General features: G+C 72.8%; 51 protein-coding genes. 37 read left to right on the top strand and 14 right to left on the bottom strand.

Going from position 1 to position 57072, the window contains the following annotated elements:
* Positions 1–19: 19 nt before the first annotated feature.
* Entirely contained in the window at positions 20–601 is a 582-nt protein-coding gene (gene lspA, locus ABZ234_RS23465) for a signal peptidase II (protein ID WP_267945807.1), read from the top strand.
* On the top strand, positions 598–1524 hold the full coding sequence (locus ABZ234_RS23460; RefSeq protein WP_267945806.1) for an RluA family pseudouridine synthase: 927 nt from the start codon (positions 598–600) through the stop codon (positions 1522–1524). Before lspA ends, ABZ234_RS23460 begins: the two co-directional genes overlap by 4 nt.
* 9 nt (positions 1525–1533) lie before the next feature.
* Here ABZ234_RS23460 and ABZ234_RS23455 read toward each other — a convergent pair whose 3' ends face one another.
* Complete coding sequence (locus ABZ234_RS23455; protein WP_355013457.1) at positions 1534–2553, bottom strand: DMT family transporter; 1020 nt, start codon at positions 2551–2553, stop codon at positions 1534–1536.
* 73 nt (positions 2554–2626) lie between these two features.
* On the opposite strand from ABZ234_RS23455, the gene ABZ234_RS23450 reads away from it, so the two are divergent.
* Positions 2627–3532 carry a LysR family transcriptional regulator gene (locus ABZ234_RS23450; RefSeq protein ID WP_267945804.1) on the top strand — a complete coding sequence of 302 codons (906 nt, stop codon included), beginning with the start codon at positions 2627–2629 and terminating at the stop codon, positions 3530–3532.
* A 79-nt stretch (positions 3533–3611) separates the two neighbouring features.
* On the opposite strand, the gene ABZ234_RS23445 is transcribed toward ABZ234_RS23450, so the two are convergent.
* The 4 genes from ABZ234_RS23445 to ABZ234_RS23430 form a co-directional block, all read right to left on the bottom strand.
* On the bottom strand, positions 3612–5294 hold the full coding sequence (locus tag ABZ234_RS23445) for a thiamine pyrophosphate-dependent enzyme (protein WP_355013456.1): 1683 nt from the start codon (positions 5292–5294) through the stop codon (positions 3612–3614).
* Between the two features lie 190 nt (positions 5295–5484).
* Positions 5485–5799: an AzlD domain-containing protein gene (locus ABZ234_RS23440; RefSeq protein WP_355013455.1), complete on the bottom strand. Its 315-nt coding sequence runs from the start codon at positions 5797–5799 to the stop codon at positions 5485–5487.
* Complete coding sequence (locus ABZ234_RS23435) at positions 5796–6497, bottom strand: AzlC family ABC transporter permease (RefSeq protein ID WP_355013460.1); 702 nt, start codon at positions 6495–6497, stop codon at positions 5796–5798. Before ABZ234_RS23435 ends, ABZ234_RS23440 begins: the two co-directional genes overlap by 4 nt.
* A gap of 388 nt (positions 6498–6885) precedes the next feature.
* On the bottom strand, positions 6886–7737 hold the full coding sequence (locus ABZ234_RS23430; RefSeq protein WP_344180802.1) for an AraC family transcriptional regulator: 852 nt from the start codon (positions 7735–7737) through the stop codon (positions 6886–6888).
* Positions 7738–7802: 65 nt separating this feature from the next.
* Between ABZ234_RS23430 and ABZ234_RS23425 the strand changes: the two genes are divergently transcribed.
* From ABZ234_RS23425 to ABZ234_RS23415, 3 genes are all read left to right on the top strand, one after another.
* Positions 7803–8240: a GNAT family N-acetyltransferase gene (locus tag ABZ234_RS23425; protein ID WP_355013454.1), complete on the top strand. Its 438-nt coding sequence runs from the start codon at positions 7803–7805 to the stop codon at positions 8238–8240.
* Between the two features lie 144 nt (positions 8241–8384).
* Positions 8385–9041: a PaaI family thioesterase gene (locus ABZ234_RS23420; RefSeq protein ID WP_344180806.1), complete on the top strand. Its 657-nt coding sequence runs from the start codon at positions 8385–8387 to the stop codon at positions 9039–9041.
* Positions 9042–9352: 311 nt separating this feature from the next.
* On the top strand, positions 9353–9703 hold the full coding sequence (locus ABZ234_RS23415; RefSeq protein ID WP_355013453.1) for a chorismate mutase: 351 nt from the start codon (positions 9353–9355) through the stop codon (positions 9701–9703).
* 46 nt (positions 9704–9749) lie between these two features.
* Here the strand turns inward: ABZ234_RS23415 and ABZ234_RS23410 are convergent, their stop codons facing one another.
* Entirely contained in the window at positions 9750–11054 is a 1305-nt protein-coding gene (locus ABZ234_RS23410) for an endonuclease/exonuclease/phosphatase family protein (RefSeq protein WP_355013452.1), read from the bottom strand.
* Positions 11055–11300: 246 nt separating this feature from the next.
* Here ABZ234_RS23410 and ABZ234_RS23405 point away from each other — a divergent pair, with 246 nt between their 5' ends.
* The 3 genes from ABZ234_RS23405 (at position 11301) to ABZ234_RS23395 (ending at position 16978) form a co-directional block, all read left to right on the top strand.
* Positions 11301–12164, top strand: coding sequence for a hypothetical protein (locus ABZ234_RS23405; RefSeq protein ID WP_355013451.1), 864 nt, complete (start codon positions 11301–11303; stop codon positions 12162–12164).
* A gap of 302 nt (positions 12165–12466) precedes the next feature.
* A complete protein-coding gene (dnaE, locus tag ABZ234_RS23400; protein WP_352982953.1) occupies positions 12467–16030 on the top strand; it encodes a DNA polymerase III subunit alpha in 3564 nt (1187 codons plus the stop codon).
* A gap of 150 nt (positions 16031–16180) precedes the next feature.
* Positions 16181–16978 (top strand): PadR family transcriptional regulator, encoded by a 798-nt coding sequence (locus ABZ234_RS23395; protein WP_355013450.1) that lies wholly within the window; start codon positions 16181–16183, stop codon positions 16976–16978.
* A gap of 91 nt (positions 16979–17069) precedes the next feature.
* Here ABZ234_RS23395 and ABZ234_RS23390 read toward each other — a convergent pair whose 3' ends face one another.
* Positions 17070–17603 (bottom strand): DinB family protein, encoded by a 534-nt coding sequence (locus tag ABZ234_RS23390; protein WP_355013449.1) that lies wholly within the window; start codon positions 17601–17603, stop codon positions 17070–17072.
* Between the two features lie 138 nt (positions 17604–17741).
* Entirely contained in the window at positions 17742–18272 is a 531-nt protein-coding gene (locus tag ABZ234_RS23385; RefSeq protein WP_355013448.1) for a DinB family protein, read from the bottom strand.
* Positions 18273–18355: 83 nt separating this feature from the next.
* On the opposite strand from ABZ234_RS23385, the gene ABZ234_RS23380 reads away from it, so the two are divergent.
* Positions 18356–19066: a hypothetical protein gene (locus tag ABZ234_RS23380; protein WP_355013447.1), complete on the top strand. Its 711-nt coding sequence runs from the start codon at positions 18356–18358 to the stop codon at positions 19064–19066.
* A gap of 18 nt (positions 19067–19084) precedes the next feature.
* Here the strand turns inward: ABZ234_RS23380 and ABZ234_RS23375 are convergent, their stop codons facing one another.
* From ABZ234_RS23375 to ABZ234_RS23360, 4 genes are all read right to left on the bottom strand, one after another.
* Positions 19085–20944, bottom strand: a complete 1860-nt coding sequence (locus tag ABZ234_RS23375) for a long-chain fatty acid--CoA ligase (RefSeq protein WP_355013446.1) — start codon at positions 20942–20944, stop codon at positions 19085–19087.
* A gap of 154 nt (positions 20945–21098) precedes the next feature.
* Positions 21099–21584 (bottom strand): Cys-tRNA(Pro) deacylase, encoded by a 486-nt coding sequence (ybaK, locus tag ABZ234_RS23370; protein WP_355013445.1) that lies wholly within the window; start codon positions 21582–21584, stop codon positions 21099–21101.
* Positions 21585–21788: 204 nt separating this feature from the next.
* Entirely contained in the window at positions 21789–22565 is a 777-nt protein-coding gene (locus tag ABZ234_RS23365; RefSeq protein WP_352982958.1) for an LON peptidase substrate-binding domain-containing protein, read from the bottom strand.
* Positions 22566–22804: 239 nt separating this feature from the next.
* On the bottom strand, positions 22805–23365 hold the full coding sequence (locus tag ABZ234_RS23360) for a ferritin (RefSeq protein WP_267945785.1): 561 nt from the start codon (positions 23363–23365) through the stop codon (positions 22805–22807).
* Between the two features lie 248 nt (positions 23366–23613).
* On the opposite strand from ABZ234_RS23360, the gene hisD reads away from it, so the two are divergent.
* From hisD to ABZ234_RS23310, 10 genes are all read left to right on the top strand, one after another.
* On the top strand, positions 23614–24915 hold the full coding sequence (gene hisD / locus ABZ234_RS23355) for a histidinol dehydrogenase (protein ID WP_267945784.1): 1302 nt from the start codon (positions 23614–23616) through the stop codon (positions 24913–24915).
* A 95-nt stretch (positions 24916–25010) separates the two neighbouring features.
* A complete protein-coding gene (locus ABZ234_RS23350; protein WP_267945783.1) occupies positions 25011–26108 on the top strand; it encodes a histidinol-phosphate transaminase in 1098 nt (365 codons plus the stop codon).
* Positions 26109–26179: 71 nt separating this feature from the next.
* Positions 26180–26773, top strand: a complete 594-nt coding sequence (gene hisB / locus ABZ234_RS23345) for an imidazoleglycerol-phosphate dehydratase HisB (RefSeq protein ID WP_267945782.1) — start codon at positions 26180–26182, stop codon at positions 26771–26773.
* A complete protein-coding gene (locus ABZ234_RS23340) occupies positions 26774–26935 on the top strand; it encodes a hypothetical protein (RefSeq protein WP_355013444.1) in 162 nt (53 codons plus the stop codon).
* Positions 26936–26951: 16 nt separating this feature from the next.
* The gene (hisH, locus tag ABZ234_RS23335) at positions 26952–27605 is read left to right on the top strand and encodes an imidazole glycerol phosphate synthase subunit HisH (RefSeq protein ID WP_352982961.1); all 654 of its coding nucleotides are present in this window, start codon (positions 26952–26954) and stop codon (positions 27603–27605) included.
* 33 nt (positions 27606–27638) lie between these two features.
* Positions 27639–28406: a bifunctional 1-(5-phosphoribosyl)-5-((5-phosphoribosylamino)methylideneamino)imidazole-4-carboxamide isomerase/phosphoribosylanthranilate isomerase PriA gene (gene priA, locus ABZ234_RS23330; RefSeq protein ID WP_344181745.1), complete on the top strand. Its 768-nt coding sequence runs from the start codon at positions 27639–27641 to the stop codon at positions 28404–28406.
* Positions 28403–29176 (top strand): imidazole glycerol phosphate synthase subunit HisF, encoded by a 774-nt coding sequence (hisF, locus tag ABZ234_RS23325; protein WP_267945778.1) that lies wholly within the window; start codon positions 28403–28405, stop codon positions 29174–29176. Before priA ends, hisF begins: the two co-directional genes overlap by 4 nt.
* A gap of 178 nt (positions 29177–29354) precedes the next feature.
* Positions 29355–29957, top strand: coding sequence for a peptidoglycan-binding protein (locus ABZ234_RS23320; protein ID WP_267945777.1), 603 nt, complete (start codon positions 29355–29357; stop codon positions 29955–29957).
* A 364-nt stretch (positions 29958–30321) separates the two neighbouring features.
* Entirely contained in the window at positions 30322–32346 is a 2025-nt protein-coding gene (locus ABZ234_RS23315) for an ABC transporter ATP-binding protein (protein ID WP_355013443.1), read from the top strand.
* Complete coding sequence (locus ABZ234_RS23310; protein ID WP_355013442.1) at positions 32343–34196, top strand: ABC transporter ATP-binding protein; 1854 nt, start codon at positions 32343–32345, stop codon at positions 34194–34196. The genes ABZ234_RS23315 and ABZ234_RS23310 overlap by 4 nt, the downstream gene beginning before the upstream one ends.
* A gap of 15 nt (positions 34197–34211) precedes the next feature.
* Here the strand turns inward: ABZ234_RS23310 and ABZ234_RS23305 are convergent, their stop codons facing one another.
* The gene (locus ABZ234_RS23305) at positions 34212–35213 is read right to left on the bottom strand and encodes a sugar isomerase (protein WP_267945774.1); all 1002 of its coding nucleotides are present in this window, start codon (positions 35211–35213) and stop codon (positions 34212–34214) included.
* 201 nt (positions 35214–35414) lie between these two features.
* On the opposite strand from ABZ234_RS23305, the gene hisI reads away from it, so the two are divergent.
* From hisI to ABZ234_RS23230, 15 genes are all read left to right on the top strand, one after another.
* The gene (hisI, locus tag ABZ234_RS23300; RefSeq protein WP_267945773.1) at positions 35415–35759 is read left to right on the top strand and encodes a phosphoribosyl-AMP cyclohydrolase; all 345 of its coding nucleotides are present in this window, start codon (positions 35415–35417) and stop codon (positions 35757–35759) included.
* A gap of 47 nt (positions 35760–35806) precedes the next feature.
* Positions 35807–36460 (top strand): Trp biosynthesis-associated membrane protein, encoded by a 654-nt coding sequence (locus ABZ234_RS23295; protein ID WP_355013459.1) that lies wholly within the window; start codon positions 35807–35809, stop codon positions 36458–36460.
* A complete protein-coding gene (locus ABZ234_RS23290) occupies positions 36460–36741 on the top strand; it encodes an HGxxPAAW family protein (protein ID WP_355013441.1) in 282 nt (93 codons plus the stop codon). The genes ABZ234_RS23295 and ABZ234_RS23290 overlap by 1 nt, the downstream gene beginning before the upstream one ends.
* 255 nt (positions 36742–36996) lie before the next feature.
* A complete protein-coding gene (locus ABZ234_RS23285) occupies positions 36997–37353 on the top strand; it encodes a CD225/dispanin family protein (RefSeq protein WP_267945770.1) in 357 nt (118 codons plus the stop codon).
* 91 nt (positions 37354–37444) lie between these two features.
* The gene (locus ABZ234_RS23280) at positions 37445–37951 is read left to right on the top strand and encodes a DUF2752 domain-containing protein (protein WP_344181734.1); all 507 of its coding nucleotides are present in this window, start codon (positions 37445–37447) and stop codon (positions 37949–37951) included.
* Between the two features lie 100 nt (positions 37952–38051).
* Positions 38052–38414, top strand: coding sequence for a CD225/dispanin family protein (locus tag ABZ234_RS23275; RefSeq protein WP_344181732.1), 363 nt, complete (start codon positions 38052–38054; stop codon positions 38412–38414).
* 264 nt (positions 38415–38678) lie between these two features.
* Entirely contained in the window at positions 38679–39074 is a 396-nt protein-coding gene (locus tag ABZ234_RS23270; RefSeq protein ID WP_355013440.1) for a CD225/dispanin family protein, read from the top strand.
* A 244-nt stretch (positions 39075–39318) separates the two neighbouring features.
* Positions 39319–40125 (top strand): indole-3-glycerol phosphate synthase TrpC, encoded by an 807-nt coding sequence (trpC, locus tag ABZ234_RS23265; protein ID WP_267945766.1) that lies wholly within the window; start codon positions 39319–39321, stop codon positions 40123–40125.
* 247 nt (positions 40126–40372) lie between these two features.
* The gene (gene trpB / locus ABZ234_RS23260; protein WP_355013439.1) at positions 40373–41590 is read left to right on the top strand and encodes a tryptophan synthase subunit beta; all 1218 of its coding nucleotides are present in this window, start codon (positions 40373–40375) and stop codon (positions 41588–41590) included.
* Positions 41590–42402: a tryptophan synthase subunit alpha gene (gene trpA, locus ABZ234_RS23255; protein ID WP_355013438.1), complete on the top strand. Its 813-nt coding sequence runs from the start codon at positions 41590–41592 to the stop codon at positions 42400–42402. Before trpB ends, trpA begins: the two co-directional genes overlap by 1 nt.
* 433 nt (positions 42403–42835) lie before the next feature.
* The gene (locus ABZ234_RS23250) at positions 42836–43357 is read left to right on the top strand and encodes a MauE/DoxX family redox-associated membrane protein (protein ID WP_330159381.1); all 522 of its coding nucleotides are present in this window, start codon (positions 42836–42838) and stop codon (positions 43355–43357) included.
* Positions 43358–43409: 52 nt separating this feature from the next.
* On the top strand, positions 43410–44387 hold the full coding sequence (locus ABZ234_RS23245) for a thioredoxin domain-containing protein (protein ID WP_355013437.1): 978 nt from the start codon (positions 43410–43412) through the stop codon (positions 44385–44387).
* Positions 44388–44442: 55 nt separating this feature from the next.
* Entirely contained in the window at positions 44443–45555 is a 1113-nt protein-coding gene (gene lgt / locus ABZ234_RS23240; RefSeq protein ID WP_344181753.1) for a prolipoprotein diacylglyceryl transferase, read from the top strand.
* Positions 45556–45653: 98 nt separating this feature from the next.
* Positions 45654–46892, top strand: a complete 1239-nt coding sequence (locus ABZ234_RS23235) for a hypothetical protein (RefSeq protein WP_355013436.1) — start codon at positions 45654–45656, stop codon at positions 46890–46892.
* A 156-nt stretch (positions 46893–47048) separates the two neighbouring features.
* Positions 47049–48137 (top strand): hypothetical protein, encoded by a 1089-nt coding sequence (locus ABZ234_RS23230; protein WP_355013435.1) that lies wholly within the window; start codon positions 47049–47051, stop codon positions 48135–48137.
* A gap of 215 nt (positions 48138–48352) precedes the next feature.
* On the opposite strand, the gene ABZ234_RS23225 is transcribed toward ABZ234_RS23230, so the two are convergent.
* Positions 48353–50302 carry a bis-aminopropyl spermidine synthase family protein gene (locus ABZ234_RS23225; RefSeq protein WP_355013434.1) on the bottom strand — a complete coding sequence of 650 codons (1950 nt, stop codon included), beginning with the start codon at positions 50300–50302 and terminating at the stop codon, positions 48353–48355.
* A gap of 571 nt (positions 50303–50873) precedes the next feature.
* Here ABZ234_RS23225 and gltB point away from each other — a divergent pair.
* The gene (gene gltB, locus ABZ234_RS23220; protein ID WP_355013433.1) at positions 50874–55430 is read left to right on the top strand and encodes a glutamate synthase large subunit; all 4557 of its coding nucleotides are present in this window, start codon (positions 50874–50876) and stop codon (positions 55428–55430) included.
* Between the two features lie 32 nt (positions 55431–55462).
* Positions 55463–56935: a glutamate synthase subunit beta gene (locus ABZ234_RS23215; RefSeq protein ID WP_267945757.1), complete on the top strand. Its 1473-nt coding sequence runs from the start codon at positions 55463–55465 to the stop codon at positions 56933–56935.
* The last annotated feature ends 137 nt before the right edge of the window (positions 56936–57072 follow it).

The following is a 57072-nucleotide window of genomic DNA, read 5'->3' as shown; positions in this document are numbered from 1 at the left end:
GCCCTCCGGGGACAGCAACATGACCACGTCCGACACGACCGGTGCGCGCCCGCGCAGGTACCTTCTCCTGCTGTTGGTCGCAGCCGCCGCGATCGTCGCCGACTTCCTCACCAAGGAGTGGGTCCTGGCGACCTTCTCCCAGGGCGAGCGCGTCGACGTCGTCGGCAGCCTCCTCCAGTTCACGCTGGTGTACAACACCGGCGCCGCGTTCTCCATGGGCACCGACTTCACCTGGGTGTTCACCTGCATCGCCAGCCTCGTGGTCATCGCCATCGGGTACATGGGGCTGCGGGTCCGCAGCGTCTGGTGGGGAGTGACGCTCGGCCTGATGATGGGCGGCGCCGCGGGGAACCTCGTGGACCGGTACTTCCGGGAGCCGGCGCCCTTCCACGGCGCGGTCGTCGACTTCATCAGCGTCGGGAACTTCCCGGTCTTCAACATCGCCGACTCGTGCGTGGTCGTCGGGGCCTGCCTGGTGGTGGCGCTGACCTTCAAGGGCCTCAACCTGGACGGCAGCGTCGTCGAGGAGGAGTCCTCGAAGAAGGACGACAAGGGTTCCGGGCCCCACCCGGACGACACCACCGAAGGGAAGGGCCAGTGAGCGACACGCGCAGCCTGCCCGTGCCCGACGGCCTGGAGGGCGACCGGCTCGACGCGGCCATCGCCCGCCTGTTCGGCCTGTCCCGCACACGGGCCGCCGAACTCATCCTCGACGGCAGCGTCCTGGTCGACGGGTCCGAGGCGGGCAAGTCCGACCGGGTCCAGGCCGGGGCCTGGCTGGAGATCACCCTCCCGCCGCCGCCCACGGCGCCCGTGCCGCGCCCCGAGGCCGTCCCCGGCATGCGGATCGTGCACGAGGACACCGACATCATCGTGGTGGACAAGCCCGTCGGCGTGGTCGCCCACCCGACGGTCGGCTGGACCGGGCCCAGCGTGCTGGAGGGCCTGCTGGCCTCCGGCGTGCAGCTGGCGACCAGCGGCGCCGCCGAGCGCCAGGGCATCGTCCACCGGCTGGACGCCAACACCACCGGCCTCATGGTGGTCGCCAAGAGCGAGACCGCCTACAGCGTGCTCAAGCGGGCGTTCAAGGAGCGCACCGTGGACAAGCGCTACCACACGCTGGTGCAGGGGCACCCCGACCCGCTCCGCGGCACGGTGGACGCTCCCATCGACCGGCACCCCGCCGGCGACGGCCGCTGGGCCGTGGTCGCGGGCGGCCGTGCGTCGGTGACGCACTACGACACGCAGGAGGCCTTCCGGGCCGCCAGCCTCCTGGAGATCCGGCTGGAGACGGGCCGCACCCACCAGATCCGGGTGCACATGGCCGCGCTGCGCCACCCGTGCGTGGGCGACACGCTCTACGGGGCCGACCCCACCCTGGCCGAGCGGCTGGGCGTGCGGCGGCAGTGGCTGCACGCCGTCCGGCTGGGCTTCGAGCACCCCACCGAGCACCGCCCGGTGGAGTTCTCCAGCACCTACCCCGCCGACCTCGAAGCGGCGATCGACGTGCTCCGCGAGGACTGACGGCGCCGTTCACGCGAAGGGGCGGCGGGCCCGGGCCCGCCGCCCCTTCGCGTGCGGTCGGGGCCCGGGCCGCGGCGGCGCGACGCGGCGGACGCGGACGACGCCCTGGCACAGGGCGGCCCCCAGGACGACGACCACCGCGCCCAGCGGCTGGTTCCAGGTCAGGGTCTCGCCCATGAGCACGATCCCGGCGGTGATCGCCACGACCGGCGCCACGTAGGTGACGGTCGTGGCCACGGTCGCCCCCGCCTCCCGCACGATCGCGTACTGGAGGATGTACGCCACCCCCGTGCCGAGTACGCCCAGGACGGCCACCGACGCCACCACCTGCCAGGTCACCCCGGTGGGCGCCTCGGTGAGGAACGGGACGAGCAGTGCCAGGGGGAGGGAGCCGAGGAGCAGCTGGAGCGAGCTCAGCTCCAGGGCCCCGTGGGAGCTGCCCGCGACGAAGCGGCGCAGGTAGGGGGTGCCGATGCCGTAGCAGGCCGTCGCGCCCACGACGAACAGCATGCCGACGACGGCGTCGCGGTCGCCGGCGGCCACCTCGCCCAGCGTGTTCCACACCCCGAAGACGGTGAGCACGCCGAGGAAGCCGATCCCGAGTCCGAGGACCCTGTCCCGGTCGGGGCGCTCGTCCGAGAGCAGCGCCATCGAGAACACCACGCCGAACAGGGGCGTCGCGGCGTTCACGATCCCCATCAGGGCGGAGGGGATGAGCTGTGCGGCGTACCCGAACAGGGTGAAGGGGACCGTGTTGAGCAGCAGCGCAGCCACGAACATGTGGCCCACCAGGCGAGGAGAGGTGGGGAGGCGCCCGCCGCGCAGAAGTACGAGCGCCAGCAGGGGGAGCGCGCCCGCGGCCATGCGGCCGAGCGCGAGCTGCGCGGGGGACAGCGCGCTCGCCCCGACCTTGATGAAGACGAAGCTCATACCCCAGATCAGGGCGAGGAGGGCGAACTTGGCGCGCCAGTCGGAGAGCGGGTGCGGCGGGGGGCCGGACGTGGTCGCGGCGGAGGGGACGGCGGTCATGGGATGTTTCTATCCTGCACCGACGCATTAGGACTACTTCGTATTTCTTAAGGCGGAGGTTAGGCTTGCTTACATGCTCAGCGTCGACCGACTCCGGGTCCTCCACACCATCGCGACGCACGGCTCCCTCACCGCCGCCGCCGAGGCCCTCCACGTCACCAACTCCGCCGTCTCCCAGCAGCTCACCAAGCTCGAACGGGAGGTGGGCCAGCCCCTCGTCGAACGCAACGGCCGGGGCGTACGCCTCACCGACGCCGCCGAGCTCCTGGTCGAGCACACCGCGAAGATCCTCTCCCTGGTCCACCGGGCCGAGGCGGACCTGGAGGCGCACCGCGACGACGTCACGGGCCACCTGCGCCTGAGCGCCACCCCCACTGCCGTCCGGGGACTCCTGCCCCACGCGCTCACCTCCCTGCGCGAGGCGCACCCTGGCCTCCAGGTGGAGCTCCACGAGGAGGAGCCCCACGAGAGCGTGCCCTCGATGGCCCGGGGCGACGCCGACCTCGCCATGGTCATCGACTGGGTCGGCTCCCCGCTGGCCCTGCCCGCGGGGATGAGCCGGGCGCCGCTGCTGGAGGACGTCGGCGACATCGCCCTGCCCGCCGACCACCCCCTCGCCCACCGCGAGCTCCTCGAACCGGAGGAGATCCTCGACCTGCCCTGGATCAGCTGGTCGCGCGGGTCGATCTGCGACGACTGGCTCCACGGCATGATCCGGGCGCGCGGAGGCGAGCCCCGCGTCATCCACAACGTCGAGGAGCACCAGACCAAGCTGGCGCTCATCGCCGCCGGGATCGGAGCCGCCGTCATGCCCCGGTTGGGCCGGGGGCCCCTGCCGGACGGGGTGCGGGTGGTGCCGGTACAGCCCGCGCTGGTCCGGCAGGTGTACGCGTTCTGGCGCACCGACGCCTCGCGCCGCCCCGCGATCCGGGCCGCCGTCCGCGCTCTGCGTGAGGCCGCGGCCGCCTACGCGGACTGAGACCGGGGCCTTCCGGCGTCCGGGCGGAACACGGACCGGCCGCCCCGCCGCGCGGACGCGCCGCGCGGCGGGGGACCCGCTACCGGTCCCCGCCCAACAGGCCGGACAGGGTCGCGGTCGGGCTGATCACCTCCGGGTCGGTCCGGACGTCGACCAGTGTCGGAAGGTCCGCGCCGACCGCCTCGGCCAGCGCCTTCTCCAGTTCCTCGCGGGTGTGGGCGGTCGCGCCCCGAGCCCCCAGCGACCGCGCGTACCCGGCCAGGTCGAGCGGGCCGCTGATCCGCGTCCCCGCGATGCGCCCCAGCTCCCGGGCCTGGTGCATGGCGATCGTGCCGTAGAGCCCGTTCTGGAACACCACCACGGTCACGGCCGCGCCCTCCCGCACCGCGGTCTCCAGCTCCTGCCCGGTCATCAGCGCGCCGCCGTCGCCGGCCACGGCCACCACGGTCCGGTCGGGAGCGGCGATCTTGGCCGCCACCGCCGCCGGCACGGCGTAGCCCATGGCCCCGCTGGTGGGCGCCAACTGGGTGGAGGGGTGCCGGAACCACCAGCCCCGGTGCAGGAACGTCGCGAAGTTGCCCGCGTCGTTCGTGATCAGGGCGTCCTCGGGCAGGGCCGCGCGCATGGCCGAGACCACCGCCCACGGGTGCAGGCCCCGGCCCGCGTGGTCCGCGGCGTGGGCGGGCGGGACCGTGCTGTCCACCCACCTCCGGCGGGCCGCGCTCCAGTCGCGGTAGGGAGCCTGCACGGGGGACCCGGCCAGCTCGCGCAGAGCCTCGCGGGCGTCGGCCACCGCACCGAACCACAGGTCGGCGGTGGCGCCCACCTGGCCGGGGTCGATGTCGATCTGCGCGATCCGTGCCCTCGCCGGGTCGGGCAGCCGGTACCCCTGCGTGGTGGTCTCGCTCATCCGGCAGCCGACCACCAGCACCGCGTCCGCCTCCGACAGGGCGTTGAGCACGGGCTTGGGGCACCCCAGTCCCAGGTGGCCGAGGTAGAGCGGGTGGTCGTTGGGGAACACGTCCTGGCGCCGCCACGAGGCGTACACCCCGGCGCCGAAGCGCTCGGCCACCCGGACCAGGTCCTCCCGGGCCGCGCGGGCGCCCCCGCCCGCGACGATCACCGGCCGGACCGCCCGGATCAGCCAGGCGGCCAGCCGGTCACGGGCCTCCCCGCCCAGGGGAGGGCGGGGGACCACGTGCGGGCGCGGCGGATCCTGCGGTCCCACCCGGTGGCCGAACAGGTCGCCGGGCACCGCGATCGCCACCGGCCCCGGACGGCCGGTGGTGGCGACGCGGACCGCCCTGGCGGTCACCTCCGCGAGCCGGTCGGCCCTGTGCACGGTGGTCGCCCACTTGGTGATGGGGGCGTAGAACGCGGTGAGGTCCACCTCCTGGAAGGCCTCCCGGCCCAGCCGGCCGGTCTCCGCCTGCCCCAGGAACACGATCATCGGCGTGGAGTCCTGCATCGCGGTGTGCACGCCCACCGCCAGGTTGGACGCCCCGGGCCCCCGGGTGGCCGCGGCCACGGCCGGTGTCCCGGTCAGCTTGGCCTCGGCCTCCGCCATGAACCCGGCGCCGTTCTCGTGCCGGGTCGACACCAGCCGCATCAGGGGGTGCTGGTCGACGGCGTCGGCGAGTTCGAGGAAGCTCTCCCCGGGGACGGTGTAGCACTGTCTGATCCCGGCGGAGGCGAGGACCTCCACCACCGCGTGAGCGGCGGTGTCGGTGGGTGGTGGGGTGCGGTCGGCGGCTGTGGCCATGGGGGTGGGATCCCTTCCATCGTCGCAAGGTCCACTCGGCGCGCCCGGGATCGGCCGGGCGCATGCGGCCGACTCTGACAGGCGGTCACGGGACGGTCAAGGACGGGCGCGGAGGCGGGAGGCGGTGGTGCGGGCCCGTTCCGACGGTGGGGGAGGGGCCGGGCCGGGGAGCGCTCCCCGGCCCGGCGTGTCAGAGCCCCAGCGCGCGCAGGCCGGCCGTGACGGCCGCGGCCGCGACGATCACGACGAGGAACGGCGCCTTCAGGACGAGGGCGAGGACGGCGGCGCCCAGACCGCCCATCCGTGCGGTGTCCCAGGCCAGGGACCGGCCCTCGCCGCGGAGCGCCTCCACCGCGATCAGCGCGGCCAGCAGGGCGAGGGGGACGGCGGTCGCGAACCGCCGCAGCCACGGGTTGTCGAGGAGCCGCCGCGGAGCGGCCAGACCCGCGTACTTGAGCAGGTAGCAGCCGGCGGCGGTGGCGACGAGCGCGATCCACAGGGTCATGGGCGGGCCTCCCTCGAGGCGGGTCCGGAGCCGGACGCGGGCTCCGCGGCCGTCGGGGCGGGCGGGTCGGCGGAGGGGCCCGCGAGCGCGATCAGCGCGGCCGAGGCGGCCAGCAGCACCGGTACCCCGGCGGGGAGCAGCGGGGTGGCGGCCAGGGCCAGCCCGGCTCCGGCGCCGGCGATCAGCCAGTTCCGGCCCCCGCCCTCGCGGAGACGGGGCCACAGCAGCGCGAGGAAGATCGCCGGGCCCACCGCGTCGAGGCCGAACGCGCCGATGTCGCTCACGCGCTCCGTCGCCAGCGCCCCCACCAGGGTGGTCACCACCCAGAAGGAGCCCAGCACCGCGTAGGTCGTGACGAACGCGGTGCGCGCCGACTCCCGGTCCGGCTGGGCCAGTGTGACCGCGGTGGTCTCGTCGATCACCCCGTGCGCGGCCAGGGCACGGCGCGCGCCCCGCCATCCGAGGACGTCGGCCAGCCGCAGTCCGTACAGCGTGTTGCGGGCGCCGAGGAGCAGCGCGCCCGCCGCCCCGGCGACCAGGCTTCCGCCGCCCGCGACCACCCCGACCAGGGCGAACTGCGAGGCTCCCGTGAACATGAACAGGCTCATGAACACGGACTGGGCGGGTGAGAGGCCCGCGGCCACCGCCGCGGTCCCGAACGCGAGACCGGCGGCGCCCACGGCCACGCCGATCCCCATGCTGTCGCGTACCGCCGCCGAGCGGAGGTACGGGCGGAGAGAGAAGGATTTCACGGCGCCCACGCTAGGGGGGCGGGCGCGCGCCGTCTTGAACGTTCTTGCCCGCGAGGAGCGCCCCCGCGGTCGCGGGCCGCGAAACCGGCATGCCCGTCGGGCCCCTGCTCCGACGGGCGCGCCCGCGGCGGCTTGCGGGCCGCGAGGGTCCGGGGCAGAGGTGGCGCGCGAGGCCGGGGAGGGGCACAGGGTCGACGGGAGGGGCGCGGGCACCGGCGTTCGGGCCCCGCCGGGGCGGCGGGCGGCCCGGGGCGCGGACGGAGGGACCGGGGCGAGGGGCCGGTCGGGTCCACCGCCCTCCGGAGCGCCGGAGGGCGGGCGGCGGAGCCGCAGGTCAGGGGGCGAGCAGGGCGCGCTGGTAGGCGCCGGGCGGCACGCCCAGGTGGCGCTTGAAGTGGCGCGTCAGGTGGGCCTGGTCGGCGAAACCGACCTCGGCCGCCACCTCGGCCGCCCGGCGGCCGGCGAGGAGGAGCTGCCTGGCCCGGTCCACCCGCACCTGGTTGAGGTAGGCGTGCGGGGGCAGCCCGTACGCGGCCCGGAAGGCGCGGGACAGGGAGAACGGCCCGATCCCCAGCTGGGCGGCGAGCTCGTCCAGGGTCGGCGGGTCGAGCAGGCGGGAGGAGAGGACCTCCCTGGCCCGCGCCACCTCGGGGCGCGCGGCGTGCGGGACGGGATCGGCGGCCCGTTCACGGCCGTGGGAGCGCAGCAGCATGCCCAGGCCCCGCCGGACGAGGGCCGAGGACGTCAGGCGGTCGCCGTGCTCGGCTGCCACGTGGGCGGAGGCCAGGACACGGGCGGCCTCGGGCGCGTGGATGCCCGACTCCGTGAACCCGGGGGTGCCGCGCATCCCCAGTTCGCGGGCGATGTCCACCATGACCTCGGGGGACGGGTAGAACACCCGGTACCCCCAGCCCTCGGGGACGCCGGCGTGGCCGGTGTGCACCTCCCCGGGGCCGACCACCGCCAGGCCGCCGGGGCCCACGCGCGCCTTGCCGCGTGAGTGGGAGTACTCCTCGATGCCGCCGGTGATCACCCCGATGGTGTAGGTGGGGTGGGTGTGCCGGGTGAACGTGGTGGTGACGAAGCGCGCGGTGAGGAGTTCGGTACCGGGCAGTCCGGAGAAGCGCCAGTAGCGCGCGCTCTCCGTGCCCGGGTCGTCCACGCCGGGATGTGTGGTGCTGGGCATGCCCATACCCACAGGTTAGGGGGCCTCCCGGCAGGGCGGGCCGGGCCCGGGGCTAACCTTCGGGGATGACTACGACCGAGATCCGACTGGCACGGGACGAGCGCGACCGTGCCGCCGTGTTCGTCATCCGGGGCGCCGTGTTCGTCTCCGAGCAGCAGGTTCCCGTCGAGGAGGAGTGGGACGAGCGCGACACCGCCGCCGTCCACCTCCTCGCGCTGGCCGACGGGGTCCCCGTCGGCACCGTCAGGCTGGTGGACCAGGGCGACGGCGCGGGCCTCCTGGGGAGGCTGGCCGTGCTGCCCAAGGGGCGGGGGAACGGAACCGGGGCCGCCCTGGTCAGGGCGGCGGAGGAGCGGGCGCGCGAACGCGGGTTCGTCCGGGTGGAGCTGCACGCGCAGACCCACGCGCTGGGCTTCTACGCGCGGCTCGGCTACACGGCCCACGGCGACGAGTTCCTGGACGCCGGGATCCCCCACCTGCACATGGTGCGCGACCTGGCCTGACGCCGCGAGGGTGCTCCCCGTCCCGGTGCGGTGTGACGGGGAGCGCACGGCCGGCGGGGGTGCGGCCGGAATACTACCGAGTAGGATTCGGTTCGACATCGGTGCCCCCTCCACCCGCGCACCCACCGACCCCACGAGGAACACATGACGGTCAACACGCAGCCGGCGACCGAGCGGCCGGACCCCCGGGCCTTCGGCCTCCCCGTTGTCGAGCAGGCCGAGATCCCCTCCGAGCTGCGCTCCCTGGTGGCGCGTGTCCACGACCTCATCGACGCCGTCGCCAACACCGAGGCCGACGGCGACACCCTCGCCGAGGCCGCGGCGACCGTGGAGGGCCTCACCGGCAGGCTCAACGTCGCCCGCAGACAGATCGGCACCATGGTCCTGCGCGAGCTGCCCGGCGGCGACACCGAGTACGGGACCATCACCAACGTGGTGTCCGGTGACACCAACCCCGCGGCCCCGCCGCTGTTCCTGGACGCGACCGAGGAGGGGGTGCGCGGCGAGGTCACCCTCAACACCGTCTACCAGGGCCCGCCCGGACTGGTCCACGGCGGCTGGATCGCCGCCATGCTGGACCAGGCCGTCGGCTCCGCGTCCTCGCTCGCGACCTCGCCCGGCCTCACCGCCAGGCTGGAGGTCGACTACCGCAGGCCCACGCCGCTCTTCACGCCCCTGGAGGTCGTCGCGCGGGTGACCGGCACCGAGCGGCGCAAGGTGTACGTCACCGGTGAGATCCGCGTCAACGGCGAGGTCACGGCCGAGGCGACCGCCCTCATGGTGCGCGTCGAGGTGCCCTGACCGGCGCGCGGGACACAGCTCCGAGGGCGGTCCGTACCCCGGTACGGGCCGCCCTCGTCCGTGCGCGGGACGGACACGGTAGGATGGCGCCCGTGACCCACCGCATGCACGTGTTTAGCAGGCCGACGAGCCCGTCGGCCGCTTCCACGTAGGCGGAACAGGGAACGTCGGCAGCAGAGCACCCGGGCGGGAGCCCCGGTGCTCTTTCGTTTTCCAGGCGGCCGACGCCCCCGCACGTGTCACACCCGTTCCCGCGGGACGTACGGCCGCACCGCATCCGCGTCCGTGGACGCATCCCGTCGGAGGCCACCGTGAACCACCCGTCCGCCACCCCAGAGCCCGCGCCCGCCGTCCCCCCGACCGCGCCGGAGGAGCAGATCGCCCTCCTGCGCGGGCGCATCGACCGCCTGGACGCCGAGCTGGCCGTGCTCCTCGAACGGCGGGCGCTGGTCGCCGCCCAGGTGCAGAGGCTCAAGCCGGTCGGGTACTTCGCCGGCCGCGACACGGGCCGTGAGCGGGCGCTGGTCGAACGGATGGCCCGCCACGCCCCGCGCCTGGGCCCCGACCGGATCGCCGAGATCATGGACAGCGTCATCAGCGCCGGGCTCTCCGCGGCCGAGGAGGAGGCGGGGGCCCGGAGGGCGGGTTCCCCCCGGGCGTGAGCGGGCGGGGCCGCCCGCCCCGGACGCCCGCGCCCGCGGCGGCGGCTCAGGGACGGAGCAGGTCCACCCAGACCAGGCGGTGGTCGGAGCTCGGGAACGGGTAGTCGCCGGTCAGGCGGAAGAGGCTGTCGTCCACGGTCGGCCAGAACACCCCCGACCCGCGGACCGGGACGATCCGGGAGGGCAGCACGTAGTCCACGCGCAGGTTCCCCGGCCCCGGCTCGTCCGTGAAGTCGGCGCTGTCGAGGCCGGGGTCGCCCGCGTGGCCCTCGTTGGCGCCGCCCTGGCGCTGGGCGGCGCCCCTGCCGCCCTGGCTGGCGGGGCGGGGGTCGGTGATCCCCGGGTGCTCCAGGAGGCGGGCGATCGCGCCGGGGTGGCCGTCCCCGTCGTCGGGGTCGGCGTTCAGGTCGCCCGCGATGACGAAGGGGGCGCCGACCGGCAGGCCGCCGCGCCGGCCCTCGTCGTCGTAGATGTAGGAGCCCGCGCGCGGGGTGACGTAGTCGGCCCAGAAGCGGATCTCGTCGTGGTTGCGCAGGACGTTGCGCCTCTCGGGCCCGTCGAAGGCCGGCGGCGTGGGGTGGCTGGCCAGGAGGTGGATCGGGCGCCCCCTCCCCGTGTCGACCGGGATGTCCCAGTGGCTCTTGGACGAGAGGCGGAGGACCTCCAGAGCCTCGTCGGAGTAGTAGGGCCCGCCGGTCGCCGGGTCGGTGGGCAGCAGCGCGTCCGGCATGTCCGCCCAGCGGAAGGTCTGGAAGGTGCGCACCCGCTCGGTGACGATCGGGTACATCGAGTACACGACCATCCCGTACTGTCCGGGGAAGGCGCCGTAGCCGAACGCGTCCTCGGCATAGCCGGGGGTCCCGGGCTCCGTCACCGCCCGGCCGTCCCCGTCGAGGTCCGCGCCCGAGGGCACGCCCGTGTTGACCGGGGCGGTGTACACGTACGGGTAGTCGATGGCCTCGGCGTCGTTCTGGCCGACGGAGAGGTAGTTGTCCTGGAACAGGCGGGCGCCCTCGCCCTCCTCGTCGTGGTCGAACTCGTTGACGAGGAGCACGTCGGGCCGCACGTGCTGGATGATCTCCGCGACGTTGCGGGCCTGCTCGCTGTCCGGGGTGGCGAGCTCGGCCGCGAGCGCACCCTGCTCGGGGCGCTCGAGGGCGGTGTTGAACGTCGCGAACCTGACCTGGTGCGGGCCGGGCGGTCCGGGGACGGACGGCGACTCCGCCGCGGTGGCGGGCGCCGCCACCAGGGCCGACGCCGCGAGGACGAGCGTGGCGGTGGAGGCCACGCGGCGTCGGGCCGGGCGGTTCGGGGGACCGGGCCGGGCGTCGCGGTTCACGGACGGGGGCATGGAGGCATCCTCTCACCGGGGGAGCGGGGGGCGGTGCCGCCACCCCGACCGCGGGAGGGTAACAGGCGGGGGTGAACCGGAGACGGACCCGGGCCGTCCACCGGGCGCGGGTGGCGCGGGTGGCGCGGGTGGCGCGGGTGGCGCGGGTGGCGCGGGTGGCGCGGGTGGCGCGGGTGGCGCGGGTCCTGGGCCCCGGTACCCGGAAAAGCCCTTGGCGACACGGTCGGCGGTTGGTTCCATGGGGCCATGGACCAGATCGAACCGAACCGCCCCTTCCGCTGGAACGTGGCCGGCGGCGACCGGCTGGGGTCCCTCGTCGGAGACGGGTCCGAGGAGTACGACCCCGGCTACGTCGCCGAACTCACCGACTGCGCGGCGAAGGTCGTCGCGCGCAGCGCCGACGGGGACCTGTTCTTCGTGGGCCGTTCGCCCGACAGCCTGTACGACCTGCTGGGCGGGGTCCTCGCGGGGACGGCCGACGCCGAGCGCCTGAACCGGCTGCCGCTGTCCCTCTACGGGTACGAGGGGCGCGGGACCACCCTGCGGGAGCGGCGGCAGCTGCGCGTCAACCTGGCCGACGCAGGGCTGTCCCCGGCGGGGCTGGCGGGCCGCAAACGCCCCGTGGTCCTCGTCGACCTGGTCGCCGCGGGCTCCACCTTCGGGAACCTCCACCGGGAGCTGCGGGACTGGATCGACGACGAGCGCGCCGCCTGGAACGTGATCCGGACGAAGGTCCGCTACCTGGGGGTCACCGCCAGGGGGAAGACGAGCCCGAAGACCTGGCGCTGGCAGCAGCACGCCGACTGGGTGGAGGAGCTTCCCGCCCGCGCGGTGCGCAACGTGTCCGTCTCCGGTTGGCTGTGGGGCTATCTGGGCAACACCCAGCCCAAGGCCGAGGACTCCTTCCGGCGCCACCGCTGGGCGGATCCGGGCGTGACCGTGCCCCGGCGGGACGAGGAGGCCCGCGCGGCCCTCGGCAGCGCGGTCGCCCTGCACAGGTACGGGCGCACCCCCGAGGCGAGGGAGCGCTTCCGCCGGGTCCTGGCGGGCGAGCCCGGCTTCCGGGAGCCCTGGCTGCGCGCCCTCGCCGGCCGCGTCCGCGCCGCCTGAGCGGCGGACGGTCCCGCCCCCGACGAATCCGCCCTCCCGTGCGGTTCCGCCCGGAGGCCCCGGTCGCCGAAGCGGGGCGGTCGCCCCGATCCGCCGGGGCCGGGTGGCCGGGCACGACGGGGCGCGGCGGGCCCCGCACCCCCGGAGCGGCACCGTGATCCGTGACACAGGGTCCCATCCGGCTCCGCGCCCGCTGGCAGGGAGCCCGGTTCGTCGTCCACAGTGGGACACGAGCGTCGTGGGAAAGTCGTAGGCTCGGGAGATACCACCCGACCTACGACCCTCATGGGGGCACCCGAACCATGGCCGACTCCTTCGCACATCTGCACGTCCACACCGAGTACTCCATGCTCGATGGGGCCGCGAAGCTGAAGCCCCTCTTCAAGGAGGCGGCGAGGCTGGGGATGCCGGCGGTCGCCATGACCGACCACGGCAACATGTTCGGCGCCTACGAGTTCTACCAGCAGTCCAAGGGCACCGGTGTCACGCCGATCATCGGCATCGAGGCGTACGTGGCGCCCGAGTCGCGGTTCCATAAAAAACGGGTGTTCTGGGGCCGGTCCAGCGGGTCGGACGACGTGTCCTCCGAGGGTGGCAAGGACATCTCCGGCGGCGGCCGCTACCTCCACATGACGATGCTGGCGCAGAACGAGACCGGGCTGCGCAACCTCTTCCGGATGTCCTCGCTGGCGTCCATGGAGGGCTACTACATGAAGCCCCGCATGGACCTGGAGCTCATGCAGGAGTACAACGAGGGCATCATCGTCTCCACGGGCTGTCCGTCGGGCGGCGTGCAGACGCGGCTGCGGCTGGGCCAGGAGAAGGAGGCCATCGAGTACGCGGCCGGGCTCCAGGACATCTTCGGCCGGGACAACGTCTTCCTGGAGCTGATGGACCACGGTGTGAGCATCGAGAAGGAGGTCCGCGACGGCCTCCTCAAGGTCGGCCGCGAGCTGAACATCCCGCCGCTGGTCACCAACGACTCCCACTACGTGTACGAGAACCAGGCGGCGGCGCACGACGCCCTGCTGGCGGTGGGCGTGGGCAAGAACCTGGACGACCCCACCCGGTTCCGGTTCAACGGCTCGGGCTACTACCTCAAGACCGCCGACGAGATGCGCGGCATCCTCGACTTCGACGAGTGGAAGCAGGGGTGCAAGAACACCCTGCTCATCGCCGAGCGCGTCGATCCCAACGCCTACGACGCCGTGTTCAAGCACCGGGACCTCATGCCGGTCTTCCCGGTGCCCGAGGGGGAGTCCCAGGCCTCCTGGCTGGCCAAGGAAGTCCAGCGGCTGCTTCCGACGCGCTACCCGGACGGGGCGGGCGAGGAGGTCCAGAAGCGGGTCGAGTTCGAGCTGGCGATCATCAACGAGATGGGCTTCCCGGCCTACTTCCTCGTGGTCGCCGACATCTGCCAGTACGCGCGCAAGAGCAAGATCGCCCTGGGCCCGGGGCGCGGCTCGGCGGCCGGGTCGATGATCGCCTACGTCCTCGGCATCACCGACCTCGACCCGCTCGAGCACGGCCTGCTGTTCGAGCGGTTCCTCAACCCCGAGCGCGTGTCCATGCCCGATGTCGACCTGGACTTCGACGAGCGTCGGCGCGGCGAGATGATCGAGTACGTCACGCGGCTGTACGGCGAGGAGCGCGTCGCCCAGATCCTCACCTTCGGCACCATCAAGGCCAAGGCCGCGGTGAAGGACTCCACCCGCATCCTGGGCATGCCCTACTCGGTGGGCGACCAGATCACGAAGGCGTTCCCGGCCGCGGTCGGCGGCAAGGAGATCCCGCTCGACGCGGTGTTCAACACCGAGCACGAGCGCTACTCGGAGACAACCGAGCTGCGCAGCCTCGTCGAGAACGACCCGCAGGTCAACAAGGTCATGGAGACCGCGCGGGGTATCGAGGGCCTGACACGCGGCACCGGCGTGCACGCGGCGGGCGTCATCCTGTCCAAGGAGCCCCTGCTCGACGTCATCCCGCTGCACAAGCGGGACAACGACGGTGCCATCATCACGGGCTTTCCCTATCCTCAGTGCGAGGACATGGGCCTGCTCAAGATGGACTTCCTGGGCCTGCGCAACCTGACGATCATGGACGACGCGGTCAAGAGCATCAAGGAGGCGGAGGGGGTCGACATCGACCTCATCAAGCTTCCGCTGGACGACAAGAAGACCTACCAGCTCCTCTCGCGCGGCGACACCCTGGGCGTGTTCCAGCTGGACGGCGGCGCGATGCGCAACCTGCTCAAGCGGATGCAGCCGAAGAAGTTCGGTGACATCGCGGCGGTCAACGCCCTGTACCGGCCCGGCCCGATGGCCGCGAACGCGCACAACGACTACGCCGACCGGTCGAACGGGCGCCAGGAGGTCACCGCGATCCACCCGGAGCTGAAGGACGCCCTGGAGCCGATCCTCCAGGAGACCTTCCACCTGATCGTGTATCAGGAGCAGATCATGGCCATCGCCCAGCAGCTGGCCGGCTACACGCTGGGCGGCGCCGACCTCATGCGCCGCGCGATGGGCAAGAAGAAGAAGGAGGCGCTGGAGGAGGAGGAGGCCAAGTTCTTCCCCGGTGCCATGGAGAGGGGCTTCTCCAGGGAGGCCGTTCAGGCCCTGTGGGACGTCATGCTCCCGTTCGCCGGGTACGCGTTCAACAAGTCGCACGCCGCCGGCTACGCGCTGGTCTCCTACTGGACCGCCTACCTCAAGGCCAACTACCCGGCCGCGTACATGGCCGCGCTGCTGACCTCGGTCAGCGACGACAAGGACAAGATGGCGGTCTACCTGGCGGAGTGCCGGGCGCAGGGCATCAAGGTGCTCCCCCCGGACGTCAACGAGTCGGGTCTGCGCTTCACACCGGTGGGCAAGGACATCCGCTTCGGCATGGGCGCGGTCCGCAACGTCGGCGCCAACGTGGTCAACTCCATCGTCAAGACCCGTACGGAGAAGGGCAAGTACACGTCCTTCACCGACTTCCTGGCCAAGATCGAGCTGGCGGCCTGCAACAAGAGGGTCATCGAGTCGCTGATCAAGGCGGGCGGGTTCGACTCGCTCGGTCAGCCGCGGCGTGAGCTGTACCGCCACCACGAGACCGCGGTCGACGGCATGATCAGCTCCAAGAAGCAGGAGGCGCACGGCCAGTTCGACCTGTTCGGCGGTGCGGAGGAGGGCGGCGACTCCACCCCCATCGGCCTCAACATCAACTGGGGGGACGAGGAGTGGGACCGCAAGACCAAGCTGGCGTTCGAGCGGGAGATGCTGGGCCTGTACGTGTCCAGCCACCCGCTGGCGGGGGCGGAGCGCGTCCTGGCGCGGTCGCGGGACACGTCCATCGCGCAGATCGTCGCCGGTGACCTGGGCCGCGAACGCGGTGAGGTGCGGATCTCCGGCCTGATCTCCAAGGTGGACAAGCGCACCAACAAGGCGGGCAACCAGTGGGCCATCGCCACGGTGGAGGACCTGGACGCCTCCATGGAGGTGCTGTTCTTCCCCAAGACCTACCCCCTGTACGTGGAGGCCCTGCTGGAGGACACGGCGGTCACGGTCAAGGGCCGCCTGAACGACCGGGACGGCACGTGGTCGATGTTCGCCTCGGAGATGTCGATCCTGGACATCTCGCACATCACCGAGGGCGAGCCGCCGGTGCTGCTGACCGTGGACGAGAAGCGCCTCACCCCGGACCTGGTCGTCGACCTGCGCCAGGTGCTGGCCAGCCACCAGGGGGCGACGCCGGTGCGGATCAGGGTGGACAACCCGGTCCGGTCGAGGATCTACGCCGTGGACCGCTACTCGGTGCGGATCTCCCCGGAGTTCAACGGCGAGGTGAAGAGCCTGCTGGGGGCGTACGCGGTCGACTACTGACCCCGAGCGACCAGGATCCCCGTGAGCCGCGCGGTGCGGCCCACGGGGATTCTTCTGTGTCCGGGACTTGCCGGAAGAGAGTTAACGATATATCTTTGAGCTATCAGAACAGAGTAGACAGTCTCTCTGTATCGATAGAAGGAGAACACCATGAGCGCCATGGCACTTCCCGGCCCCTGGTCCTGGAACGCACGCGGCGGACGCTCCGAGCGTGCGCGGCGTCCCTGGGACCGGCACCCGGCCGACGCGCACCGCGGCCCCCACCCGCACGAGTACGGACACGAGCACGGCGGCGACCGGGCGCAGTTCGGACCGCCGCCGCCCCCGCCGCCTCCCGGAGTCCCGCCGGGAGGCGGACCCTGGGGAGGGGCGGGAGCCCCCTTCGGGGGCCCGTTCGGCGGTTTCGGACACGGTCCCGGCGGCCACCGGGGCGGTCGCGGCGACGGGCGCCGGGCCCGGCGCGGCGACGTCCGCACCGGCATCCTGCTGCTCATCGCCGAGGAGCCGCGCAGCGGCTACGAGATCATCCGCGAGGGCCGCGACCGCAGCGGCGGCATGTGGCGGCCCAGCCCCGGGTCCGTCTACCCGATGCTCCAGCAGCTGGAGGACGAGGGCCTGGTCGCACAGGAGGAGGGGGAGGGGCGTCGCCGTCCCTACCGGCTCACCGAGGAGGGCATCGCCTACCTGGACGAGAACGGCGCCGGGCTCACCCCGCCCTGGGAGGCGGGTGCGGACGCCCACGCGGACAGCCGGTCCCGCTACGAGGAGATCGGCGGCCTGGCGTATCAGCTGGCGGCGGCCGCCGCCCAGGTCGCCCAGGCGGGCACCGACGACCAGCTGGACCGCGCCAAGCGGCTCCTGGCCGAGACACGGCGCAACCTCTACCTGATCCTGGCCGAGGAGGACACCGCCCCGGAGCCGGACCCCGAGGAGGACGCCGGCCTCTGAGCCGGGGACGCCGGGGGCCCGTGAACACGACCCTGGGTTTCCAGCGGTCGGCACGGGCCCTCTGCGGTCCGGCCCCGGTTCCGGTCCCGCCCTACTCGCCGGTCACCCCGTCGGCGAGTTCGCGCAGCAGGTCCAGGTGCCCGTTGTGGCGGGCGGTCTCCTCGATCATGTGCACCAGGACCCAGCGCAGGGTGGTGGGCTCCTCGTCCTTCCGGGCGGTGGCGGCCACCGCGTCCAGGTCGAGCCCCGCGGTGATCTCGCGCGAGCGCGCGCACTGCTCCTCGTACTCGTCGAGCAGAAGGGACAGGGGGAGCTCACTGCCGCGCCGCCACTCGGCGTCGGGGTCCTCGGGGGTCGCGTGCCCGTTCTCGGGCAGTCCCATCAGGAGCTTCTCGAACCAGGCGTGCTCCACCCAGCGCAGGTGCGAGACCACTGCGCCGACGCTCATCAGCGGCGACGTCGGAAGCGGGGTGGCGGAGGCGTGGCGGGGGGACAGGCCCACGCACTTGGCGTGCACCGTGGCGCGGTGCCACTCCAGCCACGTCGTGAGCATGGTGCGCTCGTCGGCCGCCATGGGCGGATCGACGCGGCCGGGGGCGGTCAGGGGAGCGTTCTCGTCGTTCATCCCCGTATTGTCCGGTCGGCGCCCCTCGCGCGCCAGCGCATTTCCGGAGGCGCCGTCCCCGGCGCGGGAGGTCGTGCACGGGGAGGGGTCCGGGGGCGCGCCCCGGCCCTGTCCCGGTCCTACTGCCCTGTCCCGGTCCTACTGCCCGGTCACGCCGTCGGCGAGTTCGCGCAGGACGTCCAGGTGCCCGTTGTGGCGGGCGGTCTCCTCGATCATGTGCAGGAGCACCCAGCGCAGGGTCGGCTGCGGCCGCGAACGGCGGGCCGACGCCCCCAGCTCCAGCCTCGCGGTGATCTCGCGCGAGCGCGCGCACTGGGCCGCGTAGTCGTCGAGCAGCCCCGTGAGCGGCAGTTCGGCGCCGACGCGGAACTCGGCGTCCGGGTCCTCCAGCGAGTACGGCGCCCGGTCGGCCTGGTTGAGCATCACCACCTCGAACCAGAACGCCTCCACCCACCGCAGATGGGACACGAGGCCGCCCGCGGTCATCAGCGGAGAGGTGGGGAGGGGAGCCGCCCCCGACAGCTCCGAGGCCAGACCGGCGCACTTGAGGTGGACCGTGGCGCGCTGCCTGTCCAGATAACTGGTGAGCATGGTGCGCTCGTCGGCCGCAAGGGGAGGATCGACACGCCGGGGCACGGGTGCGGCCAGAGGGCTGTTCTCGTCGCTCATGCCGGTATTCTCCGTTCCGGCTATGCCCTGTATCCACTGGTTTTCCGGGGTGGGACCGGGACGGGGTGAGGAGAGTTGGGGAGATGACGGAGCAGAACCGCGCGGACGGGGCGGCGCCGCTACGACAGCTGGCCGTGGGGGCGTGCGTCTTCGGGGCCCTGGTTCTGCTTGGCGCGCTGCTGGGCCTGGTGTGGTGGCAGTTCGCGCCCCGCGCGGAGGGCACCGCGCTGGGCGACGGGCAGGTCTTCACCGGCACCACCGAGGACGTGTTCGCCGGTGAGGGCTACTTCGTCGTCATGACCGCGCTCGCCGGCCTGGCCACCGGGTACGCGGCCTACATGGTCCAGTTCCCGCTGGCCCGGCGACGCCTCCAGGACCTGCGCCTGGCCGTCCTGGTCGCGGGTTTCCTGGGCGCGGTCGCGGGCGCCCTGCTTACCTGGCGCGTCGGGGTGGCCCTGGACGGCGGGGCCCACGCCGCCGTCGGGGCGGCGGAGTCCGGCGCGACGGTCGTGACCGGGCTCCACCTGGACGCGACCGCGTTCCTGGTGGCCTGGCCCTTCGTGTTCGTGCTCCAGTACGGTCTGCTCGACGCGGTCAGCATCGTGCGCCGCGACCTGCCCGGTGTCCCCGCGCCCGCGCCCGCGCCGCCCGAGGGGGCGGCGGAGGGGGGCGTCGGGCAGGAGGACGGGGACCGGGCGCCGCAGGACGGCGGCCGGCCCCCGGCGCCGCCCGCCCGCGGTGCGCCTGTCGCGGTCGAACACGACCCGTCCGGACCGGAGGGCACGGGGCGCTGACCCCCGGACGCGTGCGCCTCAGAGGGGCCGGACCGAGTCCTCGTACATGGCGTCGAGGAGGTGCCGGTACTTGGCCTCGATCGTCCTCCGCCTCATCTTGAGACTGGGGGTGATCTCGCCCTCCTCCACGGTCAGGTCGTGGGGGAGGACGGTGAACCTCTTGACCGTCTCGTGCCGGGGCAGACCCCTGTTCAGCTCGTCGACGGCCTCCTGGACCATCTGCCGCACCCGGGGTTCCGCGGTCAGTGCCGTGTAGTCGAGGTCGCCCAGTCCGTTCTCGGCCGCCCACACGCCGACGGCCTCGGGGTCCAGGGCCACCAGCGCGGTGCAGTAGGGGCGCCTGTCGCCGTGCACGACCAGGTTGCTCACGTAGGGGCACAGCGCCTTGAAGCGGCTCTCGATCCCCTGCGGCGCGACGTACTTGCCGCCGGACGTCTTGATGAGCTCCTTCTTGCGGTCGGTGATCCGCAGGTGTCCGCCCTCCAGGACGCCGATGTCGCCGGTGGCGAACCATCCGTCCGGGCCGAGCGCCTCCTCGGTGGCGCCGGACAGGTTGTGGTAGCCGCGCATCACGCACCCGCCGCGGATGAGGATCTCGCCGTCCTCGGCGAGCTTGACCTCCGTGCCGGGCATGGGCAGGCCCACGGTGCCGAACCGGACCGAACCCGGCCGGTTGAGGAACGTGCCCGCGCTGGTCTCGGTGAGGCCGTAGCCCTCCAGGATGAGGATTCCGGCCCCGTAGAAGAACCGGCCGATCTCGGGGGAGAGCGGGGCGCTGCCGGAGACGAAGAACTTGAGGCGCTCCCCGAAGCGCGCCCGCAGCCGGGAGAACACGAGCCGGTCCGCCACCCGGTGCTGGACGGCCAACAGGCCGGTGGGCGTCCGCCCCTCCTCCTTCTCGCGGGCGACCCGGTCCGCGACCCCCGCGGCCCACCGGAAGATCCGGTACTTGGCGGCGCCGCCCTCCGCGGCCTGCATGACGACCCGGTTGTACACCTTCTCGAAGATGCGCGGCGCGGCCGCCATGAAGGTGGGCTGCACGATCGCCAGGTTGTCCACGATCTTGTCCACCCGGCCGTCCACGGCGGTCCTGAAACCGATCCGCAACTGGCTGACCTGCATGAGCTTGCCGAAGACGTGGGAGAGGGGCAGCCACAGGTACTGGACGTCGTCGGGGGTGAGCATCTCCCAGCCCTGCCCGCGCAGCTCCTCGTCCAGGTCCTGGACCGCCTGGGCCTCGTACAGCCAGTTGGAGTGGTCCAGGCGCACGCCCTTGGGCCTTCCGGTGCTGCCGGAGGTGTAGATGAGGGTGGCCAGGTGGTCGGGCCGGACCGCCGCGACGAGTGCGTCGAACAGGCCGGGTCTCTCCTCCCGGAGCTCCGCGCCCAGGGCGGACAGCTCGTCCAGGGTGATGACCCAGTCGCCGTCCCCGTCGCCGTCGAAGACGACCACCTTGGACACGCCGGGGATCTGCGCCCGCTGGTCGACGAGCTTGGCGACCTGTGCGGCGTCCTCGGCGAAGACCACCATGCTGCCGGAGTCGGAGACGATGTAGGCGCAGTCGGGCGGGGTGCTGGAGGGGTAGACGGTGGTGGAGGCGCCGCCGGCGCAGAGGATGGCCAGGTCGGCGAGGATCCACTCCATCCGGGTGCCGGAGGCGATGGCGCACCGCGCCTGGGAGGTCACTCCCAGGGAGTGCAGGCCCAGCGCGAGGTCGCGCACGCGGTCGAGGGTCTGGGACCAGGTGAGGGTCTCCCACTTCTCGGGAGCGCCGCTCGGGTCGGGGACGGGATGGCTGAACGCCACGGCGTCACCGGACTCGGCGACGCGGTGGGTGAACATACCGGGAACGGAGGAGAAGGGGGATGTGTTGCCCATTTCACAAAGCTACCCCCGGGTAGGTAGCCCGGCAACAGCCCCTCCGCGGGCCTTCCCGGACGTCGGCCCCGGCGGGGAGGGAACGTGGCAGTCCGCTGCGATGCGTCGCCGCGCCCCGCTCCCGCGCCGGCCGCCGCCCGTGGCCGGACCGGTGTCAGCCGGCGCAGATCGGGGCGGTGACCGCCTCGGTGAGCGCGATCAGGTCGTTCGGGCGCAGCTCCATCTGCAGGCCGCGCCTCCCCGCCGAGACGTAGACGGAGGCCAGGTCCGTCACCGAGGAGTCGATCACCGTCCGCAGCCGCTTGCGCTGGCCCAGCGGGCTGATCCCGCCCCTGACGTAGCCGGTGATCTTCTCGGCCCTGTCGGGGTCGGCCATGGCGGCCTTCTTGCCGCCGACCGCGGCGGCGAGCGCCTTGAGGTCGAGCGAGGTGCTCACCGGGACGACCCCCACAGTGAACACCCCGTCCACCTCGGCGATCAGCGTCTTGAAGACGTGCTCGCGGGGCACCCCGAGCGCGTCGGCGGCGTCGGCGCCGTAGGAGCTCCCCTCCGAGCCGCCGTCCACCTCGTAGGGGTGCAGGGTGTAGGTGGTCTTGGTCCGCCCGGCGGCCACGGTCGCGGGTGTGGCTTTTCCGCTCATCGGAATTCCTGGTTCCTGTCTGCGCGCGAGCGCGCGGATGTGCGTCGACGGTCCGCGCGAAGCGTCCGGGCCGGTCCCGGGCGGGCCGCGCCGGCCGCACCTGTCCGTACAGCAGGCTAGACCCGGACCCGCGCGCCCCACGAGGGGACCTGCGGGGAGGGGCGGGCCTCCGGTGGCGGGGTGCGGATCGCCCCCCGACCCGGGTCAGTTGAAGGAGACGCCGTTGCTGAGGAAGGGGCCCGCGGGCAGGTTGGGGAGGGTGGGGGCCGCCACGATGCGGTTCTCCCGGCGCAGGAACCTGGCCGCCACCGCCAGCCGTGTCGCGGCGTCCTCCGCCTCCAGCATCCGCTGCTTCTCGGACTGGTCCAGCACGACCGACGCGGCCACGGAGTACGACAGGGCGATGGGGTCCTTGGGCAGTTCCGGCGCGGCGTCCGGCGACATCCCGATCGACGCCAACCGCTGGGAGTAGGTCCCGAACAGGTCCCGCACGTGCTCGGCGTGCTCGTCGGCGTCGGGACCCAGGGGCTCGGGCAGGAACGACACCGAGGCGGTCGAGTACACCTCGGGGGAGGAGGCGTCCACCTCGGCCAGGTCGGTGACCGCGAACCGGGCGCCCCCCTCGACCACCAGGTCGTAGCGCCCGTCGTCGTAGGTGCGCACGTTGCGCAGCAGGGCGGTGCAGCCGGTGGCGGCCACCCTGGGGAGCGAGGTCCCCGGACCGCCGATCGTCGGCACCCCGGTGTCGGCCCCGCCCGCGCCCTGGCCCGACTCGGCGGCCACCTCGTGTCCCAGCTCGATCCACACCACGCCGAACCGGCGCGGTCCCCGGTCGTGCCCGGTCACCTCGCTCTGGGCGAGGGCGGGGCCGAGCAGCTCCGAGACCAGGGCCCGGTACCGCCGCTCGAAGACGTGCAGGGGAACGGTCATACCGGGGAACAGGACGGTGTTCAACGGGAAGATCGGCAGTGCCACGGGCATGCCCCCAGTATGCCTCCCTCCCGGCGGGGCGACGGCGTCGCGCGGGTCGGCGCGTCCGGGCGCGCGTACGGTCCGGGGGAATGCCGGCTCAGCCTCGGCCGAACACCGGAACGCGTCCGGGCGCGCGTACGGCCCGGGGCCGGCGCCCGGCTCCCCCCTCGGGAACGGGCGTCCGGGCCCCGGGCCGCACGGGAAGCGGCCGCCCACCGGGCGGCCGCGTGGCCGGAGGGCCGCGCCGGTCAGGAGACCGCGGGGCCCGCGGTGCCGGGAGCGCCCTGGCTCCCGTTGTCCTCGCTGGGCATGTCGCGGGCCACGAAGGTCTCCACGTCGAACAGGTTGCCCTGGGCGCGGTCCACCACGTTGAGGAGCGTCGACATCTTGGCGACCTCCTCGGTCTGCTCCTGGATGAACCACTGGAGGAACTGCTCGCCCGTGTAGTCGTCCTCGTCGCGGGCGACCTTGGCCAGTCTCTGGAACTGGTCGGTCACCTCGCGCTCCTGGCGCAGGGCCAGGGCGACCAGGTCGCGGGGGGTGGAGAAATCGGTCTCGATCTCGTCCACGGAGGGGAGGGCGAACTGGATGTCGCTGTCGAGAAGGAACCGCACGATCATCATCGCGTGGTCCCTCTCCTCCAGGGACTGCTCGTAGAAGACCCGCGCCAGCTGGGGCAGGTCCTGGTCGTCGAACCAGGCGGCGATGGCGACGTACTGGTGCGAGGCCGTGAACTCGTGCCGTACCTGGTCGACCAGGAGGCGGTGGAACTTGGAAAGGCCGATATCGCTGCTCTTGTTCGAAGTCATGGCTCTACGATAACTCATCGATAAGAGTTTTACGAAACGCGCCAAAACGTGTCGCTCATTGTTAGGCAAGCCTTTCTGAAGTCAAATTAGGTTAGGTGTCCCAAAGTTAGGCGACACTTATTCGCGGTATTTGCGGTGGTTGTCGGCCCAGGTCGCCGCGATCGCGTACCCGCCGGTCGCGAAGGTGTGGTGTCCATCATCCGGACGCCGCAGCCCACCGAATGCGCGAGGCCCCCTAGACTGGGCCCGTGATCAGTCGAATCGACCTCCGAGGCACCCAAGGCGACCCGCGCGAAGCCCTTCCGCGCGCGGAACTGGACGTGGCGGCCGCCGCCGACCGCGTACGTCCCATCTGCGAGGACGTGCGCCATCGGGGGACCGAGGCGCTGATCGAGCTCACCGAGCGCTTCGACGGCGTCCGGCTCACCGACATCCGCGTGCCCGCCGAGGCGATCGAGGGGGCCCTGACCGGTCTCGACCCGGCCGTGCGCGCCGCGCTGGAGGAGTCGATCCGCCGCGTCCGCAAGGTCCACCGGGACCAGCGCCGCTCCGACCACACCACCCAGGTCGTCCCGGGCGGCACCGTCACCGAGAAGTGGATCCCGGTCGACCGCGTCGGCCTCTACGTGCCGGGCGGCCGGGCCGTCTACCCCTCCAGCGTCATCATGAACGTCGTCCCCGCCCAGGAGGCGGGGGTGCGCTCCCTGGCGGTCACCTCGCCGCCGCAGAGCGACTTCGGCGGGCTGCCGCACCCGACCATCCTCGCCGCGTGCGCCCTGCTGGGCGTGGACGAGGTCTACGCGGTCGGCGGCGCCCAGGCCATCGCCATGTTCGCCTACGGCGCCGAGGGGTGCCGGCGCGCCGACATGGTCACCGGTCCGGGCAACATCTGGGTGGCTGCGGCCAAGCGCCTGCTCAAGGGTGTCATCGGCATCGACGCCGAGGCGGGTCCCACCGAGATCGCGATCCTGGCGGACTCCACCGCCAACGCCGACTACGTCGCGGCCGACCTCGTCAGCCAGGCCGAGCACGACGTCGTCGCGGCCTCGGTCCTGGTCACCCCGGACGAGGCGCTCGCCGACGCCGTCACCGGGCACCTGGAGCGGCGCGTCGCCGCCACCAAGCACAGCGGCCGGGTCCGCGAGGCCCTGTCCGGTCCGCAGTCCGGCATCGTCCTGGTGGACGACCTCGAACACGGGCTCGCGGTCGTGGACGCCTACGCCGCCGAGCACCTGGAGATCATGACCGTGGACGCCCCCGCGCGGGCCGCACGCGTGCGCAACGCGGGGGCGGTCTTCGTCGGCGACTTCTCCCCGGTCTCCCTCGGCGACTACGCGGCCGGGTCCAACCACGTGCTGCCCACCGGTGGCTGCGCCTGCCACTCCGGCGGCCTGAGCGTGCAGACCTTCCTGCGCGGGGTGCACATCGTGGACTACGACCGCGACGCGCTGGCCGACGTCGCCCACCACGTCATCACCCTGGCCGACGCCGAGGACCTGCCCGCGCACGGCGAGGCCGTCGCCGCGCGCACGAACCCGGTGACGGCCTGAGCCCTGCGGCCGACCGCCCGGCAGGAGGGGACAGGGGGACCTCGCGGCCGCACAGGCCGCGGGAGCCCCGCACACCCGCCCGCCCACAACCGACCATGAGCGTGGAACCCGTGAGCTTCACACTGAACGACCTGCCACTCCGCGACGACCTGCGGGGGCGCTCGCCCTACGGGGCGCCCCAACTGGACGTGCCGGTGGTCCTCAACACCAACGAGAACCCGCACGCGCCCTCGCCCCGCCTCGCCAGGGCCCTGGCCGACGCCGTCGCCGCCACCGCGCTGGGCCTCAACCGCTACCCCGACCGGGACGCGGTCCGCCTGCGCGAGGGCCTGGCCTCCTACCTCGGCCACGGTCTGACCGGCGCGCACGTGTGGGCGGCCAACGGGTCCAACGAGGTCCTCCAGCAGATCCTCCAGGCCTTCGGAGGGCCGGGCCGGACCGCCATGGGCTTCGAGCCGTCCTACTCGATGCACCCGATCATCTCCCGGGGCACGGGGACGGGATGGGTGTCCGTGCCGCGCGACGCCGACTTCCGGATCGACACCGACACGGCCCTGGCCGCGATCGCCGAGCACCGACCCAGCGTGGTCTTCCTCACCTCGCCCAACAACCCCACCGGCACCGCCCTGGACATCGCCGACATCGCGCGCGTCGCCGAAGCGGCCCCCGGGGTCGTGGTCGTGGACGAGGCCTACGCCGAGTTCCGCCGCACGGGCACGCCCAGCGCGCTCACCCTGCTGGCCGACCACCCCAGGCTGATCGTCTCGCGCACGATGTCCAAGGCGTTCGCCCTGGCCGGTGCCCGCGTCGGCTACCTGGCCGCGCACCCGGCCGTGGTCGACGCCCTCCAGCTGGTCCGCCTGCCCTACCACCTGTCCGCCGTCACCCAGACGGTCGCGCTCACCGCGCTCGACCACTCCGACGAACTCCTCGGCGCCGTCGACGACCTGCGCGCCGAACGCGACGCCGCCGTCGCCTGGCTGCGCGAGCACGGCTTCGCCGTGGCCGACTCCGACGCGAACTTCGTCCTGTTCGGTGAGTTCGAGGACCGCACCGAGGTGTGGCAGGCGATGCTCGACCAGCAGGTCCTCATCCGCGAGGTCGGTCCGCCGGGCTGGCTGCGCGTCACCGTCGGCACCCCGGAGGAGATGGCCGCCTTCCGGGCAGCGCTCCTCCGCGCGACCGGCCGCTGACCGCGCCTCCGGGACCCGCCGGCCGCCGGCCCCGCCCCACCGCACCCGCCAGAACCACCGGGAGAGTCACCATGAGCCGTATCGGGCGCGTCGAACGCGCAACCAAGGAAACCAAGGTCCTGGTCGAGATCGACCTGGACGGCACCGGCGTCGCCGACGTCTCCACCGGCGTCGGTTTCTTCGACCACATGCTCGACCAGCTCGCCAAGCACGGCCTGTTCGACCTGACCGTGCGCACCGAGGGCGACCTGCACATCGACTCGCACCACACCATGGAGGACACCGCCCTGGCCCTGGGCGCGGCCTTCCGGGAGGCGCTCGGCGACAAGGCCGGCATCCGCCGCTTCGCCGACGCCAAGGTGCCCCTCGACGAGGCACTGGCCGAGGTGACCGTCGACGTCTCCGGCCGCCCCTACCTGGTCCACAGCGAACCCGAGGGCATGGCGCCGATCATCGGCCGCGACTACGACACCACCATGACCCGCCACATCCTGGAGTCCTTCGTCGCCCAGGCGCGGGTCGCCCTGCACGTGCGCGTCCCCTACGGGCGCAACGCCCACCACATCGTGGAGTGCCAGTTCAAGGCACTGGCGCGCGCCCTGCGCTCCGCCACGGAGAAGGACCCGCGCGTCAGCGGCATCCCCTCCACCAAGGGCGCCCTGTAGATGGACACCGACCTGTGGGGGATCGCCCTCGTCGTGCTGGGCGGTTTCCTGGCTGGGGGCGCCTACGCGATGTGGAAGGTCAACAGGCTCATCGCCGTGGTCCTGGCCGGCTGCACCGTGCTCGCCGTCGCCTCCGGCGCTCTCCGACTGGGCTACCTGTAGAGGAAGGGCAGTTCCCATGCCGTCACGAGTGGTCGTCTTCGACTACGGCTCCGGCAACCTGCGCTCGGCGCAGCGCGCCATGGAGCGCACCGGCGCCGACGTCACCGTCACCTCCGACCCGCACGCCGCACTGGAGGCGGACGGCCTCGTCGTCCCGGGCGTCGGCGCGTTCAGCGCCTGCATGTCCAGCCTCAGAGCGGCCGGCGGCGACCGGATCATCGGTCGGCGCGTGGCCGGGGGCCGCCCCGTCCTGGGCATCTGCGTGGGGATGCAGGTCCTCTTCGACCGGGGCGTGGAGCGGGCCGATCCGAGGGCCGGGGACCAGGTGACCGAGGGCTGCGGCGAGTGGCCCGGGACCGTGGACCGCCTGCGCGCGCCGATCGTGCCGCACATGGGCTGGAACACCGTCCGGCCCCCCGCGGACACGCGGCTCTTCGCCGGGATCGGCCCGCAGGAGCGCTTCTACTTCGTGCACTCCTACGCGGTGCGCGAGTGGGAGTTCTCCACGCACAACGAGCGCATCCGCGAGCCCGGGGTCACTTGGGCCGAGCACGGCGAGCCGTTCGTGGCCGCCGTCGAGAACGGGCCGCTGTGCGCCACCCAGTTCCACCCGGAGAAGTCCGGCGACGCGGGCGCCCGCCTGCTCGCCAACTGGGTCGCCACCCTCTGACCGACGTTTTCCCACCGAGCACGAGAAGGTTTCATGACCGGCGAGCACACCCCGTCGTCCCCCGCACTCGAACTGCTTCCCGCCGTGGACGTGGCGGGCGGGCAGGCCGTCCAGCTCGTCCAGGGCAAGGCCGGTTCGGGGGGCCAGTACGGCGACCCCTTCGAGGCCGCCACGGCCTGGCAGAACGCCGGGGCCGAGTGGATCCACCTGGTGGACCTGGACGCCGCGTTCGGGCGCGGACACAACCGCGACCTGCTGCGCGACATCGTGGGACGCCTGGACGTCAAGGTGGAGATGTCCGGCGGCATCCGCGACGACGAGTCGCTGGCCGCCGCGCTGTCCACCGGGTGCCGCCGGGTCAACATCGGCACCGCGGCCCTGGAGAACCCGGAGTGGTGCGCCAGGATCATCGCCGAGCACGGCGACCGGATCGCGATCGGCCTGGACGTGCGCGGCACGACCCTGGCCGCGCGCGGCTGGACCCGGGACGGCGGCGACCTGTTCGCGACCCTGGACCGGCTGGAGTCGGAGGGCTGCGCCCGGTACGTCGTCACCGACGTCAACAAGGACGGCACCCTCAAGGGCCCCAACCTGGACCTGCTGCGCACCGTGTGCGAGCGCACCGACAAGCCGGTGGTCGCCAGCGGCGGCGTGTCCAGCCTGGACGACCTGAGGGCCATCGCCACCCTGGTCCCGCTGGGGGTGGAGGGCGCCATCATGGGCACCGCGCTGTACGAGGGCGCGTTCACCCTGGAGGACGCCCTGGCTGCGGTGCGCGACGCCGAGGACGTGGTCCGGTGAGCCTGGCCGTGCGCGTCATCCCCTGTCTGGACGTGGACGCCGGGCGGGTGGTCAAGGGCGTCAACTTCGAGAACCTGCGCGACGCGGGCGACCCGGTGGAGCTCGCCCACGGCTACGACGCGGCCGGCGCGGACGAGCTCACCTTCCTCGACGTCACCGCCTCCAGCGGCGACCGGGAGACCACCTACGACGTGGTCCGCCGCACCGCCGACCAGGTGTTCATCCCGCTGACCGTGGGCGGCGGGGTGCGCACCGCCGACGACGTCGACCTCCTGCTGCGGGCGGGCGCGGACAAGGTGGGCGTCAACACGGCCGCCATCGCCCGGCCCGAGCTCATCGAGGAGATCGCCGAGCGCTTCGGCCGCCAGGTCCTGGTGCTCTCCGCCGACGTGCGCCGGGTGCGCGAGGGCGACCGGCCGACCCCCAGCGGGTTCGAGGTCACCACCCACGGCGGCCGCCGCGGGACCGGGATCGACGCCCTGGAGTGGTGCGAGCGCGCCGCCGGGCTGGGCGCGGGGGAGATCCTGCTCAACTCGATGGACGCCGACGGCACCAGGGCCGGCTTCGACCTGGAGCTGATCCGCGGGGCGCGGGCCCGGGTGGACGTGCCCCTGATCGCCTCCGGCGGCGCGGGGGCGGTCGAGCACTTCGTCCCGGCGGTGGAGGCGGGCGCGGACGCGGTGCTGGCCGCGACGGTCTTCCACTTCGGCGAGTTCACCGTCGCCGACGTCAAGCGGAGCCTGCGCGAGGCGGGCCACGCGGTGCGCTGAGGGATTCCGGCAGGTGGAGGTGCACGAGGTCCCCGGGACGAGTACGTCCCGGGGACCTTGCGCGTCCGTATGACGACACGTAGTCGTTTCCGTGTGGCGTTGCCTCGACACGCCGATGCTTCGTGTGAGCATGATCCCCGTAGTGCCCATTACCCACGGGGGAAGGACCTTTTTTCGCATGTTTCCGCACTTCTTTGGTGGTTTTGGTAGGCGTTTCGTCTCCCTGATCGCCGCCTCCGCGGTCGCCGCCACCGCCGTCGTCGCCACCGCTCCCGCGGCCTCCGCCGACAACCTCAACCGCACCTCCGAGCAGGTCGTCGCCCAGATCGAGGCCGAGGCGTGGCCGTACTACGTGAGGGGCGACCGGTCGGTCGACATCGCGGCCGCACGCAAGCTGCTCGCCCACCACGGCTACCGCTCGGACAGCACCACCTCGCGGTTCTTCAACCTCAGCCTCGAGAACACGGTCAAGCGCTACCAGCGGGACAACCCGAACGACCTCGTCGAGACCGGGGCGCTCGACGAGGAGACCTGGCTGCTGCTGCGCGAGCGCACCTTCGGCGAGTACGGCCCGGGCACCCGCGGACTCGTCGTCGAGGCGATCCAGGTCCTCCTCAAGGAGAAGGGGATCGCCTCCGGGCTCGCCGTGGACGGCCAGTACGGCCCCGCCACCGAGCGGGCGGTCCGCGCCGCGCAGCGCGAGTTCGGCATCGGGGTCGACGGCATCACCGGCCGCCTGACCTTCCGCGCGCTGGTCACCTACCAGGTCGCGGCCCAGTAGTACCCGGCGGTCGGAGGACGGCCGCTCCGACCGCCACGGCGCCCGGACCACCCCGGTGGACCGGGCGCCCCGTCGACCACCCCACCCGGCGTGCGCCGGCCACCGCACGCGGCCCCCTCCGTCCGCCCCGGGGCCCGGGCGCCGTCCCCCGCCCCCCGGGCGCTCCCGCGACCGCCGGACCCTCCCGGCCGGAATAGCCCCGGCGCGAACCGCGCTGAAACAATCCGGTGGAACCTTGTCGGTTCCGCTGGATAGGTTGGCTCGACACACGCACCCACGTCCCCTTCGGCATGCCCGGAGGGCGTCGGCGCGTGAGGGGCCGGGCCGTGCCGGCGGGACCGGCAGGCAGACGAACGGGGGGCGTATGGCGCAGGGCACCAGCACGAGGGATCCGGGGACCGGGGAGGGCTCCGCACCACCGGAGGAGCCCGTCGGCGGCGCCGGGACCGGCGACCGCGCCGCGGACACCGCCGGCGCCGGGATCTTCGGCCGGGGCATGCGCGTCCTGTGGGTCGCCGCGCGCACCGAACCGTGGATCTTCCTCGCCGCCGTCGCCGGAGCCATGCTGCACGCCGGCGTCACCGTCGGCTCGGCCTCCGTCCTCGGCCACCTCACCGACACCACCATCCTCCCCGCCTTCGCCCGGGGCAGCACCACCGCGGCCGCGCTCGCCACCGCCGCCGGACTGCTCCTCGCGGTCGGCCTGGGCAAGGCCGTCGGCATCGCCATGCGCCGCATGCTCGCCGCCCTCATGCAGTTCCGCATGCAGGCCCGCTACCGCCGCGCCGTCGCCCGCAAGTACCTCGAACTCCCGCTCTCCTGGCACCACCGCCACCCCACCGGCCAGCTGCTCTCCAACGCCAACGCCGACGTCGAGGCCGCCTGGCAGCCGCTCGCCCCGCTGCCCATGGCCGTCGGCAGCGTGTTCATGCTCGTCATCGCCGCGGTGGCCATGCTCGTCACCGACCCCGTGCTCGCCCTGGTCGCCTTCGTCGTCTTCCCCGTCCTGGCCGCCGCCAACGTCGTCTTCCAGCGCCGCGTCTCACCCATGGCCTCCCGGGCCCAGGCCCTGCGCGCCGAGGTCAGCGGCGTCGCCCACGAGTCCTTCGACGGCGCCCTCGTCGTCAAGACCCTCGGCAGGGAGGACACCGAGACCGAGCGCTTCACCCGGTCCGCGCACAGCCTCCGCGACGCCCTCATCCAGGTCGGCCGCATGCGCTCCATGTTCGACCCGGTCATGGAGGCGCTGCCCAACTTCGGCGTGCTCGCCGTCCTGCTCCTCGGCATGTGGCGGCTCTCCACCGGAGCCATCGACCCCGGCGACCTCGTCCAGATCGCCTTCCTCTTCACCCTCCTGGCCCTGCCGATCCGCTCCTTCGGGTGGATCCTCGGCGACCTGCCCCGCAGCGTCGTCGGCTGGGACCGCGTCCAGTCCGTCCTCGGATCCGGCGGCACCATGGAGCACGGCGACCGGACCCTGGAGGACAGCCCCCGCGGCATCGCCCTGAGCGCCCGCGGCGTCACCTTCTCCTACGCCGACTCCTACGACGCCGACGGCGGCGGCCGCGACCTGATGGACGACGGGGAATCCACCGCCCGCACCACCGTCCTCAACGGTGTGGACCTGGACATCGCCCCCGGCCGCACCGTCGCCCTCGTCGGCCCCACCGGCTCGGGCAAGTCCACGCTCACCACCCTGCTCATGCGCCTCGTCGACCCCGACACGGGCCACATTCGCCTCGACGGCGTCGACGTCCGCGACCTCGCCCGCGGCCAGGTCTCCGGGCACGCCGCCCTCGTGCCCCAGGGCACCTTCGTGTTCGAGGACACGGTCCGCGACAACATCACCCTCGGCGCCGACATCGACGACGAGCAGGTGTGGGCCGCCCTGCGCCTGGCCCGCGCCGACGGCTTCATCGGCGAACTCGACGGCGGCCTCGACGCCCCGCTCGGGGAGAAGGGCACCACCCTGTCCGGCGGCCAGCGCCAGCGCCTCGCCCTGGCCCGCGCCGTCGTCCGGCGGCCCCGGCTGCTGATCATGGACGACGCCACCTCCGCCGTCGACCCGCAGGTCGAGGCCCAGATCCTCGCCGGGCTGCGCGCACGCGACGACGCCGCCACCGTGGTCGTCGTCGCCTACCGGCGCGCCACCATCGAACTCGCCGACGAGGTCGTCTACATGGAACGGGGCCGCGTCCTGGCCCGCGGCACCCACGACGAACTCCTCACCGCCTCACCCGGCTACACCAGGCTGGTCACCGCGTACGAACGGGCCTCCGCCGAGGGCGAGGCCGAACGCGAACCCCTCCCCGAGGAACCCGGACCACTCGAACCCGCCCCGCCCGCCACCGCGCACGGCGACCACGCCACCGAGGAGACGAGCCGATGAGCGCCCCCGCCCAGACCCGCGCCGACCAGCGGCCCGAACCGGACCCCGGGCGTGAGGCCGGCGACGCCGCCGACCCGCTCCTCTCCCTGCACCGCTCCACCGACACCGCCATGGGCACGGTCCGGCGCGGCCTGCGGCTCTCCCCGGAGTTCGCCAAGGGCCTCTGGCTCACCCTGGTGTTCGCCGTCGTCGCCACCGGCGGCAAGATCGTCGTCCCCGTCGCCGTCCAGCAGATCATCGACAACGGGCTCTCCGGCCCGGAGGGCCCCGACCTCGCCTTCGTCGCCCGCATGGTGGCCGTCTGCGCCGGACTCCTCGTGGTCACCATGGTCGCGTCCTACCTGATGAACCTGCGCCTGTACCGGGCCACCGAGTCCGGCCTGGCCACCCTGCGCCGCAAGGCGTTCCGGCACGTCCACGACCTGTCCGTGCTCACCCAGAACAGCGAGCGCAAGGGCGCCCTGGTCTCCCGCGTCACCAGCGACGTCGACCAGATCAGCACCTTCATGCAGTGGGGCGGCCTGCTCCTGCTCGTCAGCGCCGGCCAGCTCCTCGTCGCCACCGCCCTCATGGCGGTCTACTCCTGGCAGCTCACCATCGTGGTGTGGGTCTGCGTGCTGCCGCTGCTGTTCGGCGTCCGCTGGCTCCAGAAGCACCTGTCCTCGGCGTACATGAAGGTCCGCGAGAACACCGGCGACATGCTCGGCGTCATCGGCGAGACCGTCATGGGCGCGGCCGTCATCCGCGCCCACGGCACCGAGAAGCGCACCGCGGAGCGGATCGACTCCACCGTGACCAGGACCCGGCGCTCCCAGGTCCGCGCCCAGCGGCTGGCCATGGCGGTCTCACCCTTCGCCGAGATCGTCTCCGCGGTCGGCAACGCGGCCGTGGTCCTCGTCGGCGTCTGGCTCGGCCTGGGCGGCGACCTGACCGCCGGACAGCTCATCGCCTTCCTGTTCCTGCTGACCCTGTTCATCCAGCCCATGATGATGGCGACCGAGATCTTCAACGAGGCCCAGAACGCCATCGCCGGATGGCGCAGGGTCCTGGGCGTCCTGGACACCGCACCCGACATCGCCGACCCCGGGGAGGCCGGCAAGGTCCTGCCCCGCGGCCCGGTCCGGGTCACCTTCGACGACGTCACCTACTCCTACCCCGACGGCCCCGTCGTCCTGGACGACGTCGCCGTCGAGATCACCCCGGGCACCCGGGTCGCGGTCGTGGGGGAGACGGGCTCGGGCAAGACCACCTTCGTCAAACTCCTCACCAGGCTCATGGACCCCGCCAGGGGCACCGTGCGCCTCGACGGCGCCGACCTGCGCGAGGTGGCCTTCTCCTCCCTGCGCAGCCGCGTCGTCATGGTCCCGCAGGAGGGCTTCCTCTTCGACAGCTCCCTGGGCGACAACATCCGCTTCGCCCGCCCCGAGAGCACCGACGCCGAGCTGGAGGCAGCCGTCACCGAACTCGGTCTCTCCGAGTGGCTCGACTCCCTCGCGCACGGCCTGGACACACCGGTCGGACAGCGCGGAGAGTCCCTGTCGGCGGGGGAGCGGCAGCTCGTCGCCCTCGTGCGCGCCTACGTCGCCGACCCCGACCTGCTCGTCCTCGACGAGGCCACGTCGGCCGTGGACCCCCACACCGAGGTCCGCATCCAGCGGGCCCTGGACCGGCTCACCCGGGGACGCACCTCCGTGGCCATCGCACACCGCCTGTCCACCGCCGAGGCGGCCGACCGGGTACTGGTCTTCGACGACGGCCGCATCGTCCAGAGCGGGTCGCACGCCGAACTCGTCGCGCGGCCCGGCGTGTACGCCGACCTGTACGCCTCCTGGGTCAGCTCCTCGGCCTGACCCCGCCACCGTCCGTCAGCGGCGGGACGCCCTCCACCAGTGGGCGGCCAGCAGCTCCGCCACCAGCGGCTCCACCAGCAGGCTCACATCCGGGTCGGAGTCGCCCGGGTAGCGGACGGTCAGCTCCGCCCCCGGCACGCGCTCGTGCCCGGGGGTGGGGCCCACGGCCACGAACGTGCCGCGCAGGTGCCCCAGGTGCTCGGCGAACCGCTCGTCGTAGGCCGACCCCGCGAACAGCAGCGCCCGGTAGTCCGTCACGGCCGCCAGGTAGCGGTCCGTGTGCGACCACTCGCCGGTCTCGCACGCGTACGCCGCCCGCACCGGACCCTTGCGCAGGGCCTGGACGCCCTGCGAGGCCGACGCCATCCGCTCGTCCGGCGCCACCAGGTGCACGCCGTGCGGCGACTCCAGGATCCGCGCCGCCTCGGGCACCCACTCCGGGGCACTCGCCAGCAGCGACTTCGCGGCGTTGGCCGCCCGGCGCAGCAGCCCCGGGAAGTTCTGGCTGCTCCCGGACACAGGGGCGCCCAGGCGGTGGCCCAGCAGCAGGAGCAGCGCCAGCGCGTGCTGGTAGGCCCGGCAGGCCAGGCCGCTCTCCTCCTCGCCCGCGTGCAGCGGCACCAGCAGGTCCGCGTAGTGCCCCACCACCAGGTCCGCGGACGGGGCCAGCACGATCACCGGTGACCGCGCGACGTACCGGTCCAGCACCGTGTACAGCTCCCTCTGGCCGCCGCCCAGGGACACCGCCACCACCAGCGTCTCCGGGCCGGCGGGCGGCTGCTCCGCGGACGAGGAGCGGTCCGCGCTCGCCGCGATGCCCGCGCGCCGCAGCCGGGCCGCCGCCACCTCGCAGGCGTAACGGGCCGAACCCAGGCCCACGAACCGCACGGCGGCGGGCTCGTCGGCCAGGAGCGCGGGCAGCGCGGCGTAGGGGTCCCACCGGGGGAAGCGGGTGGCGAGCGAGGTCAGCGCTGCGGGCTTGCCCGCCAGGTCGGCGGACAGGGTCTCGGCGGTCACGGAACTCCCAGGGTGGAGACGGCGGACGGAAGGGGCGGGGGAGCGCGGCGGGCGCCGGGGGCGGCCCGCGGCACCCGAACCGGGAGGACGCACGAACTCTAACCGCCCCGGACGAACGCCCCCAAGGGGACGCCCCGAGCTCGGTCCCGCTGGGCACGACCCGGTGCGGACCGCTGGACGGCCGGCCATAACCTGGAGGACATGAGCGTCACCAGCCTCGACCCGGCCATCGCCGCCCGACTCAAGCGGACCGCGGACGGCCTCGTCCCCGCCGTCGTCCAGCAGCACGACACCGGGGAGGTGCTCATGCTCGCCTGGATGGACGACGAGGCGCTGCACCGCACCCTCACGACCCGCGCCGCCACCTACTGGTCGCGCAGCCGCAACGAGTACTGGGTCAAGGGAGCCACGTCGGGCCACACCCAGCGTGTGGTGTCGGTCGCACTGGACTGCGACGGCGACACGCTCCTGGTCCGCGTCGACCAGGAGGGCGCCGCCTGCCACACGGGCGACCGCACGTGCTTCGACGCCGGGGAACTGCTGTGAGCTCCCCCACGACCTCCCCCCGCGTCCGGCGCGAGTACGGCGCCACCATGCTCGGCCTGGCCGCCGGCGCCGGACTCCTCCTCGCCGCCGCCGGACAGCAGTGGGCGACCGGCCAGCTCACGGCGCCCGGACCGGTCCCGCCGGTCCCCGTCGCACTCACCGGGGCCGACCTGACCGGCGCGCCCAGCGGCATCGGGTGGGCCGGCCTGGCCGGCATCGCGGGCCTGTACGCCACACGCGGATGGGCCCGGCGGCTCGTCGGCGCCCTCGTCGCCGCGGGAGGCGTCCTCGCCCTGACCTCCGTGTGGGGAGCAACACGGCCCGACGCCCTCATGGAGGCCGTGGCGAAGAACGCCACCGACGCCGCGGGCACTGCCCAGGTGGCGGCGGCGCCCCACCTGGCCGCGCTCGGCCCCGCCATGGCCGCGGGAGGCGCCGTCCTCCTGGTCCTCGCCGGGCTCCTGTCCGCGGTACGAGCCCCTGCCTGGCCGGGCATGGGCACCCGGTACGATCGGGACGCCGCACCGCGCGCGACCCGGGCCGAGACACCTGCCGACCTGTGGAAATCGCTGGATGCCGGTGACGATCCCACACTCGACGCCCCCGACGGCGGCCGGTCCGAGGACCCCGCCGGTCCCGGGGACGCCGCCGAACCCGCACCGCTGGCAGCACGGCCAGCCGAACCGAAGGAGAACCACTGATGGCCGACGAACACCACGACGACCACGGCAACACCGTTTCCGCCTGGTTCCTCACCATCTCCTGGATCGTGGCATGGACCGTGGCGGCCGTCGCCATCATCCTCGGCGGCGACCTGGTGACGTGGACCCTCATCGGTCTCGGCCTCAGCATCGTCCTGGCCGTCATCGCCGGCGTCATGAAGAAGGTCGGCCTCGGCCGCAAGGAGCCGCGCCCCTACCCGCAGACCCGTGAGGCGTGGGAAGCCGCCCAGAAGGTCTCGGCCACGGCGGGCAATAACTGACTCCCCTCCGCGAAACCGCAGCTCACAACGAGTGAGTAACGGAAAATGGACGAAGGTCCCATGGGGCAGGTAGATTCACCACACCGGACCTGCCAAACGTGTCGTCGCCTGTCGGCTGATGTCCCCTCTGTCTGGCATCATTCGTTTCTGCCCGTGACGTACGCGTTCCGGTGACCCGATCCTGCCCCATGTCGGGCCGGTGTGTTCTCCACACCGTGCGAAATCCCTTGTCCTCTTTCTGAAAGTTGTACGACCATGAGCTACGGTCCCCCTCCCCCCGGCAACCCCGGCCCGCCCCCCGGCGGCGGCTACGGGCCTCCCGGAGGCGGTTACGGCGCCCCCGGCGGCACCCCGCCCGACAACGGCCTCACCTGGGCGATCGTCGCCGTCTTCTGCTGCTGGCCCCTCGCCATCCCGGCGATCATCAACGCGACCAAGGTCAACGACCTGTGGAACCGCGGCGACCAGGCCGGCGCGATGCAGGCCCAGGCCCAGGCGAAGAAGTTCACGAAGCTCGCCTTCATCCTCGGCAGCATCGCCTACGTGCTGAGCATCGGCTTCTACATCGTGAGCACCGTGCTCCTCGTTGCGTCAACGCCCACGTACTACTAGTCGGCACCCGCACCGAGCACGTGTCTGCCCCCGTGCGCCCTGTGGCCACGGGGGCAGAACCCTGTCCTCCCCGAACCCGTAGGCTGGTCCCGTGCACCCAAGCGAACCACCCGAGACCGCCGGGCCCGAGACGCCTGCCGCGCCCTCGTGGACCCAGCGCGTCGAACACCGGCTCAGGGCCCTGCCCCCGGTCGTGTGGCCCGTCGGCCTGGGTGTCCTCGGCCTGACCGGGGCCACGCTCCTGCACTTCGTGGACCCCAACGAGCCCGGCAACTACCCCACGTGCCCGTGGCTGCTGCTCACCGGCACGTTCTGCCCCGGCTGCGGCAGCATGCGCGCGATCGCCCTGGCCACGCACGGCGACTTCCTCGGCGCCATCAGCATGAACCCCCTGCTGGTGCTCCTGCTCCCCTACATCGCGGTGACCTACACGCTGTGGCTGGTCAGGACGGTCCGACCGCCCACGAAGCCGCCCAAGCTCACCCCGGGCTGGTTCCTGTGGCTGCTCCTGATCGTCATCACCGCCCACTGGATCCTGCGCAACCTGCCCTGGTTCTCCTTCCTCGCCCCGGGAACACCGCTGTTCCCCGGCTGGTAGCCAGAACCAGAAGGGCACTTCCGCCGTCTGAGCGGATGAGCGCCACGACCCCCTGTACGAGTCAACGCACCACACACACGTCCTGGAAGGTTGGACCCCTATGAGCTACGGACCTCCCACCGGCGGCTACGGCCCGCCCAGCGGTGGCTACGGCCCGCCCGCGGGCTACGGAGGCGCGCCGGGGTACGGAGGCCCGCCCGCGGGCGGACCGCCCAAGAACTACCTGATGTTCAACATCCTGGGCATCTTCGGGTGCACCGTGGTCGGCATCATCGGCCTGATCTTCGCGCTCCAGGTCAACAGCAAGTGGGAGTCGGGTGACTACGCGGGAGCCCAGTCCTCCGCGCAGGTCGCCAAGATCATGGGGATCATCGGCCTGGTCGGATTCATCTGCGTCGTCCTCTACCTGCTCTTCGTCCTCCTGATGTTCATCGTCGCCTTCGGCGCCGCGGCCACGTACTGAGGCAGGCATCCCGGCCCACGGCAGCGCGTGCCGCCGCGAGCGGCACGACGAGCGGTGCTCGGGACACGGCGCCCCTGTCCCCGGTCTCCGGGGCAGGGGCGCCGACGAACGCGCGGCGCCCCGGCAAGGAAGAAGACCGGCCGTCCCGGCCGCCCATCGGCGCCACGGGCCCGGACGGGCGGAACGCCGGTGAGGGCCGTGCCCGACAGGCGGAGCCGGGGACGAGCCGGCCCGCCGACATCCCCCACGAGAGCGGAACCCGACATGAGCTACGACGCCCTGCCCCCCGGCGGCCACGGTCCCCCCGGGGGATACGGCCCTCCAGGGGGCTACGGCACACCCGGCGGATACGGTCCTCCCTCCGGCTACGGAGGCGTACCGGGCCACGGCGGCCCGCCTCCCGGCGACCCGCCCAAGAACCACCTGGCCATGAACATCCTGGGCATCATCAGCTGCTTTCCGGTGATCGGCATCATCGGCCTGATCTTCGCCGTCATGGTCAACAGCCAGTGGACCTCCGGCGACTACCGGGGCGCCGAGACCTCGTCCAAGATCGCCAAGGTCATGGGCATCATCGGCGTGGTGCTCTTCGTCCCGGCGGCCCTCTACATCCTCTTCATGATCGTGATGATGGTCGGCCTCTTCCTCTCGGAGATCTGATTCCGGCGCGGCGGCACGCGCCGCCGGGACACCTCCTGACACAAGCGGACACAACCACCCCTCCCACCTGGTCCCCCGGAGAACCCGGGGGACCAGGTGGGGGGTGGCGGCCCCCCGGCCCCCGAAGGTCGATACGATGACCAGCAACACGGTGCGCCGGCGGTGCGTCCGGGCACGCCGCGCGGGCGGCCCGCCCGCCGGAGCCACCACCGTGACAGACCACTGCACGAGGGAGCGGTAACTGGTGAGCGTGCTCGACGAGATCCTCGACGGAGTACGCGCCGACCTGGCGAAGCGGCAGGAGGCGCTGCCCCTGGACCGCCTCAAGGCCCAGGCCGAGTCGGCGCCCACCCCGCAGGACGCCGAAGCCGCCCTGCGCCGTCCCGGCGTCCACGTGATCGCCGAGGTCAAGCGGGCGAGCCCCTCCAAGGGACCGCTCGCGACCATCACCGACCCCGCCGCACTGGCCCGCGACTACGAGGCCGGGGGCGCCGCGCTCATCAGCGTCCTCACCGAGGAGCGCCGCTTCAAGGGCAGCCTCGACGACCTCCGGGCGGTCCACCAGGCCGTCGACACCCCGCTCCTGCGCAAGGACTTCGTGGTCAGCTCCTACCAGCTGTGGGAGGCCCGCGTCTTCGGCGCCTCCGCCGTCCTCCTCATCGTCGCGGCGCTGCCCCAGGAGGCACTGGTCTCCCTGGTCGAGCGCGCCCGCTCCCTGGGGCTCATGCCCCTGGTCGAGGTCCACGACGAGGACGAGGTGACCCGGGCCGTCGACGCCGGCGCCACCGTCATCGGCGTCAACGCGCGCAACCTCAAGACCCTGGAGGTCGACCGGGACACCTTCTCCCGGATCGCCCCCGGCATCCCCTCCGACGTCGTCAAGATCGCCGAGTCCGGAGTCCGCGGCCCGCACGACCTGCTGGCCTACGCCGGCGCCGGCGCCGGAGCGGTCCTCGTCGGCGAGAGCCTCGTCCGCGGTCGGAACCCGCGCGAGGCCGTGGCTGACCTGGTGACCGCGGGAGCACACCCCGCCCTGCGTGACCGGAACTAGGGGACGAACAGCACGATGGGACAGACGACGCCAGGGACGGTCGCGGTGACGGCACACCCCGGCCTCCGATGGCGATGGCTCTAGGGAACCCGCAGGCATGAGCCGCGGGTTCCCGACGCCGCGTCGACCCACCGGTCCGAACGCGCCGCCGGAACCAGGCGGCGCGCAGCCGGTCGACGCGCGGACCCCCGCGGCCGTACGCCCGGGGGAAGAGCCGCCGTCGGCCCCTTCCCAGGAGAACGTCCCAATGAGCCATGCTGGATCACTGCCCGACCACGGCGGGCACTACGGCCGCTTCGGGGGCCGCTTCGCCCCCGAGGCGCTCATCGCCGCCCTCGACGAGGTCGAGGCGGAGTGGGAGAAGGCCAAGAACGACCCCGCCTACCAGGCCGAACTGGCCGCGCTGCTGAAGGACTACACCGGCCGCCCCAGCGCCCTCAGCGAGGCCCGCAACTTCTCCGAGCACTGCGGCGGCGCCCGCGTCCTCCTCAAGCGCGAGGACCTCAACCACACCGGCTCGCACAAGATCAACAACGTGCTCGGCCAGGCCCTGCTCACCCGGCGCATGGGCAAGACCCGCGTCATCGCCGAGACCGGAGCCGGACAGCACGGCGTGGCCACCGCCACCGCCTGCGCCCTCCTGGGCCTGGAATGCGTCATCTACATGGGGGAGGAGGACACCCGGCGCCAGGCGCTCAACGTCGCCCGCATGCGCATGCTCGGCGCCGAGGTCGTCCCCGTCACCATCGGCAGCCGCACCCTCAAGGACGCCATCAACGAGGCGTTCCGCGACTGGGTCGCCAACGTGGACCGCACCCACTACCTCTTCGGCACCGTCGCCGGGCCCCACCCCTTCCCCAAGCTGGTGCGCGACCTGCACTTCGTCGTCGGGGAGGAGGCCCGCGCCCAGGTCCTGGAGAGGGTCGGCAGGCTCCCCGACGCGGTCGCCGCCTGCGTGGGCGGCGGCTCCAACGCCATGGCGGTCTTCGCCGCGTTCATCCCCGACGAGAGCGTCGCCCTGTACGGCTTCGAGGCCGGGGGGGACGGTGCGGACACCCCCCGCACCGCCGCATCGATCACCGCGGGCAGCCCCGGGGTCTTCCACGGGGCGCGCACGTTCGTGCTCCAGGACGAGTTCGGCCAGACCCTGCCCAGCCACTCCATCTCGGCGGGGCTCGACTACCCGGCGGTCGGCCCCGAGCACGCCTACCTCGCCGACACCGGCCGGGCGAGCTACGAGCCGATCACCGACGCGGAGGCCATGGAGGCGTTCCGCCTGCTGTGCCGCACCGAGGGCATCATCCCGGCGATCGAGAGCGCCCACGCCCTGGCCGGTGCCCGCAAGCTCGGCGAGCGCCTCGGCCCGGACGCCGTCATCCTGGTGAACCTCTCCGGGCGCGGGGACAAGGACGTCGACACCGCGGCCGCGTACTTCGGACTCGTCGACACGGAGGGACAGGCGTGATGACCGCGACGACGCTGCAGACCAAGCTGGCCGAGGCCCGCGAGGCGGGCCGGGCGGCCCTGATCGGCTACCTCCCCGCGGGGTTCCCGGACCCGGACTCCTCCGTCCGGGTGATCCAGGCCATGGTGGAGGGGGGCTGCGACGTCATCGAGGTCGGCCTGCCCTACTCCGACCCGATGATGGACGGCCCCACCATCCAGAGGGCCGCGGACCGGGCCCTGGCGGCCGGAACCACCACCGAGGACGTGTTCCGCGTCGTGGAGGCCACCGCCGCCACGGGCGCCGCCGCCGTGGTCATGTCGTACTGGAACCCGATCGAGCGCTACGGGGTGGAGCGCTTCGCCGCGAACCTCGCCAAGGCGGGCGGGGCCGGGGTGATCACCCCCGACCTCATCCCCGAGGAGGCGGGGGCGTGGACGGCCGCCTCCGAGGCGTCCGGCCTGGACCGGATCTTCCTGGTCGCGCCCTCCTCCACCGACCGCCGCCTCGCCATGACCACCGCGGCGTGCAGCGGGTTCGTGTACGCGGCCTCGCTGATGGGCGTGACCGGCACCCGCACGCAGGTCGCCGACACCGCCGCGACGCTGGTGCGGCGCACCCGCGAGGTGACCCGCGACTCCGGCCTGCCGGTCTGCGTGGGCCTGGGGATCTCCACGGCCGCCCAGGCGGCCGAGGTGGCCGCCTACGCCGACGGCGTCATCGTCGGCGCGGGGTTCTGCCAGCGGATCCTGGACGCCCCGGACCTGGAGACCGGTCTCACCGCCGTCCGCTCCTTCGCCGAGGAGCTCGCGGGGGGCGTCCGCGACAGGTAGGGCCCGGTGTGCTCCGCGGGCCCCCTCCGCCCGGGACGCGCGGCCCGCCCGCGGGACCGGGGCCGTGTTCGCACGGGACCTCCGGCCACGGCGGTCGCGGCATAGGTCACCGGCCGGGGAGACCTGTGGCACCGGCGTCGGGCCGTCCCCTCGGGGGCGGCCCGACGCTCTTCCCGCCTGGTCAAAAGCAGGGTTAAGAGGGTGAGAATCGGGTGAGAGGCCCCTGCCGGAACCCCTGAAACGCCCCCACCGGGGCCGTCCCGGTGATGTGATGGCGGTGTCGCGGATTCCTGGGGCGCCTGCCGCTGCGTCCGGGGTTCCGGCCGCAGCGTCACGGACTCACCACAGTCAGTAGGATGTGACGCGATACGTAGAGCGACGGATCAGACACCGAACGCGACAAAGCGTCCCCTACTCCCCGAAGGCCCAAGCGATGGACACAACCGACGAATCCCCCGACGCCTCCACCGCCCCCGCGGTCCCGCGCTCCCGCTGGGAGGCCGTCCAACCCTGGCTCACCCTCGCCTGCCGGCTCGGACTCGCGGCCGTCCTCGTCTTCGCCGCCGTCTCCAAGTTCCCGCCCGCGCTCTCCGTCCAGGCGGTCGAGGCCTACGACCTCTTCCCCGTCGAGGTCGCCCGGCTCATCGGCTACACCCTCCCCCTGTTCGAGCTCGCCCTGGCGGCCCTCCTCCTCGTCGGACTCGCCACCCGCTACGTCGGAGCCGTCGGCGCCCTCCTCATGGTCGTCTTCATCGCCGGGATCGTCTCCGCCATGGCCAGGGGCCTGAACATCGACTGCGGCTGCTTCGGCGGCGGCGGACAGGTCGCCCCCGGGGAGACCACCTACGGGCTCTCCATCGCCCGCGACATCGCCTTCGCCGCCATGGGCGCCTTCATCGCGGTCTGGCCGCGATCACCCTTCGCCCTCGACCGCGCCATCGGGCTCTTCCGGTGACCCCGGAACCCACGACGGTCGACCACCTCCAGCAGTAGAAACAGGGGAAAGCATGGGGAGTGAAGCGCGCAAGCGCTCCCGCGAGAAAATCAGGGAACAGCGCGAACGGGAGAAGCGGGCGGCCAAACGCACCAAGACGCTCATCGTCATCGGCGCCGCCGCGGCCGTCGTCGTCCTGGTCGTCGGCATCGGGTTCGCCGTGCTCAACGCCGACCGCCGCGGCTCCGGGTACGAAGGGGCGCTCCCGCCCCAGGTCCTCCAGGAGGACGGCAGCGTCGTCCTCGCCCAGGAGGGCGCGCAGGCGCCCGTCGTCGAGGTCTACGCCGACTTCCAGTGCCCCGCCTGCCGCCAGTTCGAGCTGCTCAACGGCGACGTCCTCAAACGGAACGCCGCCGAGGGCAACGCCATCGTGCACTACCGGCCGGTGAGCATCTTCGCCCAGCAGCCGGTGCCCATCAGCAGCAACTCGCTGCGCGCCGGCGCCGCCGCACGCGCCGCCGCCGAGCACGGCTACTTCGTCGAGTACAACGACATCCTCTTCGAGAACCAGCCCACCGAGGGCAACGAGGGCTTCACCGTCGACGAGCTCAAGGACTGGTTCCGCCAGACCGACGCCAACGCCGAGCAGGAGGGCGAGTTCGACCGGCGGATCGACGAGGAGGCCGCCGTCGTCACCACGTTCACCGAGGACTACCTGCCCGCGCTCACCGAGGACGCCATGGCGGAGATCGGCGAGGAGACCCTCGGCACCATGGTCCTGTCCGACCTGATCTCCTGGGGAGCCGACAACGGGCACGACCCCGCCTTCCTCGACGGCACCTACACGGGCGAGATCATCACCGCCACCGGAACGGCCTACACTCGCTACAGCGGAGACAACACGTTCCGCGGCACTCCTTCCGTGTACCTCAACGGCGAGTTGCTCGACAACAACACCGCCATGACGGTCAGGGGCCTCAACGAGGCGATCGCCTCCGCGGACGCCGGTGAGGTCGACACCCAGCCCATGGGTGACGGGGGCGCGGAGTAGCACCCCTGACAGCACCCCCCGCACGCGGGGCGAACCCGAGAGCAGAGCAGTGACACTGTCGTCGACAGCTTCCGAGGGCGCGGCCGGGCTCGGCCGCGCCCTCGCGGCCATCCCCAGCCCCCAGATCAACGCGATCCCGATCGGCCCCCTCCAGATCCACTTCTACGCGCTGTGCATCCTCGCCGGCGTCGTCGTCGCCGTGGTCTGGAGCGAGCGCCGCTGGGCAGCCATGGGGGGTGAGAAGGGCACCATCATGGACATGGCCGTCTGGGCCGTGATCCTGGGACTGATCGGCGGCCGCCTCTACCACGTCATCAGCGACGCCCAGCTGTACTTCGGCGAGGGCCGCGAGCCCATCCGCGCCCTGTACGTGTGGGAGGGCGGCCTCGGCATCTGGGGCGCCGTGCCCCTGGGCGCCGTGGGCGTGTGGCTGGTGGCGCGCAAGCGCGGGCTGTCCATGTCCAAGCTGTCGTTCGCGATCGCCCCCACCATCCCCCTCGCCCAGGCCCTCGGCCGCTGGGGCAACTACTTCAACCAGGAGCTGTTCGGAGCGCCCACCGATCTGCCCTGGGCCGTGGAGATCACCCCCTACCCCGAGGGCCACCTGCGCCCCGGCATGGAGTTCGGCGTCACCACGTACCACCCCACGTTCCTCTACGAGTCCCTGTGGTGCCTGCTCCTGGCCGTGCTCCTGGCCTGGGCCGGACGCCGCTTCGAGGGTTCCCTCCAGGGCGGCCGGCTCTTCGCGCTCTACGTCATGGGCTACTGCGCGGGCCGTTTCTGGATCGAGTACCTGCGCGTCGACCCCGCCAACGACTTCCTGGGCATGCGCCTCAACAACTGGACCTCCATCGTCGTCTTCCTCGGCGCGCTCGCCTACTTCGTGTGGGCCGGACGCCGCATCGACTCCTTCTCCACCGCCGTCGTCCCCTACGGCCACGACGCCGGAACCCAGGTGTTCGGCGCCACAGCCGGCAGTGAGGTGCCCGACGACAGCACCGTCTACAGCGCCGTGGACAGCGAAGAAACGGGCTCCGGAACGCAAAATGGCAGCTCAGAGGAGGCGGGCACGGAATACCACCCGAGCCCTGAGCGATCTAGTACCGAGGGCTCGACCGCGAACGACGCCGGAGACACGGGAACCGATTCCGGGGCGAAGCCCGAGTAGCGCAGGGCTCCTGAACGCGGGCCGGCCGTGTCCGGCCGCGGAGCGGAGAACGCCCTGTACCTTTCGAGCAGACCACGGGTTGACGATTGAGAAAGACCGTGAGCAGAGCTGAGTCCGGGTACGGCCGCCGGGGACGGCGCGGCGGTTCACGCCGCGCCGGCCGGGCCTACACCGAGGACCACGCCGACGACTACGGCCACGACGAGGGCCGCGAGGACGACTACGATCCCGAGGAGGACTTCTCCGCGGAGTACGGTCACACCCGCACGTCCGACGCCGACACCGACGACACCGCCGACACCGCGGACCGGGCCGACGGGGACGAGGCGTACGACGACTACGACGAGTACGAGGAGGGGGCTCCGGCCGAGGACGAGGCCGCAGGCTCCCGGCGGTCCTCCCGCCGCAGGAAGGGCCGCGGGGCGACCGCGGCCGGAGCTTCGAGGCGCAGGGCGTCCGGGGCCAGGCGCGGCGGGGTCGGCAAGGTCTCGGCCTTCTCCGCGTCCGCGATCAAGAAGGTGTCGGTCCTGGGAGACCGCCCCAACCAGATCGTCTACACCCTCGCCGAGCAGAGCAAGCGCAAGCGCGGCACAGCCGTCCTCGGCGTCCTGCTGGGCGCGTTCAGCATCGCGCTGGTCGCCCTCCTCGGACTGCTGACCTTCCAGCTCTTCACGGGGTCGGGGGGCTCGGTCTCGGGCGGCGACGACTCGGTCGTGGCTCCGCCGGAGGGGCACAGCACCCTCACACCGGAGCTCTACCTGTCCGAGCCCAACCGCGAGGACGTGTTCGGCGCGATCAACGAACGCCCCGAGGGCGCGGAGCCGATGACCGAGGAGTCCGTGTTCGGGGCGGTCGGCGAGATCGGGCTCGACGACATGACGCTGGAGCTCCGCCAGAGCAGCGTCACCGACTCCTGCACCTCACTGGTGTGGGGCGAGGAGCTCGGCCAGACCCTCATCGACGCGAACTGCATCCAGGCCGCCACCGGTGTGTACACCGACGCGGGCGAGGAGCACATCGCACAGGTCACCGTCTTCGACCTGGCCAACGCCGATGAGGCCGCCAACGTCGAGGCCTCCCTGGACCCGACCAACGCCGAGAGCGACGCCGGATTCCTGCTCACGCAGAACGGCGACGACATTCCCGGCCTCCAGGAGGGCTACAGCCAGGCGAACGCCCAGGTCATGGGCCACTACCTGGCGGTGTTCTGGGTCGCCGACACCGACGGCGCCGACCCGGGCGACAACGCCGACCTGGCGAAGCTGAGCGTGGCCTCCATGAACTCCACGCAATTCATCTACGAGGAGGTCGTCGAGGCGGGTCGGGCCGAGGAGTAGGCCTGTCCCGCCCTGTCGGACGCCCCGATAGGATCTCGGACAGATCGACCCTTCCGCCAGGGTCGTGCGGGCGGGGTGCTTTCCGCCCCTCTCCCCAAGCGAACCGGGCCGGCCACGCGCGCGCGGCCGGCCCGCATCCGAGGAAAGGTCCACTGGGTGTCCCCTTCTGAACCGTCGGCGTCCGGTCCCGCCGGACGCCGGAGGAAAAACAGCGAGTCCGACGAGGTGTCGGCGGGGCCGTCCTCCCGCACGGGTGGGCGCCGCCGGGCCGGAGGCCGGAGGAAGCAGGAGACCAAGGGGCGCCGCCGTCCCCTCCTCGTGGTGGCCGGAGTGGCCGTCGTGGCACTGGCCGTGCTCGGTACCGTGCTGTACATGCGCCTCGGCGAGGGGGGCGGAGCGGACCAGGCCGCCCAGGAGACCCGGCCCGTCATGTACCGGGTGATCGACACCGGCCGCATGAACGAGGTGCTGACCTCCCGTGAGGACGACAGCCGCGCCCTCAACGCCGGAGAGCTGTTCGAGAGCCGCAACGCGGAGATCTCCAGCCAGGAGATCGACTTCACCCTGCGCGACTCGGACCTGAGCGACGACTGCTCGGCCGCGGTGTGGGGGGAGCAGGTCCGCACCGCCCTGGCCGAGGCCGACTGCACCCAGGCAGGACGCGCCACCTACGTCTCCGACACCTACTTCGGCGTGACGGCCGTGTTCAACCTCGCCGACGTCGAGGGGAGCAGGGCCGTCGCCGCCGCCATGAACGCGCCCGAGGCGGACGAGGCCGGGGCCGAAGGGGAGGGCGACGCCTCCCCGGACCCCGGGTTCGTGCTCTCCCCCTCCGGCGCCGACCCGTTCGACCGCCTGGGCGAGGGCTACAGCGCCAGCGACGCGATCGTCAGCGGCCACTACCTGGTCGTGGTGTGGGTCCAGCCCACCGGATCCGAGTCGGTCGAGGAGAGGGTCAGCCTCTCCGGCCCGCTCGTGGCGCTGGCGAACTTCCGCGACCCGCTCTACCGGCGGATGGTGCAGCTCGACGACGGCTCCGGGACCGGCCAGCCGGACGAGGGCACGCAGGAGGGCGCCGTCGAGGACCCGGCGGGGACCGAGGGCACGGTGCAGGACCCGGCGGGGACCGAGGGCACGGTGCAGGACCCGGCCGGAACCGACGGCACGGTGCAGGACCCCGCGGGTACGCAGGGCACCGCGGAGGACCCCGCCGGAACCGAGGGCCTCGGCACCGGAACCGGCTGAACCGCGCGCGGAGGGGCCCGGAGGACACGTCCTCCGGGCCCCTCCGCGCGTGCCGGGGCGGGAGTTCCCCCGCGGACCCCGTGCGGCCGTCCACCGGCCCCGGTGGGGTCCGGCGGGCGGGTGTCCCCGCCCGTGGCGTGGCGACCGGGGGAGTCGGGCCCCACCGGCGCCGTGCTGCCCCGGACAGCCCCGCGCGGCGCAGGCCGGGGCGGGACCTACACCTGGGCGAGCAGTGCGGCGGCCACGCCCCGCAGCTCCGCGAAGCGGTGCTCGGGCAGGTCGAGCAGCGTGTGGCCGGCCAGCCACCACGGCGCCGTGGACACGGCCTGCCGCGCGGTGCGCTTGTTGGCCGGGCGGCCCCCGAGCGCCGACACCTCGACGAGCCCGGCCCTCAGCGTGGCGGTGAGCGTGCCGTGCGCCCGCTCCTGCACGTGGGTCAGGAGGAGGTCGACAGCGGCGTCCGGAACCCCCTGCGCCCGCTCGCCCTCCGGGACCCCTCCCCGGCCCTCCTCGGCACGCGCTCGCGCCCCGCCCGGCGCGCCCGCACCCGGCTCGTCCACGTCCGGCGGGCGCCGCGTCAGGCGTACCGCGGTCAGGTCGTCGGCGCCGAACCCGCGCAGGAACCGCACCCGGAAGCGGGGCTCCACCAGGGCGCGCAGACCCCGCTGCCCCGCGGCGTCGCGCACGCACGCCGCGGAGGAGGGGACCAGGGCGTACACCGTGTCCGCGGCGGAGGCCAGGGCCGCACGCGCCGCCAGCCGCTCCCACCCGCCGGTCAGGTTGAGCACGGCGCAGTCGCCCACGGGCGCGGGCGCGTCCATCCAGGTGGACAGCCGTACCCGCCCGGCCGCCGACACCTCCGACGGCCACTCGCCCACCAGCGTCGGCTCCGCGCCCCCGGCGGCGGTCCGGCCGCCGTCCCCGCGCCCGTCGCCGTCCCCGCGCCCGTCGCCGTCCCCGCGGCCCCTGTCCGCGGCCCCCCGGCCGTCCAGGTCCTCGCGCACGCGGTCGAGCACCGCACGGGCGCGCCCGGCGTCGAGGCCGCCCCGGGCCTCCTTGGCGTTCACCCCCTGGCTGTACACCCTGGCGGCGTCGCCCGAGGGCGGCGCCGGGGCGCGCGTGAGCGGCCGGAGCACGTAGAGGTCGGAGGCCGCGCCGATGGACTCCGCGCCGTGGTACCGGTTGAAGTCCGGCCACACCGCCTCGAACAGCAGGTCCATCCGCGCCAGCCGCGACTGGGTGGCGGCCGCCAGCTTGGGCGTGGTCTCGCTGGCGCCGTACGCCACCAGGACCCGCCCCCGGCGGGGGTCGGCCATGCCCTCCACGCCGCGGCGCACGAACAGCTCCACCCCGTCGGCGGTGTACGGGGGATCGGTGAACACCACGTCCGCGACGCCGCGCACCGTGGACGGCAGTCCCAGGCGCAGGTCGGCCGTGTGGGTCCGCACCCGCAGGTCCAGCCTGTCGGCCAGCGCGTCGATGTGCGCCAGCACACGCTCGTCGATGTCGACGACCTCGGCCCGGGCGCCGGGGCACACGAGCGTCAGCGCGATCGAGGTCAGGTCGTGGTCGCCCACGCACAGCAGGACCCGGTCGTGCAGGTCGAAGCGCGTGGCCAGGAACAGGGCGCGGCGCAGCGCCGTCTCCGCGGTCGCGGTGACGTGGTCAAGGTCCAGGTCGGAGGCGGGTCCCTCGGCCACGGCTCGCGCCAGCTCGGCGTGGGCGCGGGCGTACCGGGGGAGGAGGTGCGCCACGGGGTCGGCGAGGTCGTCGCCGGCCGCGCCGGCCGCGCCGGCGTAGCCGGAGGGCCGCGCCAGGCGTACCCGGCTCTGGCGGCCGGCGCTCTCGGTGGCGAGTTCGCCGGCCTCGTCCAGCGCCTTGAGCAGCGACGACACCAGCGTGTACGCGACACCCGTACCCCGGACCAGGTCGTCGGCGCCCCACCACCGGCCGTCGGCGAGCAGCGCCAGGACCCGGCGGAGCCGGGGCATGTCCACGCCGTGGTCGCGCAGCAGCCGCAACGCGGCCTCGGGCAGCGGCGGCGCGCCCCCGGGCGGGTGCGCGGGGGAGGTGTCCGAAACCGTGACTCCTGGTGTTCGTGGGGTGTGGTCGGGGGGTGCGGAACCGTGGTCGTCCGGGTCCGGGAAAGTCGGGTGGCCTGCCATCCACCGATGGTCCCACGGGTCGGCGGGTGGCCGTGGCCGCCCAGGTCAGAACGGTCCGTCTCGGGTGAGGGACAGATCACCCACGTGGGGGACCCGGGCCCCCTTGGGCGGTGCGTTAACGCCGGGGTAATGTTGACCACCGGTACACGGCGTCACGCGGTCCCGGAGCGGAACACCGACCCACAGTCGGGGTTTTATCCACTTTGGGAGGTTTAGCGGGGTTCCCTCGTGGAAAAACCGGCTAGGCCAGCCCTCATCGGGGACAACCGAGAGGGACAGCACCGCCCCCCGCGGGCGAACCGCGAACACCGGCGCACCGCGGCGCCATCTGGTCTAGACCTTCGATTCGCATCGCGGCCGGACCAGCGTGTATAAGGGAACCCGCCCGAAACAGGGACCCCGACCGCCACCGGCGACCACGAGGACGTGGACGCGCGACGGTAGCGCGAAGGGCGCCCGCCCAGCGGGAACCGCCGCTCACGCGGCACACAACTACATCCGCACGCAGCAGGGCCAATGTCGTCCCGAATGCGCTTTTCACAAAGCCGACAAGAGACGACAGGGAGGGTAGATGCCCGCTGCTCAGGTGCGGCGTTCGTCCGTCCGAACGAACGCAGAATCCACTTCCCAGGGCCTGTACGACCCCACCTTCGAGCACGACGCCTGCGGTGTGGGCTTCGTCGCCGACCTCACCGGCCGGCGCAGCCACGACATCGTCGAGAAGGCGCTCACCGTCCTCCGCAACCTCGACCACCGGGGCGCCTCCGGCGCGGACCCCGACGACGGTGACGGCGCGGGCATCCTCACCCAGATCCCGCACGAGCTCTACACCGAGGTCTGCGACTTCGCACTCCCCGAGCCCGGCGCCTACGCCACCGGCATCGCCTTCCTCCCCGTCGACGCCGCCGAGCGCGCCGCCGCCGTCGAGGCCATCGACGCCATCGTCGCCGACGAGGGGCTGACCCTCCTCGGCTGGCGCGAACTGCCCTTCGAGCCCCAGTACAGCGGCCCCGCCGCCCGCCAGGCCATGCCCTACTTCGGGCAGCTCTTCATCACCGGCACCCCGGGCACCCCCACCGAGGGCCTCACCGGCATCGAACTCGAACGCCACGCCTACTGCGTCCGCAAGCGCGCCGAGCACGAGACCGACGTCTACTTCCCGAGCCTGTCCCCGCGCACCATCGCCTACAAGGGCATGCTCACCACCCCGCAGCTCGAACCGTTCTTCCCCGACCTGTCCGACCGGCGCTACGCGTCCGGCCTCGCCCTGGTCCACTCCCGGTTCTCCACCAACACCTTCCCGTCCTGGCCGCTCGCCCACCCGTTCCGCTTCGTCGCCCACAACGGCGAGATCAACACGGTCAAGGGCAACCGCAACATGATGCGCGCACGCGAGGCCAAGCTCGCCAGCGACCTCATCCCCGGCGACCTCGACCGCATCTTCCCCATCGTCGACCCCGACGACTCCGACACCGCGTCCTTCGACGACGCCCTCGAACTCCTCCACCTCGGCGGACGCACCCTCCCGCACGCGGTGCTCATGATGATCCCCGAGCCGTGGGAGAACCACACCGAGATGGACCCGGCCGTCCGGGCCTTCTACGAGTACCACTCCACCCTCATGGAGCCCTGGGACGGCCCCGCCTCGGTGTCCTTCACCGACGGCACCGTCGTCGGCGCCGTCCTGGACCGCAACGGGCTGCGCCCCGGCCGCTACTGGGTCACCGAGGACGGCTTCGTCGTCCTCGCCAGCGAGGCCGGAGTCCTCGACATCGACCCCGCCACCGTCGTCCGCAAGGGACGCCTCCAGCCCGGCCGCATCTTCGTCGTCGACACCGCGCAGGGCCGCATCATCGAGGACGAGGAGATCAAGGCCGAACTCGCCGCCGAACACCCCTACCAGGAGTGGATCGACTCCGGCGTCCTGCGCCTGGCCGAACTCCCCGCCGCGGACCCCGTCCCCGTCACCGAGCTCAACCTCGCCCAGCAGGTCTTCGGCTACACCGAGGAAGAACTCCGCGTCATCCTCACCCCCATGGCCCGCACCGGAGCCGAGCCCATCGGCTCCATGGGCACCGACACACCCGTCGCCGCGCTCTCCGACCGCTCCCGGCAGCTCTTCGACTACTTCTCGCAGAACTTCGCCCAGGTCACCAACCCGCCGCTGGACGCCATCCGCGAGGAGATGGTCACCAGCCTGTCCACCCTCCTCGGCGCCGAGCACAACATCCTCGACGCCGCCCCCGGCGACACCCAGCGGCTCGTCCTGCCCACACCCGTCGTGGACCAGGCCGAACTCGCCGCCATCGTCGCCGCCGGCCGCGACAACCCCGCCCTCAGGACCTACACCGTCGACGGCACCTACCCCGTCGACGGCGGCGGGGACGCCCTCTCCGCACGCCTCGACCAGATCAACACCGAGGTGTCCCGGGCCATCGCCGACGGCGCGCACATCCTCGTGCTCAGCGACCGCGGGGCCGGCGCCGACCGCGCACCCGTCCCCTCGCTCCTGCTCACCGGCTCCGTCCACCACCACCTGGTACGCGAGAAGACCCGCACCGAGGTCGGCCTCCTCATCGAAGCCGCCGACGTGCGCGAATGCCACCACGTGGCACTCCTCGTCGGCTACGGCGCCTCCGCCGTCAACCCGTACCTGGCCCTCGCCACCGTCCGCGACATGGTCGAACGCGGAACCCTCGGCGGCGTCGACGCCGACACGGCCGTCCGCAACACCGTCAAGGCGTTCGGCAAGGGCGTCCTCAAGGTCATGTCCAAGATCGGCGTGTCCACCGTCAGCTCCTACACCGGGGCCCAGATCTTCGAGGCCCTCGGCCTCGGCGCCGAGGTCATCGACCGCTGCTTCACCGGAACCACCTCACGCCTGGGCGGCGTCGGCTTCGACGTCCTCGCCGAAGAGGTCGCCATCCGCCACCGCCGCGCCCACGCCGCCAACCCCGGCGCCCACCGGCGCCTGGACGTCGGCGGCGAGTACCAGTGGCGCCGCGAGGGCGAACCCCACCTCTTCAACCCCGAGACGGTGTTCAAGCTCCAGCACTCCACCCGTACCCGCACGTACGAGATCTTCAAGGAGTACACCTCCAAGATCGACGACCAGGCCGAGAAGCTCATGACCCTGCGCGGGCTCTTCCGCCTCCGCGAGGGCGTGCGCGAACCCGTCCCCGTCGACGAGGTCGAACCCGTCTCCGAGATCGTCAAGCGCTTCTCCACCGGAGCCATGTCCTACGGCTCCATCTCCGCCGAGGCACACGAGACCCTCGCCATCGCGATGAACCGCCTCGGCGGCAAGTCCAACACCGGCGAGGGCGGCGAGGACCCCGCCCGCTTCACCCCCGACGCCAACGGGGACCTGCGGCGCAGCGCCATCAAGCAGGTCGCCTCCGGCCGCTTCGGCGTCACCTCCCACTACCTCAGCAACGCCGACGACATCCAGATCAAGATGGCCCAGGGCGCCAAGCCCGGCGAGGGCGGACAGCTGCCCGGCCACAAGGTCTACCCGTGGATCGCCGACACCCGGCACTCCACCCCCGGCGTCGGGCTCATCTCCCCGCCGCCGCACCACGACATCTACTCCATCGAGGACCTCGCCCAGCTCATCCACGACCTCAAGAACGCGAACCCGTCCGCACGGGTCCACGTCAAGCTGGTCTCCGAAGCGGGCGTCGGCACCGTCGCCGCGGGCGTCTCCAAGGCCCACGCCGACGTCGTCCTCATCTCCGGCCACGACGGGGGGACCGGCGCCTCGCCGCTCACCTCCCTCAAGCACGCGGGCACCCCCTGGGAGCTCGGCCTCGCCGAGACCCAGCAGACCCTCCTGCTCAACGGCCTGCGCGACCGCATCGTCGTCCAGGCCGACGGCCAGATGAAGACCGGACGCGACGTCGTCATCGCCGCACTGCTCGGCGCCGAGGAGTTCGGCTTCGCCACCGCGCCCCTCGTCGTCTCCGGCTGCGTCATGATGCGCGTCTGCCACCTCGACACCTGCCCCGTCGGCGTCGCCACCCAGAACCCCGCCCTGCGCGCACGGTTCTCCGGCCAGGCCGACCACGTCGTGAACTTCTTCGAGTTCATCGCCCAGGAGGTCCGCGAGTACCTCGCCCGGCTCGGCTTCCGCAGCCTCGACGAGGCCATCGGCGCCGTCGACCTGCTCGACACCACCGAAGCCGTCACCCACTGGAAGGCCCAGGGGCTGGACCTCGCACCCATCCTCCACGAGGTCGAACCCCGCACCGGCGACCACCGCACCCACCAGCGCATCCAGGACCACGGCCTCGCCAAGGCCCTGGACAACACCCTCATCCAGCTCAGCGAGGGCGCGCTCGACTTCGGCCGGCCCGTCCGGCTCGAACTGCCCGTGCGCAACGTCAACCGCACCGTCGGCACCATGCTCGGACACGAGGTCACCAAGCGCTACGGCGCCGACGGCCTCCCCGACGACACCATCGACGTGTCCTTCACCGGATCCGCGGGACAGTCCTTCGGCGCCTTCGTGCCCAAGGGCGTCACCCTGCGCCTGTCCGGGGACGCCAACGACTACGTCGGCAAGGGACTCTCCGGCGGCCGCCTCGTCGTCCGCCCCGCGGCCGAATCCCGGCTCGTCGCCGAGGACCACATCATCGCCGGAAACGTCATCGGCTACGGAGCCACCTCCGGCGAGATCTTCCTCCGCGGCGTCGTCGGCGAACGCTTCTGCGTCCGCAACTCCGGCGCGCTCGCCGTGGTCGAGGGCATCGGCGACCACGGCTGCGAGTACATGACCGGCGGACGCGCCGTCGTCCTCGGCCGCACCGGCCGCAACTTCGCAGCCGGCATGTCCGGCGGCATCGCCTACGTCCTGGACCTGGACGCCCGGCGCGTCAACACCGAGATGGTCGAGATCGACGCCCTCACCGACGAGGACCGCGCCTACCTCACCGACGTCCTCACCCGGCACCTGGCCGAGACCGGCTCGGACGTCGCCCGGCGCATCCTCGCCCAGGGCGACACCGGCCTCGCCCGGATCGCCAAGGTCATGCCGCGCGACTACAAGCGGGTCCTGCTCGCCCAGGCAGAGGCCGAAAGAGACGGCCGCGACGTCAACGAGGCCGTCATGGCCTCCGCGCAGTCCTGAGCGCCGGCCCACACGAGAGGAGGAGAAACACCATGGCCGACCCCAAGGGTTTCCTGAAGATCACCGAGCGGGAACTCCCCGCCCACCGCCCCGTCGACGTCCGCATCCAGGACTGGCGCGAGGTGTACGAGGACTTCGACCGCGCCACCGTCACCAAGCAGGCCTCACGCTGCATGGACTGCGGCATCCCGTTCTGCCACAACGGCTGCCCGCTCGGCAACCTCATCCCCGAGTGGAACCACCTCGTCCACAACCACGACTGGGCCGAGGCGATCGAACGCCTGCACGCCACCAACAACTTCCCGGAATTCACAGGCCGGCTCTGCCCCGCCCCCTGCGAGTCCGCGTGCGTGCTCGGCATCAACCAGCCCGCCGTCACCATCAAGAACGTCGAGGTCTCCATCATCGACCGCGCGTGGGAGGAGGGCTGGGTCAAGCCCCTGCCCCCCACCACACGCACCGGCAAGAAGGTCGCCGTCGTCGGCTCCGGCCCCGCCGGGCTCGCCGCCGCACAGCAGCTCACCCGCGCCGGCCACGACGTCACCGTCTACGAGCGCGCCGACCGCATCGGAGGCCTCCTCCGCTACGGCATCCCCGAGTTCAAGATGGAGAAGCGGCACATCGACCGCCGCCTCGCCCAGATGACCGCGGAGGGCACCGCCTTCCGCACCGGCGTCGAGATCGGCGTCGACATCACCGTCGACGAGCTCCGCGCCGGCCACGACGCCGTCGTCCTCACCGGCGGAGCCACCGCCTGGCGCGACCTGCCCGCACCCGGACGCGAGCTCAAGGGCATCTACCAGGCCATGGAGTACCTGCCCCTGGCCAACAAGGTGCAGGAGGGCGACTACGACCGCGCCCCCATCCACGCCGAGGGCAAGCACGTCATCGTCATCGGCGGCGGCGACACCGGCGCCGACTGCGTCGGCACCGCCCACCGCCAGGGGGCCGCGTCGGTCACCCAGCTGGAGATCATGCCCAAGCCCCCGGCGACGCGGCCCGACCACCAGCCCTGGCCGACCATGCCGATGCTGTACAAGGTCACCAGCGCCCACGAGGAGGGCGGACGGCGCATCTACTCCGTCAACACCCTGGAGTTCCTCGGCGACCAGGACGGCAACGTCCGCGCGCTGAAGCTGGTCGAGGTCAAGCGCGGCCCCAACGGCTTCGAGCCCGTCGAGGGCACCGAGCGCGAGATCCCCGCCGACCTGGTCACCCTCGCCATGGGCTTCGTCGGCCCGCAGAAGGAGGGCATGATCGACCAGCTCGGCGTCGAACTGGACGGCCGCGGCAACGTCGTGCGCGACAGCGACTACCGCACCACCGTCGACGGCGTCTTCTGCGCCGGCGACATGGGGCGCGGCCAGTCGCTGATCGTCTGGGCCATCGCCGAGGGCCGCTCCGCCGCCGCGGGCGTGGACCGCTTCCTCGCCACCGGGACCGGCCTCCCCGGCGGCACCAACCTGCCGGTGGCCATCCCGCCGACCGAGCGCCCCCTGGTCTAGGGGACGCCCGCACCGCGGGACACCGCAGCACACCACGCGTCGGGCGCGGGGGGAACACCCCCCGCGCCCGACGCGTTCCCGGCTGCCGGTGCCTGCCGGTGCCTGCCGGTGCCTGCCGGTGCCTGCCGGTGCCTGCC

Source organism: Nocardiopsis sp. NPDC006198 (assembly GCF_040613895.1).
Classification (GTDB): Bacteria; Actinomycetota; Actinomycetes; order Streptosporangiales; family Streptosporangiaceae; genus Nocardiopsis; species Nocardiopsis tropica.
Note: the sequence above shows the minus strand (reverse complement) of the source record. Positions and strands in the feature narration are given on the sequence as shown.

What these genes read in the sequence shown, in the direction of transcription:
- lspA (WP_267945807.1), top strand. Translation starts at nt 20, where the DNA reads ATGACCACGTCCGACACGACCGGTGCGCGCCCGCGCAGGTACCTTCTC.
- ABZ234_RS23455 (WP_355013457.1), bottom strand. Translation starts at nt 2,553, where the DNA reads ATGACCGCCGTCCCCTCCGCCGCGACCACGTCCGGCCCCCCGCCGCAC.
- ABZ234_RS23450 (WP_267945804.1), top strand. Translation starts at nt 2,627, where the DNA reads ATGCTCAGCGTCGACCGACTCCGGGTCCTCCACACCATCGCGACGCAC.
- ABZ234_RS23445 (WP_355013456.1), bottom strand. Translation starts at nt 5,294, where the DNA reads ATGGCCACAGCCGCCGACCGCACCCCACCACCCACCGACACCGCCGCT.
- ABZ234_RS23440 (WP_355013455.1), bottom strand. Translation starts at nt 5,799, where the DNA reads ATGACCCTGTGGATCGCGCTCGTCGCCACCGCCGCCGGCTGCTACCTG.
- ABZ234_RS23435 (WP_355013460.1), bottom strand. Translation starts at nt 6,497, where the DNA reads ATGGGGATCGGCGTGGCCGTGGGCGCCGCCGGTCTCGCGTTCGGGACC.
- ABZ234_RS23430 (WP_344180802.1), bottom strand. Translation starts at nt 7,737, where the DNA reads ATGCCCAGCACCACACATCCCGGCGTGGACGACCCGGGCACGGAGAGC.
- ABZ234_RS23425 (WP_355013454.1), top strand. Translation starts at nt 7,803, where the DNA reads ATGACTACGACCGAGATCCGACTGGCACGGGACGAGCGCGACCGTGCC.
- ABZ234_RS23420 (WP_344180806.1), top strand. Translation starts at nt 8,385, where the DNA reads ATGACGGTCAACACGCAGCCGGCGACCGAGCGGCCGGACCCCCGGGCC.
- ABZ234_RS23410 (WP_355013452.1), bottom strand. Translation starts at nt 11,054, where the DNA reads ATGCCCCCGTCCGTGAACCGCGACGCCCGGCCCGGTCCCCCGAACCGC.
- ABZ234_RS23405 (WP_355013451.1), top strand. Translation starts at nt 11,301, where the DNA reads ATGGACCAGATCGAACCGAACCGCCCCTTCCGCTGGAACGTGGCCGGC.
- dnaE (WP_352982953.1), top strand. Translation starts at nt 12,467, where the DNA reads ATGGCCGACTCCTTCGCACATCTGCACGTCCACACCGAGTACTCCATG.
- ABZ234_RS23395 (WP_355013450.1), top strand. Translation starts at nt 16,181, where the DNA reads ATGAGCGCCATGGCACTTCCCGGCCCCTGGTCCTGGAACGCACGCGGC.
- ABZ234_RS23390 (WP_355013449.1), bottom strand. Translation starts at nt 17,603, where the DNA reads ATGAACGACGAGAACGCTCCCCTGACCGCCCCCGGCCGCGTCGATCCG.
- ABZ234_RS23385 (WP_355013448.1), bottom strand. Translation starts at nt 18,272, where the DNA reads ATGAGCGACGAGAACAGCCCTCTGGCCGCACCCGTGCCCCGGCGTGTC.
- ABZ234_RS23380 (WP_355013447.1), top strand. Translation starts at nt 18,356, where the DNA reads ATGACGGAGCAGAACCGCGCGGACGGGGCGGCGCCGCTACGACAGCTG.
- ABZ234_RS23375 (WP_355013446.1), bottom strand. Translation starts at nt 20,944, where the DNA reads ATGGGCAACACATCCCCCTTCTCCTCCGTTCCCGGTATGTTCACCCAC.
- ybaK (WP_355013445.1), bottom strand. Translation starts at nt 21,584, where the DNA reads ATGAGCGGAAAAGCCACACCCGCGACCGTGGCCGCCGGGCGGACCAAG.
- ABZ234_RS23365 (WP_352982958.1), bottom strand. Translation starts at nt 22,565, where the DNA reads ATGCCCGTGGCACTGCCGATCTTCCCGTTGAACACCGTCCTGTTCCCC.
- ABZ234_RS23360 (WP_267945785.1), bottom strand. Translation starts at nt 23,365, where the DNA reads ATGACTTCGAACAAGAGCAGCGATATCGGCCTTTCCAAGTTCCACCGC.
- ABZ234_RS23350 (WP_267945783.1), top strand. Translation starts at nt 25,011, where the DNA reads ATGAGCGTGGAACCCGTGAGCTTCACACTGAACGACCTGCCACTCCGC.
- hisB (WP_267945782.1), top strand. Translation starts at nt 26,180, where the DNA reads ATGAGCCGTATCGGGCGCGTCGAACGCGCAACCAAGGAAACCAAGGTC.
- ABZ234_RS23340 (WP_355013444.1), top strand. Translation starts at nt 26,774, where the DNA reads ATGGACACCGACCTGTGGGGGATCGCCCTCGTCGTGCTGGGCGGTTTC.
- hisH (WP_352982961.1), top strand. Translation starts at nt 26,952, where the DNA reads ATGCCGTCACGAGTGGTCGTCTTCGACTACGGCTCCGGCAACCTGCGC.
- priA (WP_344181745.1), top strand. Translation starts at nt 27,639, where the DNA reads ATGACCGGCGAGCACACCCCGTCGTCCCCCGCACTCGAACTGCTTCCC.
- ABZ234_RS23320 (WP_267945777.1), top strand. Translation starts at nt 29,355, where the DNA reads ATGTTTCCGCACTTCTTTGGTGGTTTTGGTAGGCGTTTCGTCTCCCTG.
- ABZ234_RS23315 (WP_355013443.1), top strand. Translation starts at nt 30,322, where the DNA reads ATGGCGCAGGGCACCAGCACGAGGGATCCGGGGACCGGGGAGGGCTCC.
- ABZ234_RS23310 (WP_355013442.1), top strand. Translation starts at nt 32,343, where the DNA reads ATGAGCGCCCCCGCCCAGACCCGCGCCGACCAGCGGCCCGAACCGGAC.
- hisI (WP_267945773.1), top strand. Translation starts at nt 35,415, where the DNA reads ATGAGCGTCACCAGCCTCGACCCGGCCATCGCCGCCCGACTCAAGCGG.
- ABZ234_RS23295 (WP_355013459.1), top strand. Translation starts at nt 35,807, where the DNA reads ATGCTCGGCCTGGCCGCCGGCGCCGGACTCCTCCTCGCCGCCGCCGGA.
- ABZ234_RS23290 (WP_355013441.1), top strand. Translation starts at nt 36,460, where the DNA reads ATGGCCGACGAACACCACGACGACCACGGCAACACCGTTTCCGCCTGG.
- ABZ234_RS23285 (WP_267945770.1), top strand. Translation starts at nt 36,997, where the DNA reads ATGAGCTACGGTCCCCCTCCCCCCGGCAACCCCGGCCCGCCCCCCGGC.
- ABZ234_RS23275 (WP_344181732.1), top strand. Translation starts at nt 38,052, where the DNA reads ATGAGCTACGGACCTCCCACCGGCGGCTACGGCCCGCCCAGCGGTGGC.
- ABZ234_RS23270 (WP_355013440.1), top strand. Translation starts at nt 38,679, where the DNA reads ATGAGCTACGACGCCCTGCCCCCCGGCGGCCACGGTCCCCCCGGGGGA.
- trpB (WP_355013439.1), top strand. Translation starts at nt 40,373, where the DNA reads ATGAGCCATGCTGGATCACTGCCCGACCACGGCGGGCACTACGGCCGC.
- trpA (WP_355013438.1), top strand. Translation starts at nt 41,590, where the DNA reads ATGACCGCGACGACGCTGCAGACCAAGCTGGCCGAGGCCCGCGAGGCG.
- ABZ234_RS23250 (WP_330159381.1), top strand. Translation starts at nt 42,836, where the DNA reads ATGGACACAACCGACGAATCCCCCGACGCCTCCACCGCCCCCGCGGTC.
- ABZ234_RS23245 (WP_355013437.1), top strand. Translation starts at nt 43,410, where the DNA reads ATGGGGAGTGAAGCGCGCAAGCGCTCCCGCGAGAAAATCAGGGAACAG.
- ABZ234_RS23225 (WP_355013434.1), bottom strand. Translation starts at nt 50,302, where the DNA reads ATGGCAGGCCACCCGACTTTCCCGGACCCGGACGACCACGGTTCCGCA.
- gltB (WP_355013433.1), top strand. Translation starts at nt 50,874, where the DNA reads ATGCCCGCTGCTCAGGTGCGGCGTTCGTCCGTCCGAACGAACGCAGAA.
- ABZ234_RS23215 (WP_267945757.1), top strand. Translation starts at nt 55,463, where the DNA reads ATGGCCGACCCCAAGGGTTTCCTGAAGATCACCGAGCGGGAACTCCCC.